Source organism: Paraburkholderia rhynchosiae, from assembly GCF_002879865.1.
In the GTDB taxonomy this organism is placed as follows: domain Bacteria; phylum Pseudomonadota; class Gammaproteobacteria; order Burkholderiales; family Burkholderiaceae; genus Paraburkholderia; species Paraburkholderia rhynchosiae.
The window spans coordinates 1-46,359 of the sequence record NZ_PNXY01000040.1 but is presented as its reverse complement, the minus strand read 5'-3'; the positions used below and the strand labels follow the sequence as shown (position 1 = coordinate 46,359).

The following is a 46,359-nucleotide window of genomic DNA, read 5'->3' as shown; positions in this document are numbered from 1 at the left end:
CGTAAAGCACGAGCGTGGGCACGGAAGGATCGAGAAGCGGCAAAGCCTGCTGCACCGCGTGGCCCGTGCCGAACTGCTGTTCCTGCACGGCAAACTGCACGTCGGGCGCGGCGACGGTCTCGCGTACCGCTTCTGCGCCATGACCGATCACCACGACGAGCCGCGTTGGCTTGAGCGTACGGGCAGTGTCGATGACATGAGCGAGGAGCGGCCGGCCGGCCAGGGGATGGAGCACCTTGGGAAGCGCGGAACGCATGCGCTTACCGGTGCCTGCCGCCAAAATCACGATGTTCATGGCGTCGGCAAATAGACTAGTTTGGAGCCGACGATTCTATCACGCACCTTGTTGCGAAAATGGCCACGAAAGCGGCCACATTGCATGCGGAAGTCAGCGCGGAAACGCCATTTTCGCCGGCGTTCCGATCACATCGCTCACATATCGTCGAACTGGACGATCGAGACAGGTCGCACTGCGCCGAGCGGCGCGCCCATATTGGCATCGGTCGAACACGGTTCTTCGTCGAATGCGATGTCGCCTTGCGGATCGGCCTCGCCGGTGGCGCGCAGACCCGCGAACGGGAACAGCTTGTGATCCATCAAGTGCGACGGCACGATGTTCGACAACGCGTTGAACATGTTCTCGATGCGGCCCGGAAAGCGCTTCTCCCAATCGCGGATCAGCGCCTTCATTTCCGCGCGTTTCAGATTGGGCTGGCTGCCGCACAGATTGCACGGAATGATCGGGAATTCACGCAACTCGGCGTACTTTTCCAGATCGGTTTCCTTCACGTAGGCGAGCGGACGGATCACGATGTTCTTGCCGTCGTCCGATTGCAGCTTGGGCGGCATGCCCTTCAGCTTGCCGCCGTAGAACATGTTCAGCAGCAGCGTTTGCAGAATGTCGTCGCGATGATGGCCGAGCGCGATCTTGGTCGCGCCGAGTTCGCCCGCGACGCGGTAGAGAATGCCGCGCCGCAGCCGCGAGCACAGCGAGCAGGTGGTTTTGCCCTCCGGCACCAGCCGCTTGACGATGCTGTACGTATCCTGGTTTTCGATGTGAAACGGAATGTCGAGTTGCTTCAGATACTCCGGCAGCACATGTTCGGGAAAGCCCGGCTGCTTCTGGTCGAGATTCACCGCGACGATCTCGAAGTTGATCGGCGCGCGCTCGCGCAGCCGCATCAGGATTTCAAGCATCGCGTAACTATCTTTGCCGCCCGACAGGCAGACCATCACCTTGTCGCCGTCCTCGATCATGTTGAAGTCGCCGATTGCCTCGCCGACCTGGCGCGCAAGCCGCTTGAACAACTTGTTGTTCTCGTACGCTTCCTTCTGTTCGCGGCGCGTAAGCGGCGACTTCGGACGGGCGGCGGGCGAGGCGTCGTGAGTGTCGTTCAGGATTTCAGGAGCGTCCATGGCTCAGTCCTCTTTGACGCGGAAAACTTCGACGCCCACCGCGTCGCAGTCGGGATAGACATCCGGCTTTTCAGTCGACACGCGCGCCGCCCGCACTTGCGGGTGTGCGAGCATGGTCTGCACCAGGTCGTCGCACAGCGTTTCCTGCAGGTGAATATGGCCTTGCTCGACGCGGCGTGAAATGGTCGAACGCATGAAGTCGTAGTCGACGACTTCGTCCAGCTTGTCCTGCACCGGCGTGGAAAGCGCGAGCGGCACGAACAGTTCGACGTTGATCACGACGCGCTGTTCGCCGCGCTTTTCGAAGTCGTGCACGCCGATGTTGATGTGCACTTCGTAATTGCGCAGAAAGAGCCGGCGGCAATCGGCGAGCCGGGGATGCGAAAGAGCGGCAAACATGTTCGTTCCAGTCGAAAAAAGGGTGCGGGGGCGCGCAAAGCGGCGCTTCAGGCGCCCGTCAAAAACCCGTCAAAAACATTACGTCGCGCGGCAGCGGCACAAGGTGCTGCCCGCCGTCGACCACCAGCGTCGTTCCGGTGACGCCGGTTGCATCCGCGAGATACAGCGCGGCGGCGACAATATCCTCCGGCCGCGACGCGCGACCCAAAGGCGTAGTGCGGTGAGCGGCTTCGAAACTCTCCGGCGTCTGATCGCCGGATTGCATCGTCAGCCCAGGCGCGAGCCCGACCACGCGCACTTTCGGCGCCAATGCCTGCGCGAGCGCGACCGTGGCTGTCTGCAACGCCGCCTTCGACAGCGTATACGACAGATAATCCGGATTCATGTTGTACAGCTTCTGATCCAGCACATTGATCACGACGCTGCGCTGTGTTTCGTCGGTCAGCGCGGCTTGCGGCGTCGCGTCGAACAACATACGGGCCAGCACGAGCGGCGCGCCGAGGTTCATCGCGGTGAGCTTCAGCAGCAGCTCGTAGCCGACGTTGCGCGCCGTGTCTTCCTCGAAGCGCGACGCGTTGTTGACGATGCACGCCGGCCGGCCCAACGCCGCGATGCAGGCGGGCAACAAGGCCGCGACTTGCGCCTCGTCGCCCAGTTCCGCGTGCAAAGCCACCGCCCGGCGGCCCATGCCGACGATTTCCGCGACGACTTCTTGCGCTTCCTCGCGTGACGCGCCGTAGTGAACGGCCACGTCCCAGCCCCGCGCGGCAAAGCCGAGCGCGAGCGAGCGTCCGATGCGGCGCGCGGCGCCGGTAATCAGCACGATACGCGGCGTTTCAGGCGCGCGGCCAGCAGCGGTGTCGAGAGAAGCGGTCATTTACAATGCGGGGATGAATCCGAAAGCTCACCAACCCGATAGTTTACCTGCTCCCGGCCCCAGCGCGCTCGCGCAGTCCGAAGCGCTGGTCGCGCTGATTCGCGCGGAGCTTAATACGGCCGGCGGCTGGTTGCCGTTCGACCGCTATATGGAGCGCGCGCTGTACGCGCCGGGACTCGGCTATTACAGCGGCGGCGCCCGTAAATTTGGCCTGCGTGGCGACGACGGCAGCGACTTCGTCACCGCACCTGAACTATCTCCGCTGTTCCCTGCGACGCTCGCGCGCCCAATCGCGGAAGCCTTGCAGGCAAGCGGCACACGCGACGTGATGGAGTTCGGCGCCGGCACCGGCAAACTCGCGGCTGGTTTGCTCAACGCACTCACGGCGCTCGGCGCCCAATTCGACAGCTACTCGATCGTCGATCTGTCGGGCGAATTGCGCGAGCGTCAGCGCGAAACCATCGAAGCGGCCGCGCCCACACTCGCCGGCAAAGTGCGCTGGCTCGACGCATTGCCCGAGCGCTTCGAGGGCGCGGTGATCGGCAACGAGGTATTGGACGCGATGCCCGTGCGACTCTTCGCTTCCGTCGACGGCGCCTGGCGCGAGCGCGGCGTCGTGTGGCGCGACGCGTGGTTCGCATTCGAGGACCGTCCGGTCTCAGCATCCGCCGATATCGCGCTGCTGTCGGAGATCGACATGGCAGGCAGCGGCGACTATCTGGCCGAAACGCACGACGCGGCGCGTGCCTTCACGCGGACCATCTGCACGATGCTGTCACGCGGCGCTGCGTTTTTTATCGACTACGGTTTTCCGCGTCACGAGTACTACCACGCGCAGCGCGCGCAAGGCACGTTGATGTGCCATTACCGGCATCGCGCGCATGGCGATCCGTTTGTCTATCCGGGCTTGCAGGACATTACCGCACACGTGGAATTCACCGGCATCGCCGAAGCTGGAGTCGAGACGGGCGCGGATCTGCTGGGCTTTACATCGCAAGCGCGTTTCTTGCTGAACGCAGGCATTACCGATGCGTTATCCGAAATCGATCCCGGCGACACCGCGCGCTTTTTGCCCGCGGCGAATGCGGTGCAGAAGTTGTTGTCGGAGGCCGAGATGGGCGAGCTGTTCAAGGTGATCGCATTTTCGCGCGGCCTGGAAGACACACTGCGGGCGTTTTCCAGCGGCGACCGGTCGCACACGCTGTAATGCCGGGATACTCGCGATGATCCGCTGGCTATTGACTACCTTCGTTGCATTGGCGGTGTTGTCGGCTTGCTGGCCGTGGCTTCGCAAGCTCGGCATTGGGCGGATGCCGGGCGACGTCACGTTGCGTCTGTTCGGGCGCGAATACCCGTTTCCATTTATGTCGACGCTGTTGCTGTCGATGCTGCTGTCGCTTATCGCCCGGCTTCTATAAAGCCCTTCGGCATCTGGACACGCGGAAGGCGGCGCTGCCAGAAACCTAACCGGCGCGAGCGCGCCTCACTCAGCCAAGCGCCGCTGCCACTGCCCGCACGCGTTCCTGATGCACAGCATCCTTGATGCCGGCCGGCGCATCGGCCAGTTGCTTCGCGACGGCGCCGGCATCCACGCCTCGCGCGGCGACGAGCGCGACTCTCAAGCGCTCGGCTTGCGGATATTCGCGCGCTTCAAAACCGAGCCGGCCGCGCGCATCCGCCTCGCAAGCCTGCAACGCCTCAGCGAAACGCGAAGGCTTGCGAATGGCGTCGCTGCGCTCCAGCAACCGCACGAGCGCAGCCGCGCCCATTTCCATCACGCGATGAATGTTGCCGTGCTCGCGCGCCACCAGCAACGCGAGGTCGCGGCATTCGTTCGGCACGCGCAACCGCTCGCACAACGGCTTGAGCAAATCCACGCTGCGGCCCTCGTGGCCGACATGCCGCGGCAAAATGTCTTCCGGTGTGGTCGCTTTGCCGAGGTCGTGCGTCAACGCGGCGAACCTGACCGGCAGCGCATAGCCCTGCTGCGCGGCATGGTCGAGCACCATCATCACGTGGACGCCCGTATCGACCTCGGGATGATAGTCGGCGCGCTGCGGCACGCCGAAGAGCGCGTCGATTTCCGGCAGAATCCGCGCTAACGCGCCGCATTCGCGCAGCACGTCGAACATGCGCGACGGCCTCTTCTCCATCAAGCCGCGCGACACTTCCTGCCACACGCGTTCGGCGACCAGCGCATCCACTTCGCCCTCGGCCACCATCTTGCGCATCAGTGCAAGTGTCTGCGGCGCGACGGTGAAATCCGCGAAGCGCGCGGCGAATCGCGCGATCCGCAAGATGCGCACGGGATCTTCGAGAAACGCGTCGCTGACATGGCGAAAGAGCTTTGCCTGCAAGTCGCGCTGTCCGTCGAATGGATCGATAACGGGCCCGGTCAGTTCGCCGTCCGGGCGCACCTCGCGCGCCATCGCGTTGATCGTCAGATCGCGGCGCGCGAGGTCTTCCTCCAGCGTCACCTCCGGCGCGTAGAAAAACTGGAAGCCGTGATAGCCGGCCGCCGTTTTTCGTTCGGTGCGCGCGAGTGCGTACTCCTCGTGCGTCTGCGGATGCAGGAACACGGGGAAGTCCTTGCCCACTGGACGATAGCCCTGCGCGACCATCTGCTCGGGCGTGGCGCCGACCACCACGTAATCACGGTCCTGCACCGGCACGCCCAGCAACTCGTCGCGAATCGCGCCGCCTACTGCATAGATGTTCATGGGCATTCGTCTAGATACGCAATAGCGTGCGTCTCGCTGAGCGCGGCGTCGATCCAGGCTTTCACGGCAGGCACGGCCTTGATCCGGCGAACATACGCCGACGACGCCTCTGAAAGCGCCGGCTGCCATGTATTGAAACGCATGGCCACCGGCGCATACATCGCGTCCGCAATGCTGAACTCGCCGAACAGAAAAGGACCGCCGTACGTGTCGAGACAGTTGCGCCAGATCGCCTCGATACGCGCGATGTCGGCGAGCACGCCGGACTTCCCGTTCTTGCCGGGGAACGACGCGCGAATGTTCATCCACATGTTCGAGCGCAATTCACCGAAGCCCGAATGCATCTCGGCGCTCACGCTGCGAGCATGAGCGCGCGCCGCCGCGTCGCGCGGCCATAACGCGTGCTGCGGAAAGCGCTCGACAAGCGTCTCGGCGATCGCGAGCGAATCCCAGATCGCGAGGCCCGTATCGTCGATCAGACATGGGATCTTGCCCGGGCCGTTCGGCGCGTGAGCGAGCACCGCGGCGTTGGTGCCCGGCTGGTTCAGATGGATCAGCACTTCGTCGAACGGAATGCCGAAATGCTTGAACAGCAGCCACGGACGCATCGACCAGGAAGAATAATTCTTGTCACCAATAAGCAGCTTCATGCCTGTCCGTATGGGAAAGAGAAGGGAAAAGTTCAGCGCCCCGCGCTCGCGCGGAACGCATCGAAACGCGAACGCGCCGACGCGCCGGTCAGATAGACAGGCGCGATCGTTTCGATGCTGGCCGGCTCGATGCCAAGCTCAGGCGCAAGCGGGCGGCTCAACACGTTATCGACTTTCATGGAATCGAGATTGTCGCGCGTGATGACGGGTTCGCCGGGCGCCATTTCGAAGGTCATTGCCTGCAAGCGCGCGAACGCTTCGGGCAGACGAATGATGCTCGCGTGCCGGCCGATCACATCGCCGCAATATTTGACGAGGTCTTCGAGCATGTAGATACTCGGTCCGCCCAGTTCATACGTTTGGCCGCTGGCCGCATCGAGATCGAGCACGTTGACGATGGCTTTCGCCACATCGCCGACATAGACCGGCTGGAATTTCGCATCCGGCATCGCAAGCGGAATGACCGGAAAGATGCGCTGTAAGAACGCGAACTTGTTGAGGAACTGGTCTTCCGGACCGAACACGACAGATGGCCGAAAAACCGTCCACGCGAGGTTGGCCGCATGCACGGCTTTCTCGCCGTCGCCCTTCGAGCGCGCGTACATGCTTGGGCCATTCGAGTCGGCGCCAAGCGCACTGAGATGAATTAGCCGATGCACGCCCTTGCCCTCGCAAGCTGCCGCGATTCGAGTCGGCAGTTCGACGTGTGCGCGTGCGAATTCCGGGCCGTACGGCGTGCGGCGTTTGCCGTGCAGCGTGCCGACGAGATTGATCACACAGTCCGTACCTTCGACAAAGCGCGCGAGCTGAACCGGATCGAACACGTCGGTCTCGATTACGTCGATAGGAAGCAGCGTGAGATGGCGCGCGTTGTAGCGGCGCCGCGTGGCGATGCGCACGTCTTTGCCCATTTCAACAAGGGCGTTGACGAGATGGCTGCCGATAAAACCGGAACCGCCGATGATCGCAATGGCTTTATGTCGCATTTTCGACTCCCTGGTGGAAGCCGCGGCAACGGCTGGCGTGGCGCGCCGCCGCCTCGAAACGAGGCGGCGGCGGCACGGCGCTTACGGTGCGATGTAACCCAGACGCGCCTTCAGCGATTGCGGACGGCCTTCGAACAATGCCGCGTAGTAGACCGTGTTGGACAACACATTCTTTACGTAGTCGCGCGTTTCCTGGAAGGGAATCGCCTCGGCGAAGATCGCGCCTTCAACCGGATGCTGCAACGACTGCCGCCAGTTGCGCGGACGGCCCGGCCCGGCGTTATAACCCGCGGTGGCCAGCACGGCGGACCCGTCGAACTGATTGTAGATCATCGACAAATAGTTCGTGCCGAGCAGGATGTTGGTGTTGATGTCGTTCATCTGCTCGCGCGAAATCGGGCCCAGGCCGATCTTTTTCGCGACCAGTTGCGCGGTGCCCGGCATCAGTTGCATCAAGCCGCTCGCGCCCACTTCCGAGCGTGCGTTCATGATGAAGCGCGATTCCTGGCGAATCAGGCCATAGGCCCATTCCACGTCGAGCCCGTTCGACTGCGAATCGCGCTCCACGATGTCACGGAACGGTGACAGATAACGCAGCGAGAAATCGTGTTCGGTTTTCGTGCGATCAGCCGTGTTGACGGTGCGGTCGTACAACTCGATACGGCGCGCGTATTCGGCGGCCGCGAGCAATTGCCGGTCGCTCATGTTGCGCAGCGGCCAGTTCCATTCCCGATTGCCTTCGAGCCGCAGATTCAGCGCATAGAAACGCTGCGCCAGATCGAAGCCCGGCGTATTGCCGGCCTGCTGAACTTCGGAGTCGGTCACTGCAGTTTTCGGCGGCACCACGATCTTCTGGCCGAGTTCTTCGGCGGCCAGTTGGCCGTAGAAGTTATAGCCCTGCGAGATCGACTCGAATTCCTGGTTGGCCGTGGTGATGTCGCCGGCCTGCTTGAGCGCGCGAGCATGCCAATACACCCACGACGGCTGACTGCGCAGCGCGGCCGGCATCTGTTCGACCGACCAGCGCACCATGGTCCAGTCGCCCGCCAGCAGCGCGGCGCGCGTGCGCCACTCATACGCGGGATTCGACAACGGCGCGTTCGCCGACAACCTGTACCAGTCGACCGCGCTCGGCATCTGCTTTGCGGCCGCCTGATACGCAATCGTGCCCCAGCCAATTGCCCGCTCCGGCGAATTCAGCGACGGCGCGACCGATGCAAACGTAGCCGCGGCCATGGCCGGATCGTTGCGGGCCATGCGCGTGATCGCGAGCAACGCGAGTTGATGCGACTGCGGGTCGGGACCGACACCGCGCGCGAGCAACAGCGGCGGCGTACTCGTGGCCTGACCGAACAGCACGGGATCGGGCGCCTGGTTGCCGAGCGCGTCGATCAGCTTGCTGCCGGTATTCGTGTAGTTCTGCTCGTACGCGAGACGGATCTGCTGCCAGACGTCGTCGGTGCTGAACTGTTTGTTGACGCCGAGCATGGTGATCAGATCGACGCAACCGTCGCCGTACCATTTCGGGTCGACCAGCAGCGCGCGCGCCGCGTCCACCACATTTTCGCCACGCGACGCACGCGATTCGAGCGCGTAGCACTTGACCTGCGTGTCGTCGTTCAGCACGAAGCGCGCATATTGCTGATCGAAGTTGCGCCAGTCATGACGCGTGCCGAGCACCGTGAGGTAGTCGTTGCGCATGCGGTCGGCAATGGCCTGGCCGTCGTACTTCTGCAGGAACGCGAGCACCGGCGCATCGGGCGCGTCGACCCGAGCATGGCCGCTCGAATCGAAGAGCTGCGGCTTGATCTGGAAATACTCCAGGTACGAAGGCGCCGGATAGCTTGTGATCATGCTCGCCAACTGCACAGCCCGCGCCGCGTCGTTATTGCGGGCGGCCTCGCGCAACTGGACGAAAATCTGATCGTCGTTCGTGAGCTGCGAAATGGGAAGGGGCTTGACGGCTGACGCGGTGCTGCACGCGACGAGTGCTGCTGCGGCAAGCGCCAGACCGGCCGCGCGATATACTCGGTAAAGACTTTTTGACATCGTTGTTTCTGGAGCGCGAATTGAACCCAAGCATAGCATGCAACCCTGTCGCGGAATCGAAAAAGGCGCTGCGTCGAATGCTATTGGAAGCAAGGCTGCAAGCGGCTTCCGAGCCAACGAACAATGCCGCGCTCGGCCGTCGCATTCTCGATGCGCTCAAGCATTTCGACGTGAACAGCGTGGGATTCTACTGGCCGCTCGCGGGCGAATTCGATGCACGCACCGCGATCTCAATCTGGCTCAGCGGCAGTCCGCAGCGCGAAGCAAGTTTGCCGATCATCAAGGAACGCGGGTTGCCGCTGGAGTTTCACGCATGGGCACCGGATACGCCGATGAGAATCGGCCATCACAAGATAGCGGAGCCCACAACCGGGCAAATGGTGATACCCGAGCTACTGCTCGTGCCGTGCGTCGGTTTCGATGCCGAGGCTTACCGGCTCGGTTACGGCGGCGGCTATTACGACCGCACACTCGCCGGCTGGCCTGGCGCGAAGAAGCCGATCACCGTCGGCGTCGCGTATGAAGCGTGCCGCACGCCGGCACTGGAGCGCGAAGTCCATGACATTCCGCTCGACATGATCGTCACCGAAACGGGTCTTTATCCGCGCGCCGCCGCGTAAGCCTGCTCAAAAACGCGCGGCAGATGAGCGCCGCGTGCACTGCCGACCGGCTCCGTTCAGCGTTTCACCTTTATAAAGACGCCGCCGCCCGCGCGGCGGTGTCGTACATCCCCGACGCATTGCGCATCAGTTGCGCCGCCTCGCCGATCTGCGCGTTGGTCAGGCCGCTTTCCTTCAGCGTCGATATGAGGCAGCTCTCACGCACCTCGCGATACTTCAGACACAGCGCGCGGCCTGCTTCGGTTGCCGAAAAAAACACTTCCTTGCCGGTCTTTTCGCTTTTTACATACCCTCTAGCTACGAGCTTCTTCAGCGCATAGGTCGCGACGTGCGTGTCCTCTATGTTGAGCACGAAGCAGATGTCGGCCAGCTTCTTGCGGCGTTCCCGATGACTCACGTGATGCAGCAGCGACACCTCGATAGCGGTCATGTCCTTTTCGCCAGCCGCAGACATGCAGCGCACCATCCATCGGTTGAATGCATTGCCGGCCATGATGAGCGCGTACTCGAGCTCGGACAGCTCCGCGCTCGTGTCGGACACGAGATGTTCCGAGGAGACGATCTTGGTGGGATGCCGCGACATGTGAATTTCTCAGGAAACAGAATGGGAAGTGTCGGGAGTGTACGACGAGCGGCTGAAATCGGGGGACCTGGCGAAAACTCTTATTGAGAAATTGTTGATATTTTATTGACAATGTATGCTCCAGACATCGCGCAACCACGTCGCCATGGTTTTCGGCAATGCGCAGTGCAGGATTTCTTCGACTTCTTCGGGTCTTCAAGCCATGAGCCAACCCCAAATTTTTCCGCTCGGCGACGCTGCGCTGGTTTGCGAGGCGTCCCCGCCCGCGACACTGGACTGCCAGCGCCGCGTCTGGGCGGCCGCCGAAGTCGCGCGCGACTGGCCTCATGTGCTGGAGGTCGTGCCGGGCATGAACAATCTGACGCTCGTGTTCGATCCGCTCGAAGCCGACCGCGACGCGCTGACGAGTCGCTTGCTGGAAGCCTGGGACGCGGTCAGCGAAGCGCCCGCGCTGGGCCGGCAAGTCGAAATCCCGGTCCAGTACGGCGGTGAGTTCGGCCCCGATCTTGCGGCCGTGGCGAACCACACCGGCTTGAGCGTGCGCGAGGTGGTCGAGCGTCATTCGAGCGGCGAGTATGTCGTGTTTTTTCTCGGCTTCCAGCCGGGTTTCGCCTATATGGGCGGCCTCGAAGCAGCGCTACATACGCCGCGCCGCGCGTCGCCGAGACTCGAAGTACCGGCCGGCTCCGTCGGCATCGGCGGCGAGCAGACGGGCATTTATCCGGCCACGTCGCCCGGCGGCTGGCAACTGATCGGCCGCACGGAACTGCCGCTTTTCGATCCGACGCGCCGCCCGCCCACCTTGTTGCAACCCGGCGACCGGGTGCGCTTCACCATCGCGGGGATACACGCATGATCGACGTGATTCGCGCAGGTCTTTTGACCACGATTCAGGACCTCGGCCGCCACGGTTACCGGCATCTCGGCGTCGCAATGGGCGGTGCGCTTGACCGCCTCTCGCTCGAAGTCGGCAACCGTCTGGTCGGCAACCGGCCCGACGCGGCCGGTCTGGAAGTCACTTTCGGCCCTACCGTGCTGCGCTTTTTGCGCGCGACGCGGGTGGCCATCACCGGGACGGAATTCGGCGCGACGCTCGACGGCAAGCCGGTCTATTCATGGTGGAGCTTGCCCGTGAAAGCCGGCCAGGAACTGGTGCTGAACGCGGCGAAGCGCGGCATGCGCGGCTATGTGTGCGTGGCAGGCGGCATCGACGTGTTGCCGATGCTGGGCTCGCGCAGCACCGATCTCGCCGGCCACTTCGGTGGCCTCGGCGGCCGGGCGCTGCGCGACGGCGATCGCCTGCCGGTCGGCGCGCCGCCGCAGCGCGGCCACGTCGGCTTTTCGCCCGACTCGCCCGAGTTCGGCGTGAAGGCGCCCGCCTGGTGCAAGTTCGTGCTCGTCGACGAGCCGGTGCGGCGCGGCCGTCATCCGTCGGGCGTGTCCTGGGCCGTGCCTATCCGCGTGCTGCGCGGCCCGGAATACGACAGCTTCACCGAGGAAGCGCACGAATCGTTCTGGTCCGACGAGTGGCTCGTCACACCGAACAGCAACCGTATGGGCTACCGGCTCGCGGGCAGCGAACTGAAGCGCAAACAGAAGGCCGATCTGCTGTCGCACGCGGTGCTGCCAGGCACGATTCAGGTGCCGCCGAATGGCCAGCCGATCGTGCTGATGAGCGACGCGCAAACCACCGGTGGCTATCCGAAGATCGGCGCGGTGATCCAAGCCGACTTATGGAAGCTCGCGCAAGTGCGCCTGAACGCGGCCGTCCGCTTTATCCCGACGACATCGTACGAGGCGCGCCAGGCCTTGCTGGAAGAGCGCACGTATTTGCGGCAGATCGATGCCGCCATCGCCATGCATCAGGAACGTTGCGCGCGGCAGCCGGCCATCGCGGCGCTGTGAGAATGACTGCCCCCAAATCTGGCGCGTCGCGCCAAGCTGCCGAGGGGGCAAGAACACTTGGGACGGCCCGGCGTCTTACGAAGAGTAGAGGAACACCATGGAAATCGATCTGAACGCCGATCTCGGCGAAGGCTGCGGCTCCGACGAGGCGCTGCTCGACCTCGTCAGTTCCGCGAATATCGCGTGCGGCTGGCATGCGGGCGGTGCCAAGGCAATGCGCGACTGCGTGCGTTGGGCGGTGCAGAAAGGCGTGTCGATCGGTGCGCATCCGAGCTTCAACGATCCTGAGAACTTCGGCCGCAAGGAAATGGACTTGCCGGCGAGCGAAATCTACGCGGGCGTGCTGTACCAGCTCGGCGCACTGTCGGCGATCGCGCAGGCCGAGGGCGGACGCATCGCGCATGTGAAACCGCACGGCGCGCTCTATAACCAGGCCGCGCGCGACGCGAAGATCGCCGACGCAATCGTCTCGGCCGTGCATGACTTCGACCCGTCGGTCGCCGTGTTCGCGCTGGCCAACAGCGGTCTCGTGACGGCCGCGCGCAACGCGGGGCTGACCGCCATCGAAGAAGTATTCGCCGATCGCGGCTATCGCGCCGACGGCTCGCTCGTGCCGCGCAAAGAACCCGGCGCGCTGCTCGACGACGAGGACGAAGTGCTGGAACGCACACTCGCGATGGTGCGCGAGCAGCGCGTGCGCGCCGTCGACGGTCAATGGGTCTTTCTGAACGCGCAGACCATTTGCCTGCACGGCGACGGTCCGCATGCGCTCGCGTTCGCGCGGCGCATCCGCAGCGCGCTCGAGCAAGCCGGCATCGAAGTTCACGCGGCCGGCGCCGCAAGCGTCTGAACCCGACGCGAATACTCCTCGTTACGCCCTAACGCCCCGCTCCACGCGGGGCGTTAGCCAGGTGAGGGGTGCATTGCGGTATCCGCAGCCCAATCGCAATAGTCACAGTAGTCGCGGTAGTCACAGCAGTAAATGCAGTTGCAGTTGCATGCGTAGCAACGTGGCCATCAAGAGCCGCGGAAACAAAACGGCGCGCGGATCGCCACGCGCCGGCCCATTGGCCGTCACAAGCGGCGACGTTGAAACCTGTTTGGAGATCCAGATGCAGACAACAGTCAGTCTATGGCCGCTGATCGGCGTGGCCGTCATCATCGTCGGCTTTTTATTGCGGTTCAATCCGATGCTGATCGTGGCAGTCGCCGCGATCATCACCGGGCTGGCCGCGCACTTCCCGCCCGAGAAAATCCTTGCCGAAATCGGCACCGGTTTCATCAAGACGCGCAACATCCCGCTGATCATTCTTCTACCGCTCGCGGTGATCGGCCTGCTCGAACGGCACGGCCTGCGTGAGCGCGCGCAGACGTGGATCGGCGGCATCAAGGCTGCCACGGCCGGGCGTCTCCTGATCGTTTATCTGCTCGTGCGCGAGCTGACTGCGGCCGTTGGCCTGACCGGACTCGGCGGACATCCGCAGATGGTGCGTCCGCTCATTGCGCCGATGGCCGAAGGCGCAACCGAAACGCGCTTCGGCAAGATCAGCGACGCGGTGCGCTTCAAGCTGCGCGCATTCTCGGCGGCGACCGACAACGTGGGTCTCTTCTTCGGCGAAGACATTTTCGTGGCGTTCGGCGCGATCGTGCTGATGACCACCTTCCTCAAGGAGGCGGGCATCGTCGTCGAACCGATTCACGTGGCGGTCTGGGGTATTCCGACCGCGATCTGCGCATTCCTCATTCACGGCTTCCGCCTGTACCTGCTCGACCGCAAGCTCGACCGCGAATTGCGCGGCAACACCACAGCGAGCAATGCCACCGCCGGCAACGCCGCCGTATCCCGGACGCAATCCGCCGCTGGAGACAAAGCATGACGCTCACGATTACCTATCTGTTCTGGCTGCTGGGTGTGGTGCTGCTGATCATCGGCGGCATGATCGTTACCGACAAGGAACACCCCCGCCGTTTGACGGCCGGCGGCTTCTGGATTCTCTACGCGCTGATCTTTCTGATCGGCGACAAGCTGCCGGCCGCCGTGGTCGGCGTCGCGGTGATCGTGATGGCGCTGATCGCCGGCTTCGGCGGCGTGACCGCGGGCAAGCCGAAAGTGCTGTCGCTCGAAGCACGCAAGGCGAGCGCCGCGCGCCTTCGCAACAAGCTGTTCGTGCCCGCGCTGACGATTCCGGTAGTCACCGTGATCGTCACGTTGTCGGCGAGCCACCTGGTATTCGGCGGACTGCCGCTGATCGAAAAGGCCAACGTCACGTTGATCGGCTTCGGCATCGGCTGCGTGATTGCGCTCGCGATTGCCTGCGTGTTGACGCGCGACACCGTCGGTCAGTCGATGAAGGAAGCGCGCCGTCTGGTCGACGCGCTCTCGTGGGCCGCTGTGCTGCCGCAAATGCTCGGCATGCTGGGCCTCGTGTTCTCCGATGCGGGCGTCGGTAAAGCCGTCGCTCACGTGACGACCGCCTACATCAGCCTCGACTACCGCTTTATCGCGGTGGCCGTGTACTGCATCGGCATGGCGCTGTTCACGATGGTGATGGGCAACGGCTTCGCTGCGTTCCCGGTCATGACGGGTGGCGTCGGCGTGCCGATCCTGGTCGGCGTGTTCCATGGCAATCCCGCCGTGATGGTGGCAATCGGCATGTTCTCGGGCTACTGCGGCACGCTGATGACGCCGATGGCCGCGAACTTCAACATGGTGCCGGCGGCGTTGCTGGAACTGCCGGATAAGAACGCCGTGATCAAGGTGCAGATACCGACCGCGCTGACCTTGCTGGTGGTGAACATCCTTCTGCTGAATTTCCTGATGTTTATGTAGGACGCTTCCCAGCAGAAGCGGCAGTTTCCGATGTGCCGTGCGACGTTTCCGCGGCACATCGGCGAAGCACCTCAAACATGAAAAGCCTGCAAGGGAAATAGGATGCGTCCGATCGTCGGTCAATGGGGCCGACCATAAGATGCTGGACAATCTCCCATCCACACGCGCCGGCGCGTGCAGCGCACGCCGCCGGAGTTCTTCCCGCAGGTCTCCATGGAACGTCAATCCCAGCGTCACGGCGAGCACACCGCGCCGCCGCCTTCCGCCAACGTCGCATCGCTGACCCAGGCCGCGCTCGACGCGCACCAGGCCGGCCGGCTCGACGCCGCTGAATCCATCTACCGCGAAGTCCTGGCGCTAGATCCGGCGAATTCGAAGGCGCTGCATTATTTCGGGGTACTGCACTATCAACGCGGGCAGCACGCTGCCGCAGCGGCACTGATGAGCCATGCGCTGAAACACGACCGTCACGACGCCGCCTGCTGGAGCAACCGTGGCCTAGCCGCCGCCGCGCTGGGCCAGCTTGACGAAGCGACCATCTGCTACGACCAGGCGCTGCAACTCCAGCCCGATTTCGCCGACGCGCGCAACAACTTCGGCGTCGCGCTGCAGGCGCAAGGCGCGTTGAATGAAGCAGTCGAACAGTATCGGCTGGCAATCACGTCGAACCCCGCGCTGATCGACGCTCACCTGAATCTTGGCACGGTGCTCGGCAAGCTCGGCCGTTTCGCGGAAGCGCTCGCCTGTTATCGCGACGCGCTGCGGCTCGATCCCAATTCGGCGGAGGCGCACTTCAACTCGGGCAATGCGCATAACGCGCAAGCCCAGCACGAGGCGGCTGTTGCCAGTTTCGAACACGCGCTCGCGCTGCGTCCCGATTACGCGGAAGCGCACATCAATCTGGGCAGCGCGATCGGCAAGCGCGGCGACTATGCGGGCGCCGAGTCGCATTACCGGCGCGCGGTTGCGCTGAATCCCAATCCGACGAACCTCGTGTGTCTGGGCGGTTCGCTCGGCGCGCAAGGGCGGCACGGCGAGGAGGAAACGTTCTACCGTCAGGCGTTAGCGCACGATCCCAGCTACGCCGACGCACATCAGAACCTTGCGTGGCTGTTGCTCAAGCGCGGCGATTACAAGCGCGGCTGGGCCGAGTTTGCGCTGCGCTGGCGCAAAAGCGATTACGACGCGCTAGCGGTTCCGGGCGTGGCCGAATGGCGTGGCTAGCCGCTCGACGGGCGTCGTTTGCTGCTGGTCGGCGAGCAAGGTTTCGGCGATCACTTCCAGTTTCTGCGCTATGCGCGCGTGTTGCAGGAACGCGGCGCGACAGTCGACGTGTGCGTGCGCGAACCGTTGTTGCCGTTGGTCGAACGTGTGCCCGGCATACATCGCGCATTCAGCGGCAAACCGGAAGGCGAATACGATTTCTGGGTGCCGATGATGAGCGTGCCGTCATGCGTCGGCACCGAGTTGTCCACCATTCCCGCTGATGTGCCGTACCTGTTCGCAAACGAGACGAAGGTCAAAGCCTGGCGCAAGAGGCTCAAGCCGACCGGCGACACGGGCCGCAAGGTCGGCCTCGTATGGGCGGGCAGTCCGACGTTCGGCAACGACCGTTACCGGTCTATGGCGCTATCCGACCTGCATGCGCTGGCAGGCGTCGCGAAAGTGAGCTGGTATGCGCTGCAGAGAGGCCCGGCGCATGCGCAACTGGCCGACGCGCCGCAAGCGTTCCGTGCGCACGATCTCAGCGACGAGCTGGATGACTTCGAGGACACCGCCGCGCTGGTCAGGAACCTCGATCTGGTGATCGCTGTGGATACCGGCGTCGCGCATCTGGCGGCCGCGCTCGGCAAGCCGGTGTGGCTCCTGCTGCCCGCCAATTCGGACTGGCGCTGGCTCGAAGCGCGCAGCGATTCCCCGTGGTATCCGGGGATGCGGTTGTTCCGACAGAAGGTGCTAGGGGAGTGGGCGGACGTGGTGGCGGAAGTCGTCAACGAGCTACAAGGCCGGTAGATAGGCTAACCCACTTACCTCACCTCATCCCGCCTCACCCCGCTTCGACCACAAACCCATGCTGCCGCAAAAGCTCGAGCACGCCCTTGCGGCCTCCCAGGTGCAAAGCGCCAATCGCCACGAATACTGGCTTGTTGGGCGCTGCGATCAGCAACATCCGCGAGACGAAGCGGCGATTGCGTTCGTAGACGATTCTGTTGTCGATCGAATTGGATACGCGCTTGTCGCGCGCCAGCTTTTCGGTTTTCGCGGCCTCCCACGCGGCGATCGCATTTGCATCGCCCACACGCCAGAGGCGGTGCAAAGTCCGCACGTCCTCGACGTTTTGCGCCGGCGTCTGCACCAGATCCTGCGCGAGCATCTCGCGTTGCTGCGCGAGCGAGAGCCCGGTGAATGCGCGCATCTGCTGCGGCAACGTTTCGAGACCGACGATCTTGCCGCGCGTGCGCAAATAAACGTTCTGCAACTGCGCTTCGGTGCCGTACTCGGTCTGCAAACCGGCACTCAGCGAATCGTAGGTTTCGACCAGCAGCGAGGCGAGCCACGGCCGCATCTTCTTGATCTCGTCCAGCGCCGCGGGATTGCCGCGCAAACGAAACGCGAGCTTGCGCCACAGCGGCTCGGGCAGCAAGCCAGGCAGACAGTCGCGGCGGCATACGCCGTACTTCGAGACGTCGTCTTGCGAGACCAATAGCTCGTCTGGCGAGAGTTCCAGCGCGAGTGTCGGCGATGCCGCCAATGCGCCCATGATCGGCGGACGAAACGGCTGCGCCGCCGGGTAATCGGCGGGATCGCCGACGTGCAGCGTGCCCAGCACGTAGATGGTAGTGGTGCCGCGCGTCGCGACATAGAACGGCATGCGCGCCGGTTGCAGGCGCACGGGGCCGCTTGCTGTCGTGCCCGGCGTGGCGGGCGGCGGATTGAAGCCCGGCAGCGCGGCGCGCGGCGGCGGCGTCGGCGGCGCATGGGGCACAGGCAAGGCGGGGCGTGCACCTTGCGCGGCTGCATTGGCGGATGTAACGGGCGCGGCGGGGGTGTTGGCCGCGGCGCCCGCGGCATACGCTACGCCGGCCAGCCCCGTGCCGAAATAACAAACACAGAAAACGCCGATGAGCGCGGCACCGTTCAGTGCACGCGCCCGCAAGCGTCGCGTGAAGGCAGCGCGGCGGCCGCCATCACGCGAGCGGCGCGCAAGACGACGCGCCGCCAGCGCATCAGGCATCCACGTCCCCCACCTCCTCGGCGCGGTGACATGACACCTGACGGCCATCCACTTCACGCAGCTTCGGCTCCTCGCTGCGGCAACGGTCGATCACATACGGGCAGCGCAGATGGAACGTGCAGCCCGACGGCGGATTCAGCGGCGACGGCATTTCACCTTGCAGCTTGATCTTGATGGTGCGGTCCGCCTCGAAGATGGACGGCGTGGCCGACATCAGCGCGCGCGTGTACGGATGCCGCGGCTTCGAGAAAATCCGCTGCTTGTCGCCGAGTTCCGCGATGCCGCCGAAGTACATCACCATTACATCGTCGGCGATATGTTCGACCACCGAGAGGTTGTGCGAGATGAACACGTAGCTGGTCTTGAACTGCTCCTGCAGATCCATGAACAGATTCAGGATCTGCGCCTGAATCGACACGTCGAGCGCGGACACGGGTTCATCTGCGACGACAATCTGCGGATCGAGAATCATCGCGCGCGCAATCGCCACGCGCTGACGCTGACCGCCCGAGAACATATGCGGATAGCGCTTCGCGTGTTCGGGGCGCAGGCCGACGGTGCGCATCATCTGCGCGATGCGTTCGGCGCGCTCCGTCGCACTCAGTTGCGAGTTGATGGCGAGCGGTTCGCCAAGCGTCTGCTCGACCGTCTTGCGCGGATTCAGCGACGCAAATGGGTTCTGAAACACCATCTGCACGCGCCGCCGCAGCGCCGCGATTTTCGCGTGATCGGCGCCGGCGACATCTTCACCATCGATCAGCAAACGGCCAGCGCTGGGCGCTTCGATCATGGTGAGCTGGCGCGCAAGCGTCGACTTGCCGCAGCCGGATTCGCCAACCACGGCGAGCGTCTTGCCGCGCTCGAGCGCGAACGACACGCCGTTGAGCGCCTTCACCGTGCCCGTCGCGAACATGCCGCGCTTGACCGTGTAGTAACGCGCGAGCTTGTCGGCAACCAGCACGTGATCGCCCGCATGGTCCGACTGGCGCCGCGTTTCGAGTACTGCGTTCATCGTGCGCCTCCATGGGTGTGAACATTCGCGTCGCCGGCGAGGTTCAGCGGTTTGATGCAGCGCACGCGTGCCGCCACGGCGTGACCCTGCATGGGTGCGAGCGCGGGACGCGCCTTGTTGCAGTCGTCGACCACGTACTTGCAGCGCGGCGCGAAGAGACATCCTTTCGGACGATCGTCGCGCCCCGGCACCATGCCTGGCAACGCAGCAAGCCGTACGGCGCCCACGTTGTGCTCGGGAATCGCGGCCAGCAACGCTTCCGTATACGGATGATGTGGCGCGGCGAAGATATCCGGCACCTTGTTGGTCTCGATCACTTCGCCAGCGTACATGACCGCGACGCGCTGCGCGACCTCGGACACCACCGCGAGATCGTGCGAGATCAGCACGAGCGCCATGCCGCGCTCTTTCTGCAAGCGCATCAGCAGTTCCATGATCTGCGCCTGGATCGTCACGTCGAGCGCGGTGGTCGGCTCGTCGGCGATCAGCAGCTTCGGGTTGCAGGCAATCGCCATGGCGATCATCACGCGCTGGTTCATGCCGCCCGACATCTGATGCGGAAATGCGCCGATGCGGTTCTTCGCGTCGGGAATGCCCACCTGATCGAGCAGTTCGAGCGCGCGTTTATCGAGCAATGCACCGCGCAGCCCTTCGTGCAGCTTCAGCACTTCCTTGATCTGATAGCCGACCGTGTAGCTCGGATTCAGACTCGTGAGCGCGTCCTGAAACACCATGGCGATGTCTTTGCCGATGATCCTGCGGCGCTCCTTCGCCGATGCCTTCAGCAGATCGCGGCCGTTGAACGTGATTTCGTCCGCGGTGACCTTGCCCGGCGCGTCGATGAGACCCATCAGCGCCATCATCGTCACGCTTTTGCCCGAGCCGGATTCGCCGACGACGCCGAGCACTTCGCCCGGCGCGACGTCGAGGTTGATCCGATCGACAGCGGGTAGTCCGTTGAAGTTCACCGCCAGATTGCGGATGGTCAGTAGATTGTCCATTTATGCCATCCGTTTCAGTTTGGGATCAAGTGCGTCGCGCAGCCCGTCACCGAGCAGGTTGATGGCAAGCACCGAGATCAGGATGGACAAACCGGGCATCGTGACGATCCACCATGCGCTGTCGATGTAATCGCGCGCCGAGGCCAGCATCGCGCCCCACTCCGCCGACGGCGGTTGCACGCCGAGGCCGAGGAAGCCGAGCGCGGCCGCATCGAGGATCGCCGACGAAAAGCCGAGTGTGGCCTGCACGATCAGCGGCGCGGTGCAGTTCGGCAGCACTTGCGAGAACATCAGGCGCAACGTGCCGGCGCCTGCGACTCGCGAAGCCGTCACATATTCCTTCTGCAACTCGCCTTGTGCCGACGCGCGCGTCAAACGCACATAACCCGGCAACGCGACGATGGCGATTGCCAGCATCGTATTGACGAGGCCCGGACCGATGATCGCGACCACCGCCACCGCGAGCAGCAGCGACGGCAGCGCGAGCAGCACGTCCATGATGCGCATGATCGGCGTGTCGGCCCACTTCTCGAAGAATGCCGCGATAAGGCCGAGCACGATGCCCGGAATCAGCGCGAGCACCACCGAGACGAAGCCGATCCAGAACGACAGCCGCGCGCCGTACATCAGGCGCGAGAGGATGTCGCGGCCCGCTTCGTCGGTGCCGAGAACGAAGCGCCAGTGGCCGCCTTCGAGCCACGCGGGCGGAATCTTCACGAAGTCGCGGTACTGTTCGATCGGGCTGTGTGGCGCGATGAGCGGCGCGAAAATCGCCACGACGATCAACAGCAGCACGATGATGCCGGCGCCGACCGCACCACGATTACGCGAGAAATTCGCCCAGAATTCACGGGCGGCGATAGCTCGGCCGCCAGGCGGCGTAACTGCTGTGGGGACTGTGTTTTGTATGTCTGCCATTTCCGAAATCACCTCGTATGGCGAATGCGCGGGTTGAGCACGCCGTACAACAGATCGACGACGAGGTTCACGAAAATCACCAGCGTGGCGATCATCAGGATACCGCCCTGCACGACCGGATAATCGCGTCGCCCAATCGCGTCGATCAGCCACTTGCCGATGCCCGGCCACGAAAAGAGCGTCTCCGTCAGCACCGCGCCCGCGAGCAGCGTGCCGACCTGCAACCCAATCACCGTCACGACCGGAATTAGCGCATTACGCAACGCATGCACGACGATCACACGCCCCGGCGACAAACCCTTCGCGCGTGCGGTGCGAATGTAGTCCTCACGCAGCACTTCGAGCATCGACGAACGCGTCATACGCGCGACAACCGCAAGCGGAATCGTGCCGAGCACGATCGCCGGCAGAATCAGATGGCTCAGTGCGGACTTGAACGCGCCTTCGTCGGTGGACATCATCGCGTCGACCAGCATGAAGCCGGTCACGTGCGGAATGTCGTATTCGACCGCGATGCGGCCCGACACCGGTGTCCAGCCCAGCTTGACCGAGAACACCATGATGAGGATCAAGCCCCACCAGAAGATCGGCATCGAATAGCCGGTCAGCGCCGTGCCCATCACACCGTGATCGACCGCCGTGCCGCGCCTGAGCGCCGCGAACACGCCCGCCGGCAAGCCGACGATCAGCGCGAACAGCATCGCGCAAATCGACAGTTCAATGGTGGCCGGGAAGCGGGCGAGAAATTCGCCCATGACGCTGGTGTTGGTGATGATGGAGGTGCCGAGGTCGCCGTGCAGCGCGCGGCCAATGTAGTGGACGTACTGCATCGGCAAAGGTTCGTCGAGTCCTAGCCGGTGCATAGCCGCGGCATGCATCGCCGGATCGACGCCGCGCTCGCCCATCATCACTTCGATGGGGTCGCCCGGTATCAGGTGAATCAGCGCGAACGCAAGGATCGTGATGCCGATGAATGTCGGTATCACCATGCCGATGCGGCGCAAAACAAAGCGGAACATGGTTCGTCCCTATGGTCTTGATGAAGAAAAAACGCAACCGGCGACGAGGGCTCGTGACCCCGGTCGCCGGACCATTTCGACCAGTTTTCTAACCGTGCGAAAAGCGTACTGCGTGAATTTTACGACGTGCCCGACACCTTACTTGACGCTGACGCCGTCGAAGCGAGCATAGCCGAGCGGCTCGATGCGCATGTCGACCACCTTCTTGCTGACAGGCTGGTAGACCGTGGAGTGAGCGATCGGCGAGAACGGCAATTGCTGCGCGAAGATCTGCTGCGCTTGCGTGTATGCCGTGGTGCGCGCACCCTGGTCGGACGTCGAGCGGCCCTTCTGGATCAGATCGTCGAACGGCTTGTAGCACCACTTCGAGAAGTTATTGCCGTTCACCGCCTCGCACCCGAGCAGCGTGCCGAGCCAGTTGTCAGGATCGCCATTGTCGCCGGTCCAGCCGATCAGCATCGTGTCGTCCTCACCCGCGTGGGCGCGCTTGATGTACTCACCCCACTCGTACGTGACGATCTTTGCTTTCACGCCGATCTTGGCCCAGTCGGCCTGGATCATTTCCGCCATCAGGCGCGCGTTCGGGTTGTATGCGCGTTGCACCGGCATTGCCCACAGTGTGATGTCGAAGCCGTTGGGATAACCGGCCTTGGCGAGCAGTGCCTTCGCTTTCTCGGTGCTGTAGGACGCGCTCTTCAGGTTCTTGTCGTAGGACCATTGGGTCGGCGGCATCGGATTCGTGGCGGCCTGGCCCGCGCCCTGATACACCGAGTCGATGATTGCCTTCTTGTTGATCGCCATGTCGAGCGCCTGACGCACTTCGACCTTGTCGACCGGCTTGTGCGTCACGTTGTACGCGAGGTAGCCGAGATTGAAGCCGGGCTGCGACGGCATTGCGATATTCGCTTCAGCCTTCAGCGGCGCGATGTCAGCCGGACGCGGATAGCTCATCACCTGGCACTCGTCGCGCTTGATCTTCTGCACGCGCACGCCGGCGTCAGGCGTAATCGAGAAGATCAGCTTGGAAATCTTGACCGCGTTCGGCTTCCAGTAATCCGGATTGCCGTCGAAACGGATGGTCGCGTCTTTCGTGTAGCTGCGGAAGATGAACGGACCCGTGCCAACCGGGAACTGGTTCATGTCGGCGGCCTTGCCGGCCTTCAGCAGCTGATCGCCATACTCGCCCGATAGAATCGACGCGTATTCCATTGCCAGGTTCTGGATGAACGGCGCGTTGACTTCCTTCAGCGTGAACTTGACCGTGTAGGGATCGACCTTTTCGACCTTGGTGATCAGCTTGTCGAGACCCATGTCGGTGAAGTAGGGAAACTGCACCGGGTAGGCCTTGTGGAACGGCTGGTTGGCGTCGAGCATGCGCTCGAACGTGAAGATGACGTCGTCCGCGTTGAATTCGCGCGTCGGCTTGAAGAACGAAGTGGTCTGGAACTTCACGCCATGACGCAGATGGAACGTGTACGTTTTGCCGTCCGCGGAAACGTCCCACTTCTCGGCGAGGCCCGGCTCGACCTTGGTGCCGCCACGCTCGAACTCGACGAGACGGTTATAGACGGTGAACGTATTGGCCGTGAAATCGGTGCCGGTGGTGTATTGCGCCGGATCGAAACCCGCGGGGCTGCCTTCTGAGCAGTAGACGAGTGTCTTGTTCGGAATCTCGGCGCGCGCGCTGTTCGCGCCCACCAGCGATGCCGCTGCAGCTGCGACGAGCGTCGTAATACGCGCGGCGCGCAACAGGTTGTTTTGCTTCATGTTTCCTCCAGGTTCGGGGCTGGCTGACGCCAGCGTAGCGCGATATTACTGAGCTTTCCCCAGTGTCACAAGCGGAGGAAAATTATCCGCCAGGGCCGCAGCAGCGCGCCTGGGCGTCCGGTTTGCAGATTCCGCCTTTCGATTCGATTCACGCAGTGGCTAAACCCGGCGCGCATGATTTGAATAGCTAGGTGCGATGGATTATTTATAGACCCTCTTTCGAAAGACTTTCAGAATAGACCTTGACCAGAAAAAACATGAAGACATCACCTCCGTTGGTCATGATTCACGGCTTGATGGGCTCACTTCACTTTTTCTCGCCCACAACGCATATCAGCGCCGCCACCGTTCATACGCCCGATCTCCCCGGCTACGGCAAGCAACCAGCGCATGCGCCGTTGACGCTCGAAGGGCAAGCGCAAGCGGTGCTGGACTATTTGCGCGGCCATATCGACGAACCATGCTGGCTGCTCGGCCATAGTGTGGGCGGTGCGGTCACGATGCTGGCCGCGGCGGCTGCGCCGGAGCGCGTGCGCGGCATTATCAGCGTGGAAGGCAACTTCACGCTGAACGACGCGTTCTGGTGCTCGAAGATTGCCGCTATGGACGAGCCGACATGGCATGCAGAACATCAGCGGATGCTCGACGATCCAGTGAGCTGGCTCCGTAACGGCGGCATCAATCCGAACCCGCAGCGAGTGGAATGGGCCCGCGCGATCCTGCGCAATCAGTCGGCGTCGACGCTTCAGTCGATGGCGCGCGCAGTGGTGCGCGAAACGGGCTCGCCCGAGTATCTGCACAAAGTGCGGGCGGTTGTCGAAAGCGGCGTGCCGCTTTGCCTGCTTGCCGGAGAGCGGTCGGCGTCAGGCTGGGACGTGCCGAATTGGGTGCGGCGCGCGGCGGCGACAGATGCGATTCAGCCGGCCGTCGGTCACATGATGATGCTGGAAGAGCCCGAGGCGTTTTGCCGGATCGTCGATTCCATGATCGTGGGCCGCTAGAGAAGAGATAACTTGCGAGGCCCGCCGCGCCCGCTTCGCGCGACGGCCTTGCAAGGACAAACTAACGCTGCAGCCCATAACAACAATGGAGATCAGCCGTTCAACCGCTCGCAAATCGCCTTGGTCGCCGCGGCGCCGTTGAGCGTATAGAAGTGCAAACCCGGCACGTTCGCGTCGATCAGACGCTTGCATAGGTCCGTCACCACGTCGAGCCCGAATGCGCGAATCGACTCGCGGTCGTCGCCGAAACTCTCTAGCCGGCGCGCGATCCAGCGCGGCACTTCCGCGCCGCACATCTCGGAGAAACGCATCAGTTGCGAGAAGTTCGTGATCGGCATGATGCCCGGCACGATCGGCACGTCGACGCCGAGCTTCCTCGCGTCGTCGACAAAACGGAAGTACGCGTCCGCGTTGAAGAAGTACTGCGTGATCGCGGAATTGGCACCGGCCTTCACCTTGCGGGCGAAGTTTTCAAGATCGTGACGCGGCGAGCGCGACTGCGGGTGATATTCCGGATAGCCGGCCACCTCGATCCAGAACCAGTCGCCGAACTCGGCGCGAATAAAACTCACCAATTCCGACGCATAGCGCAACTCGCCGACTTCGCCCATGCCCGACGGCAAGTCGCCGCGCAGCGCGACGATATGGCGAATGCCATGCGCGCGGTACTGATTGAGAATCGCGCGCAGGCTCTCTTTCGACGAGCCGATGCATGACAGGTGCGGCGCCGCTTCGAGCCCTTCCTTCGCCATATCGACGACGGTATCGAGCGTGCCCTGTTGCGTCGAGCCGCCCGCGCCAAACGTGACGGACACGAACTTGGGTTTGAGCAATGCGAGTTGCGCACGCGTTGCGCGCAGCTTGTCGACGCCTTCCTGCGTCTTCGGCGGGAAGAATTCGAATGAAAGTTCGATCGGGTTCATGATTCAGTATGTCAACCGAGACTGCGGTTGCCGAAAATAAGCGCGGACAGCAGCCATGAAACGATGCTGTACAGAATCGAGCCGAAGAACGCCGACCAGAAACCCGACACTTCGAAGCCCTTCAGCAGCGACGCGCAGAGCCAGAAGCACAGCGCATTGACCACCAGAATGAAGAGCCCGAGCGTGACAATCGTGACGGGCAGCGTCAACAGAATCAGCACCGGCCGAAGGACCGTGTTGATCAGTCCGAGCACCACCGCGACGATCAATGCGGTGCCGAAGCTGCGGATATGTATCGACGGAACGAGGTAGGTGATGATCAGGAGCGCGAGCGCATTGATCAGCCAGGTCAGCAGCACGGTCATGTAAAGCTCCTTGCAGGCAGGATGTCCGTTGAACGAAAGGAGGCAGGCATGGCGAGCAAAGCGGCGCCGATGCGCCGCCGTGTCGTCAAACCATTATGCGTTCAAGCCGCCCTTGCGCTTGCGCGCAAAGGGCGTACTCGAAGGCGCGTGCTTAGTAGCGGTAGTGGTTCGGCTTGAACGGACCGTTCTTGTCGACACCGATGTAGCCCGCTTGTGCGTCCGACAGCACGGTCAGGTTCGCACCGATGCGCGCCAGATGCAGACGCGCCACCTTCTCGTCCAGATGCTTCGGCAGCACGTACACGCGGTTCTCGTACTTCGCGCCTTGCGTGAACAGTTCGATCTGCGCGAGCGTCTGGTTCGTGAACGAGTTCGACATCACGAACGACGGGTGGCCGGTCGCGCAACCCAGGTTCACGAGGCGGCCTTCGGCCAGCAGGATCACACGCTTGCCGTCCGGGAAAATGATGTGGTCGACTTGCGGCTTGATGTTGTCCCACTGGTACTGACGCGTCGACGCGACGTCGATTTCCGAATCGAAGTGACCGATGTTGCACACAATCGCGTTGTGGCGCATCGCTTTCATGTGGTCGTGGCCGATCACGTGGTAGTTGCCGGTTGCCGTCACGAAGATGTCGGCCTTGTCGGCCGCATATTCCATCGTCACCACGCGGTAGCCTTCCATCGCTGCCTGCAGTGCGCAGATCGGATCGATTTCCGTGACCCACACGGTCGCGCCCAGACCGCGCAGCGATTGCGCGCAGCCCTTGCCCACGTCGCCGTAACCTGCAACCACCGCGATCTTGCCCGCGATCATCACGTCGGTCGCACGCTTGATGCCGTCGACGAGCGACTCACGGCAGCCATACAGATTGTCGAACTTCGACTTGGTGACCGAGTCGTTGACGTTGATCGCCGGGAACGGCAGGCGGCCTTCCTTTTCCATCTGATACAGACGGTGCACGCCGGTCGTGGTTTCTTCCGTCACGCCCTTGATGTGCGCGAGACGCGTGGAGTACCACGTCGGGTCCGCGTCGAGATGCGAAGCGATCGACTTGTACAGCGCGACTTCTTCCTCGTTGGTCGGCTTGGCGATCACCGAGCGGTCTTTCTCAGCCTTCGAGCCGAGGATCAGCAGCAACGTCGCGTCGCCGCCGTCGTCGAGGATCATGTTGGCGAACTCGCCGTTCGGCCATTCGAAAATGCGGTGCGAGAATTCCCAGTATTCGTCGAGCGATTCGCCCTTGAACGCGAACACTGGCGTGCCAGCCTTGGCGATGGCGGCGGCTGCGTGATCCTGCGTCGAGAAGATATTGCACGAGGCCCAGCGCACGTCCGCGCCGAGCGCGGTCAGCGTCTCGATCAGCACGCCGGTCTGGATCGTCATGTGCAGCGAACCTGCAATGCGCGCGCCCTTCAGCGGCTGCTGCGCCTTGTATTCGTCACGCGTTTGCATGAGACCGGGCATTTCCGTCTCTGCAATGGTAAGTTCCTTGCGGCCCCAGTCGGCAAGCGACATGTCGGCAACAATGTAATCTTGGGAAGCTTGGGAATCGATAACTGCGGCGTTCATCACGCCCTCCTTTCTAAGTAGTGACTAGAAATTTGACGTGAGCGCGGTTCGATGCGGTGGATGGGAAAGCGCTATGCGCATCCGAGCCCTCCGATTGAAGCCTCCGAGCCTGGCGGGCGGCCGGCGAATGCTGATTCGCGGTACCCGTCGCAACGCTCCTCGAAGACGAACGGCGATTGTAGCAAATCGAGATGGCTTCGGGGCGTGCGATCGGGTTTGCGGCAGCTTGTGCCGCGGTGCCGGGCGCGGCTTAGGGCGCGGCTTACGGCGCGGCGTCGACGGGAATATCGGCGCTACGCAGTTGCGCGATGCCCGCGCGCGCCGTGTCGAGGAACTGCCGGGAAAAGCGGAAGGCATCGGCGACATCGGCGGGATCCGGTGTCAGCCAGCCAAACGCAACGCGGAAATAGCGCTCGGCGTGAATACCCGCGTGGTAATGCATGCGAACACGCTTCGCATCCTCGAGCCGCGGATTGCCGAAAAGCTCGCGCAGTGCCCACGACAACGCGCCATCCTCGCCGCCGATACGCCGAAACGCTTCATCCATCGGAAAGCCGCCGAGTGCCGCATACACCGCACGCCGCACGACGAGACTGCTCGGCACCGTATTGCTGAGCGTCGCTGCGTGGTGCGCGAAGTCCGCGTGGCTTGTGATGTCGGCCGGGAAATCCACATAGTCGACGTCGAGCCGAACCGATACGTGCTTGGGGTTTTGCGCGAGGAACGCGCCTGCGGCGGTCAATGCGCCGGGCAGGTATTCATCGTCGGCGTCGAGAAACGCGAGCAGATCGTGCGACGCGTGCATCGCGCCCCAGTTGCGCGCCCGAGCCGCGCCGCCGTTATGGGGCATGCGCAGCAGAACGATGCGCGAATCGATGCGTGCATATTCGAGGGCAAGGTTCGCGGACGTATCGGTGGAAGCGTCGTTCACGACGATGATCTGCGCCGCCTCCGGCTGAAGCCGGCAGCTTTCGAGCGCACGAGCGAGCGTCATGGCGCCGTTGTAGCAGGGAATAACGATGGAAACGGAGGTCATGAGTGAAAGCGGCAGCGGCCGGCGCGAAAGATAACCGCCGATGGTAGCGTCACTGACGGAGCGCACATCTTGAAATAGTGACGCCTTGCTGAGGGTCTTAAAGCAGCTTGGCCGCGCTCGCCACCATAAATACCATGACTTACAATGCGCCGAATCATTCCAATATGGAATTCGGAGCCCGGATCGTGGAACTGCGTGCGCTGCGCTATTTCGTCGAAGTCGTTCGTCAGCAGAGCTTCACCGTCGCCGCGGAGCGGATGTTCGTCACCCAACCCACCATCAGCAAGATGGTGAAGTCGCTCGAAGACGAAATCGGTTCGCCACTGCTGCTGCGCGACGGCCGGCAGATGGTGCTCACCGACGCCGGCCGCATCGTCTACCAGCGCGGCCAGGAAGTCCTTGCCGCGCACGCGCAGTTGCAGGCGGAACTCAACGACCTCGGCACGCTCGGGCGCGGTGAACTCACGATCGGCATTCCGCCGATGGGCGGCTCGCTCTTCACGCCCGCCATCGCCACGTTTCGTCAACGCTATCCGAAAATCGAGCTGAAACTGTTCGAGCAAGGCTCGCGCGCCATCGAAGCGGCGCTGATCAACGGTGAACTCGAGTTGGGCGGCGTACTGCAGCCGGTCGACCCCGAAAATATCGACGTGCTGCCGATCACGCGCCAGTTGCTGTGGCTCGTCGCGCGCACCGGCTCCCGCTGGGACGACTTGCGTGAAGTGCCGCTCGCGCAACTCGCGGACGAACCGTTCGTGTTCTACGGCGAAAGCCTGGCGCTCAACGATGTCGTGCTGAACGCGTGCCGCGCCGCCGGTTTCGCGCCAACCATCGTCGGACGCAGCGGGCATTGGGACTTCATGGCGGCGCTGGTGCTCGCCGGCGTCGGTATTGCGCTATTGCCGGCGCCCTATTGCCGGCGGCTCGATGCGGCGCAATTCACCTGCCGTCCGGTTGCCGAGCCGGAAATTCCATGGGAAATGGCGATGGGCTGGCGCCGCGACGGTTATTTGTCGCACGCGGCGCGCGCCTGGCTGGAGGTAGCGCGCGAGACGCTGCCCGGCCAGTCCGGCGACGCTCTCATGCTCGGCCTGACGGGCATCGCCGCGCCGATTCAGGCCCTGAACCCGAACTTAAAATGACAACATGCCGCCGGACGCAAACCGGGCGGCATGTCTATTCACGATTCACGCGCTAGCAACGCCGGCATTACTGCTGCGTGACGAACTCGATGCGTCGGTTGGCGAAGCGTCCGCTGGCGGTGTCGTCACTCGCAACCGGATGCGTCTGACCGTAGCCTTGAGCACTCAGCGAGTCGGCGGGCCAGCAGGCGGTCGTTTAGATTTGGGGGCAATAAGCGGCATCTGATGGCTCAGCAGCGCGGGCAATTGACCGACGCTGCTCTGGCTTCTGAGGAGACGTTGTTTGAGCACGCCCGGCGTTTGCCGTGCGATTTGGCCGTGCGTTTGCCGTGTGCCTTACTGCCGCTCACACGGCATTGCCCGCCGGCGCCGCGGTTGCCACGGCGCCCAGCAACTCCATCGCTTCCGGCTGGCGACGGCTCGCCGCGATCAATCCGGCCGCGCGCTCGCCGATCATCACCGTGGGCGAGTTCGTATTGCCGCCGATCAGCGTCGGCATCACCGATGCATCGACGATTCGCAGTCCCGTGACACCTCGCACGCGCAATTGCGGATCGACGACCGAACGCGCGTCGCCGCCCATCCGGCAGGTCGCCACCGGGTGATAGATCGTGTCGGCGTGCTCGGCGATGGTCCGGCGCAACTCCGCGTCGGTCTGTCCAGGCCGCGTATACAGCTCGCGGCCGCCCTGCAGCGCGAGCGACGGCGCGTCGAGAATACGCCGCGCCATCTGCACGCCTTCGACCAGCAGATCGAGATCGCGCGAATCGCTGAGAAAACGCGGATCGATCACGGGCGCGATGCGCGCGTCGGCACTTGCGAGCGTCACGGTGCCTCGGCTGAATGGCCGCAACACGCACACATGCAGCGAATAGCCGTGACCCCAGCGCATGCGACGGTTGTGATCGTCGACGAGAGCCGCGCAGAAATGCAGTTGCAAATCCGGCCGCTCAAGCGTCGGCTTGCTCTTCAGAAAGCCGCCCGCCTCCGCGACGTTGCTCGACAGCATGCCGCGTCCGTGGCGCATGAACGTGATGAACTGCGGCACCATTCGCGCGATGCCGCGAACCGAGAAACCGGTCGGCTCGATCGAGGACACGCGCTTGTTGATCGTGAAATCGACGTGGTCGATCAGGTTCTGCCCGACCTCGGGCGCATCGTGCAATACCTCGATGCCGTGCGCTTGCAGATGCGCGGCCGGCCCGATGCCGGAGCACATCAATAGTTGCGGCGAATTGAATGCGCCCGCCGCCAGCACGATTTCCACGCGCGCCTTGAGCGTCTCGCGGTGGCCGCCGCGCACAATCTCGACGCCGCTCGCGCGCTTGCCTTCGAATATGACCCGCAGCACCGTCGCATCCGCGATGGTGTGCAGATTGGCGCGCTGACGATCGTAGATATAGGCACGCGCGACGCTGCAACGTCGGCCATCGCGCTGTGTGACCTGGTAGAAGCCGACGCCTTCCTGATCGGCGCCGTTGAAATCATGGTTCGGCTTGTAGCCGGCTTCCATCGCCGCCTGCACAAAACGCTTGGAAAACGGATTCCGATAGCGCAAATCCGACACCGCGAGCGGACCGCTGTCGCCGTGCCACGCGTCGGCGCCGCGCTCGTTGCGCTCGGCGCGGCGGAAGTACGGCAGCACGTCATTCCACGACCAGCCGTCGCAGCCCAGTTGCGCCCATTCGTCGTAATCGAGTGGATGGCCGCGCGTGTAGATCATCGCGTTGATGGCGCTCGATCCGCCGAAGCCGCGCCCTCGCGGCTGATAGCCTTGTCGGCCGGCGAGGCCCGCTTGCGGCGTCGTCAGATAGCCGTAATTCGTTTCTAGTTTGTTCGGCACGACCGCCGCCACACCGACCGGCAGATTGACGAGCAGATTGCGGTTCGTGTGCGGCCCCGCTTCGATCAGCGCGATCGTCGCGTCGGGACAGTCGTCCGCGAGACGGCTCGCGAGCGCGCAGCCGCCCGAGCCCGCACCTACGATGATGTAGTCGTATTCCATCGCTCCTCCTGATGGGCTCGCGTTGCTCGCGCACCCTGTCTCGTGCACACTTGTCTACGTGTGTTTGATCGGCATTGTAGGGAGCGTTCGGAGGCCGCGGCGGCTTCGCGTGAGAGCGATTACTCTAAACACGAGCGCCCCGGTGACCCTATGATGAAAGACGTGCACACGCCCGCCAGACGGCCATGCGCGTCATTCAAACAGCGCCCGCGCGTGTCACGCTTTCAACGCGTGGCAAGGCATGCAGCGGTCAAACAGCGTACGCCGATTAGCACCACCAAGCCGGCCACCGAAACGGCGATGAACGGGCCACAGACCGCGCACGAAAGCGCGTCGGCGAACCGCTGCGAATGCGCGGCGAACGGAGACAGCAGATGCAACGCCATAGCTTCGGCCTGACCCACGAGGTCACCAATCAGGTGCCGCCGCTCGCGGACTACAACCTTTTTTCCAGCGACGCCGCGTTGTCCGCCGCGCTCGAACGCGACGGCGCCGCGTGGCATCGCGACGCGCTGCTGCGGCACGGCGCGGCGCTCACCACGCCGGACACGCTAGCGCTCGCCGAACTCGCCAACCGGCACACGCCGGAGCTGTTCACGCACAGCCCACGCGGCGAGCGTATCGACGCGCTCGAGTTTCATCCCGCGTGGCATGAGTTGTTGTCGCTGCTGCGTCGCGAGGGACTGCACGCGCTGCCGTTTTCCGATCCGCAGCCCGGCGCGATGGCCGCACGCTGCGCCGGTTATTTCCTGCATGCGCAGATCGAATCCGGCTCGTTGTGCCCATTGACCATGACCTTCGCGAGCATTCCGGTGTTGCAGCGCGAGCCTCAATTGTTCGACACGCTGCGCGACAAGCTCTATGCCCGCGAGCACGATCCCCGCGATGTGCCGCTCGCGCAAAAAGCCTCAGCGATGATCGGCATGGGCATGACTGAAAAGCAGGGCGGGTCGGACGTGCGCAGCAACCAGACCCAGGCGCATGCGATCGCCGCGGGCGGCCGCGGCGGTGCCTACGAACTGATCGGGCACAAATGGTTTTTCTCGGCGCCGCAATGCGACGCCCATCTCGTACTCGCACGCACACACGATCACGTCGGCCTTTCGTGCTTCTTCGTACCGCGCTTCACGCCGGACGGCAGCAAGAACGCGGTGCAAATCCAGCGTCTGAAAGACAAGCTCGGCAACCGCTCGAACGCAAGCAGCGAAGTCGAATTTCTCGACGCGTTCGGCATCATGATCGGCGACGAAGGGCGCGGCGTGCCGACCATCATCGAAATGGCGAACTACACGCGGCTCGATTGCGTGATCGGCAGCGCGGCGCTGATGCGCGCGGCCCTCGTGCAGGCCATCCATCATGCGCGCCACCGCAGCGCGTTCGGCCGGCAACTCGCCGATCAACCGTTGATGCGCAACGTGCTCGCCGACCTCGCGCTGGAGTCCGAAGCGGCCACGGTGCTGTTCATGCGGCTCGCGCACGCGTTCGAGCAATCCGCCGATGCGGAGTCGGCCGCTCCCGCCGAGCGCGCGTGGCGGCGCATCGTCACGCCGGCGGCAAAATACTGGGTCTGCAAGCGCACGCTCGAGTTCACCGGCGAAGCGATGGAAGTCTGGGGCGGCAACGGTTACGTCGAAAGCGGTCCGATGGCGCGCTTCTATCGCGAAGCGCCGGTCAACTCGATCTGGGAAGGCTCGGGCAACGTCATGTGCCTCGACGTGCTGCGCGCGATGGAGCGCGAACCCGAAGCGGCGCAGGCGCTCTTCGCCGAATGGCAAGCGGATGCCGCCGCGCATCCCGCGTTGAAGGCTGCGCTCGGCAAGCTCGCCACGGCGCTCAATGGGCCGGCCGAACATCGCGAAGGCTCGGCGCGGCGCATCGCGCAGCAAGTCGTGTTGATCGCGCAGGCCGTGCTGCTCGTCAAGCATGCGCCCGCGACTGTCGCCGACGCGTTCATCGCCACGCGTCTTGCCGACGGCTGCGGCGAAAGCGGCCGCGTGTACGGCACGCTGCCCGCGGCGTTCGATCACGCGGCGATCATCGAACGGGCATTTCCTGGCTGAACTCAGACGCATCCAGCGGCAACCAACCCGACAAGCACAACACGCAGCAACCACAGTAACGACAGCAACGACATCAACAAGAGGCGGCCCGACCGCGCATCTTTCATCAGGGAATACAGAACAATGAAGAACGATTTGCCCGATGCCGCCGCGCTAAAGACGCTGCTTCGCGATCAACGTCACGCGTATTTGCGCGCGCCGTATCCGTCATGGGAAACGCGCGCGGCGCATCTGAAAGCGCTGCGCAAAGTGCTGCTCGATAATCGCGACGCATTCGCCGATGCAATCAGCGCCGACTTCGGCAATCGCGCGAAGCAGGAAGTGCTGCTCGCGGAATTCCTGCTGGTGAAGGAAGAAATCGACGCGGCGCTGCGGCACGGCAAACGGTGGATGAGACTGCAGCGCCGCAGCACCAACAAATGGCTGTTGCCGGCTCGCGCGAAGGTGGTGCCGCAGCCGCTCGGCGTGGTCGGCATCATCGTGCCGTGGAATTATCCGGTGCTGCTCGCCGCCGGGCCGCTCATCAGCGCGTTGACCGCTGGCAATCGCGCGATCGTCAAGATGTCCGAACTGACGCCGCGCACGTCGGCGTTGTTCGAGCAGTTGATCGGCCAGACTTTTGCACGCGATCACGTCGCGGTCGTGAACGGCGGCGCCGCGCTCGCCGCCGCGTTCAGCGCGCTGCCTTTCGACCATCTTCTATTTACCGGTTCGACGAAGATCGGCCATGAAGTGATGCGCGCCGCCGCCGACAATCTGACGCCGGTCACGCTCGAACTCGGCGGCAAGTCGCCAGCGATCATCGGCGCGCATGCGCGTTTCGACAATGCCGTGGATAACCTCGTCGCCGGCAAGACGCTCAACGCGGGGCAGACCTGCGTCGCGCCGGACTATGTGCTGGTGCCGCGCGGCAAGGAGCAGGCGTTCATCGAACGGGCGCGCGTGCGGATGGCGAAAATGTATCCGGGCTGCGCGCACAATCCGGACTACACGTCGATCATTTCGCCGCACCACTTCGCGCGGCTGGAGCGTCTCGCCGACGAAGCGCAGGCCACCGGCGCGCAACTGCATCCGCTGACTGACAGCGCGCCCGATGCGGCGAGCCGCCGCTATCCGCTCGTCGCCGTGACGAACGCGCCGGACGATTGCGAGCTGATGCAGGAGGAAATCTTTGGACCGCTGCTCCCCATCGTCCCGTACGACACGCTCGACGACGCCATCGCGTGGATCAACGCCCGGCCGCGCCCGCTCGCGCTGTATCTGTATGCGGACGACGCGGCCACCATCGAACGCGTCACGCACGAAACCGTCGCCGGCGGCATGGCGATCAACGAAACGCTGATGCATCTGGCGTGCGAAAGTCTGCCGTTCGGCGGCGTTGGCGCAAGCGGAATGGGCGCGTACCACGGCTATGAAGGCTTCGTCACGTTCTCGAAGATGAAGCCGGTCTTGACGCAGGCGCGTCTGAACGCGCGCGGATGGATTTCGCCGCCGTACGGCAAGCGCGTGAATGTGCTACTGAAGTTGATGATGCGGTTTTGAGGGGGTTATCCACCAAGGCGCAAATGCCGCTGCCTGAACCGCTGACCACCGCTGACCATTCGGCTAACGCCCTTACCGCGCAGCAGCCCCGCCACCCACATCCACCGCGACGACGTCGGTGACATCCTGCGCGCCGCCGCGGACACTGCCCGGCGCATCTTGCGCCGGCTCATTCTCCGCACCGCTTTCCAGGCGATGCAGCCACGCCAGCAATTCCGCCACCGCCTGATAAAGCTGCGGCGGAATGCGCGCATCGAGGTCCACCTGCATCAGCAGGGAGACCATTTCGGGCGCTTCGTGCACATAGAGGCCGGCTTCCCTGGCTCGCTGCACGATCATCTCGGCGAGCATCCCGTAGCCCTTCGCGATCACGCGCGGTGCGGCCTCGCCGCCTTGGGCGTCGTAGACTAGCGCAGCCGCGCTGCGGCGATGTTTGCGGCTCATCACATGTCCCAGTCGAAGTCGTCGAGCGGCGCTGTGGCGGGGCTGGCCGCGCGCGACGTGCGGCGGCCGTTCGCCGCTGCGGTGCTTGCTGTGGCCGCGAAGGCAGCCGACGCAGCCGAAGCGCTGACACCCGCCGAACTCCCCGCCGAAGCCGAGCGCGCATACGCCGAAGCCGCTGCCTGAGCAGCAGCCGCAGCGCCTGCCCCCGCCGCGCCGGTGGCGGGCGTGCCGCCGCCAATCTCGCGAATCGTCAAACCGTTCAACTGGATGCCCGCCGCTGCGAGCCGCTGACGGAAACTCTCGCCTTGCATCGCGAGGCGCGCCGCCCCGCCGGGACTCGCCTGAACGCGCGCGACGAGCCGCATGCCGGTCAGCGTCAATTCGGCGTCGACGGTGCCGAGCGTCGGCAGCGACAACGTGAGGCGCGTGCGCCACGGCTGATCGTCCTCACTGGCCGTGCCGCCGCCGCTGCGATCCCACTCGTCACCGTCCTGCTCGACGGTCCAGTCGAGCTTCGCGCCGGGCCACGCTTCGCCGGTCCAGCGGAACTGCCCGGTCGCAAGCAGATCGAGCTGCTGACGCACCAGCGGCACGGTCGCGGGATGAACCGCGGCCGCTATCGGCGCGTTCTGCGACGAGGTGCCGTCAGCCGTTGGCGCCGCCGCGTTATGCATGCCCGCATGGGTGGACTGCCCGTTCAGGTCCGACAGGGAACTGGCCAGCACCTCACCGGCGACGAAGCGCGCCGCGTGCGCCGTATCGATCGACGGCATCGCGCGGCCGGCGGGATTGGCAGCGTTAGGGTCATTCGATTCCGCGGCGCCCTGCGAACCATTCGCGGCGGCGCTCATGCCCGGCCTTCCGGCAGTCTGCGTAGACGGCGCTTCGCCCGCATCGCTCGCCCAATTCAGCGGCAATTGCGCGGCGGCCACGAGCTTGTTTTGCGCCTCGCTGGCCAGCGTCTCGGGCGAGCGCTGGCCGCTCAGCCATTGCGCGAGATGCGCTTCGTAGAAGAGACCGCTGTCGCCGACCGTCTGCGCAAGCGCGGCCGCAAGCGCCGCGACCGGCACCTGGGCCGCCGCGACATTGGCGGTGGCGGCCGAGGCGGCGGTACTGGAAGCGGCGTTCGAAGCAGTATTGGGCGAGGCGGGCGCGTCGAACAGCGGTAAGGCGCCGAGTTCGACATCGAGTGCGGGAGCGGCGGGCCAGATCGGTGTCTGGCCGACCACAGCGGGAGTCGCCTCGCCGCCCGAACGCACGATCGCGTTGAGGGTCAGCGCGACGGCGGACAGCGCGGTCTGCGCGGAAGGCTGCGGCGCCGGCGTGACGACGGGAGCGACCGTGGCCGGTGCCGTCTCGACGTCCGCCGCGCCCGTCTGCGCGGTGGCCGCTCTGCCAGGCGCGATGTTGAGCAGGCTGTCGACGCGGGTCGCGAGCAGCGATGCGAGGGCCGTGTCGATTCCGTTCATGCCGATTCCTTGGTCACATTGGCGGCAACGCGCTCAATTCATACAGTCAGACGCCTCGCGGCCAAACTCAGCGCGCCCCGTACAGCTCTTTCAGCACCCGGGACGGCCGTCCACCGAACAGCGCCGACAGCTTGGCCAGGCTCGGATTCGCCAGATCGCGGATCGCGGCGTCGTCCGAGAGGATTTGCCGGATCAGCGCGTACTTGCGCAGGCGCTCCGTCTCGTCGAGCTTGACGCCGGTTTCGGCGTCTTTCAACGCGTCCACGAGCTGCCGGTACTCTTCCTGCAAGTGGACGAGATCGTTCCACAGGGCGCGTCGGGCAGCCATCAGCATGCGGCAGGACAACGCTGCGATAGCCTCGTAGCGGGCGAAATATTCTGCGTTCGATGTCATCTCATGCTTTCCGCGGCCGGCTGGGCAGCCATCCGCGCGATCTCCGGGGCAATCCCGATCCAGGCCTCTTCGAGCGTTGCCAGCAGGCCGTCGACCTCGACCAGCATCGCCTCGCTCTCTTTTATGTTGGCTTCCAGCAGCCGGCGCGACATATAGCCATATAGCGCGTTCAACCGCTGCGCAATCTCGCCGCCCACCTCAAGGTTGAGCGACTGTTGCAGCCCGCTTTCGACGATCTGAATCGCCTTGCCGATCGCCTCTCCACGAGCCGGCACATTGCCCTGCTGCACATGCATGCGCGCTTGCGCGATCGCCTGCCGGGCCCCCTGATACAACATCACGATCAGACGATGCGGACTCGCGCCCATCACCCCCGTCTCGACGCCCACGCGTGCGTACGCATTGGCTCCAGAGTGTCCTGGGGAAAACATCGGCGCTCCTCCTCATTACAACTGCGGTTGGTCGTGGCAGCCCACCGGGGAGGTTGCCGCACCCCGATTCATGCCTGTACCTGGTTATCGGATAGGCAGCGAAAAAGCTTTAGGCCAGTGTAAGGAGGATTAAGGGGCCAGGTTACGCGGCCCGTCGGGGCCACGTGGCGTGCTGGCAGTCGAGCGCGGCCAGGCGGGCGGAACGTCCTTGCCGCCGAGGCCGCGGCCTCGTTCAGACCTGCATCTGCATGATGTCGTTGTAGGCGGACACCAGCTTGTTGCGCACCTGCAGGCCGAACTGGAAGCCGACGTTGGCCTTCTGCATGTCGACCATCACGTCGTTCAGCGACACGTTCGACGCACCCAGTTCGAACGCGTGCGATTCGCCGATCGCCTTCGTCTGATCGCCGCTGATCTTGTCCAACGAAGCCTTCAATGCCGACGCAAAACCACCGGACGTAGCTGCGCCGGACTCACCTGCAGCCGTTGCGCCGGCCGCCGCGGTGGTGCCGCCGGCCGCCTGCGCCGCCATCGACTGCAACTGTTGCAGCGCTGACGAGAGCGCGTTCACGGGCAAAGTCATTGTTCTCTCCAGTAATGACGAGCGGCACGTCCAAACCGTACCGATCTGGACGAAAGCATAGCAGCGGGCCTAGCGGGAAAGCCCCGAAACTAGGGGGGAAACCCGGCTCTATTCAAGCAATCGGGCAGGACCGCCGTGCGGATAATTTCAGTCGTGAAAGTCTCTGTCCATACTCCCCCCGGCCCTCGGTGCGGTTGAGCGGCAGAACGCAAAAGGCATCCCGGAGAAACCCGACGCATGGATTCGTCAGCCAACTCTTTGATCAACCCCGACGCCCGCATGGGCCTCGCCGGCGCGCAGCCCGGCGCGGCCTCGGCGGGCGCCGGCCAGCCCGGCGGGAACGCGGACCTGGGAGGGCTCGGTGGCGGCCTCGGCGGCAATTTCGGTCAGCGCCTGTCGGGTCTCACGCAAATGCGCGGCAACCCGCGCGCGCCCCTGATCTTCGCCGTGGCGTTGCTGGTTGCCATCGTCGCGGGGCTGTTCCTGTGGTCGCGCGCGCCGGACTATAAGGTGCTCTACAGCAACCTGTCCGACCGGGACGGGGGCGCCATCATCACCGCGCTGCAGCAGGCCAACATTCCCTACAAGTTCTCCGACGCCGGCGGCGCGATCCTCGTGCCGGCCGAACAGGTGCATGAGATGCGGCTGCGCCTTGCGTCGCAGGGCCTGCCGAAGAGCGGCTCGGTCGGTTTCGAACTGATGGACAACCAGAAATTCGGCATCAGCCAGTTCGCCGAGCAGATCAACTATCAGCGCGCGCTGGAAGGCGAACTGGAACGCACGATCGAGTCCGTTTCGTCGGTGAAGTCGGCACGCGTGCATCTGGCGATTCCGAAGCCGTCCGTGTTCGTGCGCGACAAGGAAGCGCCGTCGGCTTCGGTGCTGGTCAATCTTTATCCGGGCCGCGCGCTCGACGAAGGCCAGGTGCTGGCGATCACGCACATGGTGTCGTCGGCGGTGCCAGAGATGCCGGTCAAGGGCGTGACGATTCTCGACCAGGACGGCAACCTGTTGACGCAGCCGTCAACCGGCGGCGGGCTCGACGCGTCGCAACTGAAGTACCGTCAGCAGATTGAGCGCAGCACACAACAGCGCATCGACGCGATCCTCGCGCCGCTGTTCGGCGCCGGCAACGCGCATTCGCAGGTGAGCGCCGACATCGACTTCTCGCGCAGCGAACAGACTTCGGAAAACTACGGCCCGAACGGCAACCCGCAACAGGCGGCGATCCGCAGCCAGCAATCGAGCACCGCGACCGAAATGTCGCAAGGCGGCGCCTCGGGCGTGCCGGGCGCGCTGTCGAACCAGCCGCCGCAGCCAGCCTCTGCGCCGATCAATGCGCCGAACTCCGCGAGCGGGGGTGTCACGACGACGCCGGTCAGCGACCGCAAGGATATGACCACCAACTACGAACTCGACAAGACCGTGCGTCACCTCGAGAAGCCGATGGGCGGCATCAAGCGTCTGTCGGTGGCAGTGGTGGTCAACTATCTGCGCGTGGTCGACGGCAAGGGACACGCCACCATGCAGCCGGTTACCGCGGACAAGCTCGCGCAGGTCAACCAGCTCGTGAAGGACGCGATGGGCTTCGACTCGGCGCGCGGCGACTCGGTCAACGTGGTCAACAGCCCGTTCACCACCGAACTCGATCCGAGCGCGGATCTGCCGTGGTGGCGCACGCCGGACATGCTGGCGCTCTACAAGCAGATCGCGACTTATCTCGGCATCGGCGCAGTGGCGCTGTTCCTCTACTTCGTGATGGTGAAGCCGGCGCTGCGCCGCGCCTTCCCGCCGCCGGAGCCGGCCCTCGCCGCGGCGCTGCCGTCGCCGGACGAGCCGATCCTGCTGGACGGCATCCCCGCCGCCGAGCGCGCCAACGGGCTCGTCGAAATGGACACCGGCGACAGCGAACTGCTGGCGCTGGAAAACGCGAAACACAAATATGAGCGGAACCTGGAGTTCGCGCGCAACATCGCGCGCCAGGATCCCAAGATCGTTGCAACCGTCGTGAAAAATTGGGTGACCGATGAGCGCTGAAGGCGTAATGAAGAGCGCGCTTCTGCTGATGTCGATCGGCGAGGAAGAGGCCGCGCAGGTGTTCAAGTTCCTCGGACCGCGCGAAGTCCAGAAGATCGGCGTCGCGATGGCCGCGATGAAGGCCGTGACCCGCGAGGAGATCGACGTCGTGCTGCACGAGTTCGTGCGCGAGGCGGAAAAGCACACCGGCATGTCGCTGGATTCGAACGAGTACATCCGTTCCGTGCTGACCAAGGCACTCGGCGACGACAAGGCCGGCGCGATCATCGACCGGATTCTGCAAGGCAGCGATACCAGCGGTATCGAGGGCCTCAAGTGGATGGATTCGCCCGCTGTCGCGGAACTGATCAAGAACGAGCACCCGCAGATCATCGCGACGATTCTCGTTCACCTGGACCGCGATCAGGCGTCGGAGATCGTCGCGTGCTTCACCGACCGCCTGCGTAACGACGTGCTGCTGCGAATCGCGACACTCGACGGCATCCAGCCGGCCGCCCTGCGCGAACTCGACGACGTGCTGACCGGCCTGCTATCGGGTAGCGACAATCTGAAGCGCAGCCCGATGGGCGGTATTCGCACGGCGGCGGAAATTCTCAACTTCATGTCGAGCAACCACGAGGAAGGCGTCATCGAGAACGTCCGCCAGTACGACGCGGAGCTCGCGCAGAAGATCGTCGATCAGATGTTCGTGTTCGAGAACCTGCTCGAACTGGAAGACCGCGCGATCCAGTTGCTGCTAAAGGAAGTCGAATCCGAGGCGCTGATCATCTCGCTGAAGGGCGCGGCGCCCGCGCTGCGTCAGAAGTTCCTGTCGAACATGTCGCAGCGTGCCGCCGAACTGCTCGCCGAAGACCTCGACGCGCGCGGCCCGGTCCGCGTCTCCGAAGTAGAAACGCAACAGCGCCGCATCCTGCAGATCGTGCGCAACCTGGCGGAAAGCGGTCAGATCGTGATTGGCGGCAAGGCGGAAGATGCATATGTCTAATCGCAACTCCACGGCAAAGGCAAGCCTCTCGGCCTACCAGCGCTGGGAGATGGCCTCGTTCGATCCGGTGCCGCCGGCGCCGCCCGGCTCCGAGATCGACGAAGGGGCACTGGAAGCCGAACTCGAGCACCTGCGCGAAGCGGCGCATGCGCAGGGTATCGCCTCGGGCCACGTGGCCGGTCAGGCGCTCGGCTATCAGGCAGGTTACGACCAGGGCCACGCGCAAGGCTTTGAGCAAGGCAAGAGCGAAGCGCGCGAGGAAGCGGCGAGACTTGCCGCGCTCGCCGAAACCTTCAAGGCTGCGCTCGACGGCGCGCAAGGCGCCATTTCGGAGACGCTCGTCGCGCTCGCGCTCGACATCGCGCAACAGGTGGTGCGCCAGCACGTGCAGCACGATCCGACCGCGCTGATCGCCGCCGCACGCGAGGTCCTCGCCGCCGAACCGGCGTTGATCGGCGCGCCTGCGCTGATCGTGAGCCCTGCCGATCTGCCGGTGGTGGAAGCGTATCTGATGGAAGAACTGCAAACGCGCGGCTGGACCGTGCGCACCGATCCGGCGGTGGAGCGCGGCGGCTGCCGCGCGCAAGCCGGCAGCGGCGAGGTCGACGCCGGCATCGAGACACGCTGGGAACGCGTCGCCGCCGCACTCGGCAAAGTGAGTACATGGTGAAGCCGACGCTCGAGGAAATCCGCGCAAGCGATCTGACGCCGCTCGAGCGCGAACTGGCGTTGGCGTCGTTCGGCGCCGAGGCGCTTGCGGACGCGACGGTCGCGGACGCAGTTGTAGCTGGCGCCACGGCAGCTGACGCGGGTCATGGTCATCCGGTGACGGGCGCGGCTGCGAGCCGCGAGTCGGCTGCGGCTTCGAACATTGGCTCCTCGGGCGTTGGTACAGCTGCCGGTTCGCGCGGCGCCGGCAAGGCCGCAAGCGCCGCGGCTCCGACTGCTTACGATCCTGCGCTCGACAGCAATCCGCACATGCAAGCCTGGCGCGGCCGGCTCGACGCACTGCGCGCGCGCAACGCGATCGCGAAGCCGATGCGCGCGTGCGGACGTCTGACGCGCGCCGCCGGTCTGGTGCTCGAAGCCGTCGGACTGCGCCTTTCCGTGGGCGCCGAAGTGATGATCGAACTGCCGCCGGGCAGCTCCCTGCCGATGGCCGAAGCGGAAGTTGTCGGCTTCTCCGGCGACAAGCTGTTTCTGATGCCGACCACCGAGGTGATCGGTCTTTTGCCCGGCGCGCGCGTCTATCCGCTGGAGAGCGCGCCGATCGCCGATCCGATGGCGGGCGCAAAGCGTCTGCCGGTCGGCTGGGAACTGCTCGGCCGCGTGCTCGATGCGTCCGGCCGTCCGCTCGACGGGCTCGGCCCGCTCGGCACGCATGCCGATGCGCCGCTGTCCGCGCCGGTCATCAATCCGCTGAACCGCGAGCCGATTCACCAGGTGCTCGACGTCGGCGTGCGCGCGATCAACGCGCTGCTCACCGTGGGACGCGGCCAGCGCATGGGCCTCTTCGCCGGTTCCGGTGTCGGCAAATCGGTGCTGCTCGGCACGATGGCGCGCTATACCAGCGCCGAAGTGATCGTGATCGGACTGATCGGCGAACGTGGCCGCGAAGTGAAGGAGTTCATCGAACAGATTCTCGGCGAGGAAGGTCTCGCGCGCTCCGTGGTGATCGCCGCGCCGGCCGACGTCTCGCCGCTTTTGCGGATGCAGGCCGCCTCGTATTCGACGTCGCTCGCCGAATATTTCCGCGATCAGGGCAAGCACGTGCTGCTGCTGATGGATTCGCTGACCCGTTACGCGATGGCACAGCGTGAGATCGCGCTGGCCGTCGGCGAGCCGCCCGCCACCAAGGGCTATCCGCCTTCGGTGTTCGCGAAGCTGCCGGCGCTCGTCGAGCGTACCGGCAATGGCCCGGCGGGTGGCGGCTCGATCACCGCGTTTTATACGGTGCTGACCGAAGGCGACGACCAGCAGGACCCGATTGCGGACTCCGCGCGCGCGATTCTCGACGGCCATATCGTGCTGTCGCGCTCGCTTGCGGAAGCCGGTCACTATCCGGCAATCGACATCGAAGCGTCGATTAGCCGGGCAATGACCGCGCTGATCGACGATAACCATCTGGACAAAACGCGTATGTTCAAGCAGATGCTGTCGCGCTATCAGCGCAACCGCGATCTGATCAACGTCGGTGCTTATTCGAGCGGGCGCGACGCGCTGCTCGACCGCGCGATCGCTCTGTATCCGCGGATGGAGGCCTTCCTGCAGCAAGGCTTCCGTGAGTGCGCAAACTTTGAACCGAGTATCGAGATGCTGAACGTGCTGTTTGCCCAAGGAGCCTGACGATGGCGAAACACTTTCCGGTCAAGACGTTGATTGGACTCGCGCAGGACGATGTCGACGCCGCCGCGCAACGTCTTGGCCGCGCGCAGCGGGAGCGCAACGAAGTGCAGGCACAGCTCGAATCCCTGGTGCAATACCGCGACGAATACCACGCGCGCTTCACGGCGACCGCGCAGGCAGGCATGCCCGCCGGCAACATGCGCAATTTCCAGGCGTTTATCGACACGCTCGACGCCGCGATCGAACAACAGCGCAATCTGCTCATGACGGCCAATGCGCGTGTCGAGGCGGCGAAGCCCGACTGGCAGCGTCAGAAGCAGAAGCTCGGCTCGTATGAGGTGCTGCAGGCGCGCGGCGAAGCGGCCGAAGCGAAAACCGCGGCGCGGCGCGACCAGCGCGACGCGGATGAACACGCCGCCCGAATTCTGAGGATGCGCGCGGAAGGCGCCTGACGCCCGCGCCGCATTGATTGACTGAACACCGTACTTTTGACGGATTGACGGGACACTTATGTCGTTTCTCTCACAGATCGGCTCACTGCTCGGCTCGGCCGGCAGCACATCCACCAACAGTGCCAGCAGCGCGGCATTAGCCGCCGCCGCGAACGCGAAGCCGTTTTCGAAGACTTTGCAGCAGAGCATCGATCTGCAAAACAGTGCGGCTGCAAGTGCGGCTGCAAGTGCGGCTGCAAGTGCGGCTGCAAGTGCGGCGGCAAGCGCGGTCGCAAGAGCTGGTGCGAGTGCGCCCGCTAGCGTGAGCCAGCCGGCCGCCGCACCGACGCCCGCGGATGCGTCGCAGGCGTCGTCATCGAGCGTGCACGATGCGCCGCCCGCGGACGATTCGGCCACGAAGAGCGCCAGCGACGCGAGCAGCGCCAGCGACAGCGACGACAACACCGCGACGAACGAGGCGTCGTCCGCAGCACCGGCGGACAAGTCGCAGCAGGCATCCACCGACAAGAGCGCGCCCACGCCGCCGAAATCCGGCAACACCGCGAGCCCGAGCGACGCCAACACCGCGGCGGCAGCCGCAGCTGCTCAGGCGCAAGCTCAAGCTCAAGCTCAGGCTCAGGCTCAGTCTGACGCGGACACGGCGGTCGATCCGGCGAGCGCGAGCCTCGCGGCGTCGACCGCCGCAGACCCAACATCGACCGGCACGACCGGCGACACCACCACTGTCGGCACGCCGGGCAGAAAGGCGCCAACCGATCCGAAGTCGCTGCAGGATGCATTGCAGGCGGCGCTGGCAGCACTCGCGAACGGCCAGGCGGTGGTTCCGTCACAGGCATTGGCAAGCGGCGCAGCAGCGAACGCCGCGGCGGCAGCGAACGGTCTGGCGAGCGCGAATGCATCGCTGAACGACACGGACAGCAAGACGCTCGAGGCCGGTCTGTCCGGTGGCGGCAAAGGATCGGCAGCGGCGCGCGGCGCGTTGACTACGACGACGACGGCGACTGCAACGACGGTGGCCGATCCGACGGCGGGGGCTTCGGCGGCTGCGGCGGGCGCGTTGACATCGGCGGGTGCGCTGGGCGCGCAGGCGGACGATCTGGCGTCGTTCAAGAATGCAGCCGACGCGGCGACCGCGGCGCTGGCCGCGACCCAGGCGGCGGCGAGCGCCGCAAGCACGACGGCGGCGGCCCAAACGACGGGCAATGCGAGCGCGGCGGCGGCGGCGAACGCATTGGGGCCGCAGGTCGGCACGACTGACTGGGAAGAGGCGCTGAGCCAGAAGGTGGTGTTTTTGTCGAATGCGCATTCGCAGAGCGCCGAGCTGACGTTGAACCCGAAGGATCTGGGGCCGCTACAGGTCGTGCTGCAGGTTGCCGACAATCATGCGCATGCGTTGTTTGTTTCGCAGCACCAGCAGGTTCGGGAAGCCGTCGAGGCGGCCTTGCCGAAATTGCGCGAGGCGATGGAAGCGAACGGGATTGGGCTCGGCAGCGCGAGCGTGAGCGACGGGTTTGGGCGCCAGGGCGGGCAGCAGCAGAATGCCGATTCGGGGCGGTCGGGGGGCCGCTCCGCGGCGGGTAGTGG

General features: G+C 64.3%; 43 protein-coding genes, 1 pseudogene and 1 riboswitch. Of the genes and pseudogenes, 19 read left to right on the top strand and 25 right to left on the bottom strand.

Annotation, left to right across the window (positions count from 1 at the left end; all coding sequences use genetic code 11):
- From C0Z16_RS32545 to C0Z16_RS32530, 4 genes are all read right to left on the bottom strand, one after another.
- The coding region (locus C0Z16_RS32545) for an NTP transferase domain-containing protein (RefSeq protein WP_158244558.1) at nt 1-295 on the bottom strand (295 nt) is incomplete at its 3' end.
- Between the two features lie 137 nt (nt 296-432).
- Nucleotides 433-1,416, bottom strand: a complete 984-nt coding sequence (gene ttcA, locus C0Z16_RS32540; protein ID WP_102636128.1) for a tRNA 2-thiocytidine(32) synthetase TtcA — start codon at nt 1,414-1,416, stop codon at nt 433-435.
- Nucleotides 1,417-1,419: 3 nt separating this feature from the next.
- Nucleotides 1,420-1,815 carry a dihydroneopterin aldolase gene (locus C0Z16_RS32535; RefSeq protein WP_102636127.1) on the bottom strand — a complete coding sequence of 132 codons (396 nt, stop codon included), beginning with the start codon at nt 1,813-1,815 and terminating at the stop codon, nt 1,420-1,422.
- Nucleotides 1,816-1,873: 58 nt separating this feature from the next.
- Nucleotides 1,874-2,692 (bottom strand): SDR family oxidoreductase, encoded by an 819-nt coding sequence (locus tag C0Z16_RS32530; RefSeq protein ID WP_102636126.1) that lies wholly within the window; start codon nt 2,690-2,692, stop codon nt 1,874-1,876.
- 13 nt (nt 2,693-2,705) lie between these two features.
- On the opposite strand from C0Z16_RS32530, the gene C0Z16_RS32525 reads away from it, so the two are divergent.
- Together C0Z16_RS32525 and C0Z16_RS32520 are read left to right on the top strand one after the other, a co-directional pair.
- A complete protein-coding gene (locus C0Z16_RS32525; RefSeq protein ID WP_102636125.1) occupies nt 2,706-3,899 on the top strand; it encodes a class I SAM-dependent methyltransferase in 1,194 nt (397 codons plus the stop codon).
- Nucleotides 3,900-3,915: 16 nt separating this feature from the next.
- The gene (locus C0Z16_RS32520; RefSeq protein WP_102636124.1) at nt 3,916-4,110 is read left to right on the top strand and encodes a DUF2905 domain-containing protein; all 195 of its coding nucleotides are present in this window, start codon (nt 3,916-3,918) and stop codon (nt 4,108-4,110) included.
- A gap of 69 nt (nt 4,111-4,179) precedes the next feature.
- Here C0Z16_RS32520 and C0Z16_RS32515 read toward each other — a convergent pair whose 3' ends face one another.
- The 4 genes from C0Z16_RS32515 to C0Z16_RS32500 all read right to left on the bottom strand — a co-directional run bounded on the left by C0Z16_RS32515 (nt 4,180) and on the right by C0Z16_RS32500 (nt 9,097).
- On the bottom strand, nt 4,180-5,412 hold the full coding sequence (locus tag C0Z16_RS32515; RefSeq protein ID WP_102636123.1) for a multifunctional CCA addition/repair protein: 1,233 nt from the start codon (nt 5,410-5,412) through the stop codon (nt 4,180-4,182).
- On the bottom strand, nt 5,409-6,062 hold the full coding sequence (locus C0Z16_RS32510) for a glutathione S-transferase family protein (RefSeq protein ID WP_102636122.1): 654 nt from the start codon (nt 6,060-6,062) through the stop codon (nt 5,409-5,411). Before C0Z16_RS32510 ends, C0Z16_RS32515 begins: the two co-directional genes overlap by 4 nt.
- Nucleotides 6,063-6,094: 32 nt before the next feature.
- A complete protein-coding gene (locus tag C0Z16_RS32505) occupies nt 6,095-7,048 on the bottom strand; it encodes a complex I NDUFA9 subunit family protein (RefSeq protein ID WP_102636121.1) in 954 nt (317 codons plus the stop codon).
- 81 nt (nt 7,049-7,129) lie between these two features.
- Nucleotides 7,130-9,097, bottom strand: a complete 1,968-nt coding sequence (locus C0Z16_RS32500) for a lytic transglycosylase domain-containing protein (RefSeq protein ID WP_102636120.1) — start codon at nt 9,095-9,097, stop codon at nt 7,130-7,132.
- Between the two features lie 77 nt (nt 9,098-9,174).
- On the opposite strand from C0Z16_RS32500, the gene C0Z16_RS32495 reads away from it, so the two are divergent.
- Nucleotides 9,175-9,717 carry a 5-formyltetrahydrofolate cyclo-ligase gene (locus C0Z16_RS32495; protein WP_244201437.1) on the top strand — a complete coding sequence of 181 codons (543 nt, stop codon included), beginning with the start codon at nt 9,175-9,177 and terminating at the stop codon, nt 9,715-9,717.
- Between the two features lie 70 nt (nt 9,718-9,787).
- On the opposite strand, the gene C0Z16_RS32490 is transcribed toward C0Z16_RS32495, so the two are convergent.
- A complete protein-coding gene (locus C0Z16_RS32490; RefSeq protein WP_102636119.1) occupies nt 9,788-10,300 on the bottom strand; it encodes a winged helix DNA-binding protein in 513 nt (170 codons plus the stop codon).
- A 202-nt stretch (nt 10,301-10,502) separates the two neighbouring features.
- Here C0Z16_RS32490 and pxpB point away from each other — a divergent pair, with 202 nt between their 5' ends.
- The 6 genes and pseudogenes from pxpB (at nt 10,503) to C0Z16_RS32460 (ending at nt 17,048) form a co-directional block, all read left to right on the top strand.
- Entirely contained in the window at nt 10,503-11,156 is a 654-nt protein-coding gene (gene pxpB / locus C0Z16_RS32485) for a 5-oxoprolinase subunit PxpB (protein ID WP_102636132.1), read from the top strand.
- Nucleotides 11,153-12,205 (top strand): 5-oxoprolinase subunit C family protein, encoded by a 1,053-nt coding sequence (locus tag C0Z16_RS32480; protein ID WP_102636118.1) that lies wholly within the window; start codon nt 11,153-11,155, stop codon nt 12,203-12,205. The genes pxpB and C0Z16_RS32480 overlap by 4 nt, the downstream gene beginning before the upstream one ends.
- 97 nt (nt 12,206-12,302) lie before the next feature.
- Nucleotides 12,303-13,055 carry a 5-oxoprolinase subunit PxpA gene (pxpA, locus tag C0Z16_RS32475; protein WP_102636117.1) on the top strand — a complete coding sequence of 251 codons (753 nt, stop codon included), beginning with the start codon at nt 12,303-12,305 and terminating at the stop codon, nt 13,053-13,055.
- A 262-nt stretch (nt 13,056-13,317) separates the two neighbouring features.
- Entirely contained in the window at nt 13,318-14,082 is a 765-nt protein-coding gene (locus tag C0Z16_RS32470; RefSeq protein WP_102636131.1) for a DUF969 domain-containing protein, read from the top strand.
- Complete coding sequence (locus C0Z16_RS32465) at nt 14,079-15,035, top strand: DUF979 domain-containing protein (protein ID WP_102636116.1); 957 nt, start codon at nt 14,079-14,081, stop codon at nt 15,033-15,035. Before C0Z16_RS32470 ends, C0Z16_RS32465 begins: the two co-directional genes overlap by 4 nt.
- 213 nt (nt 15,036-15,248) lie before the next feature.
- Nucleotides 15,249-17,048, top strand: a pseudogene (locus C0Z16_RS32460) (tetratricopeptide repeat protein).
- Nucleotides 17,049-17,082: 34 nt separating this feature from the next.
- On the opposite strand, the gene C0Z16_RS32455 reads toward C0Z16_RS32460, so the two are convergent.
- The 6 genes from C0Z16_RS32455 to C0Z16_RS32430 form a co-directional block, all read right to left on the bottom strand.
- The gene (locus C0Z16_RS32455; protein ID WP_102636115.1) at nt 17,083-18,270 is read right to left on the bottom strand and encodes a TraB/GumN family protein; all 1,188 of its coding nucleotides are present in this window, start codon (nt 18,268-18,270) and stop codon (nt 17,083-17,085) included.
- On the bottom strand, nt 18,263-19,282 hold the full coding sequence (locus tag C0Z16_RS32450) for a peptide ABC transporter ATP-binding protein (protein WP_102636114.1): 1,020 nt from the start codon (nt 19,280-19,282) through the stop codon (nt 18,263-18,265). Before C0Z16_RS32450 ends, C0Z16_RS32455 begins: the two co-directional genes overlap by 8 nt.
- Complete coding sequence (locus C0Z16_RS32445; RefSeq protein WP_102636113.1) at nt 19,279-20,283, bottom strand: ABC transporter ATP-binding protein; 1,005 nt, start codon at nt 20,281-20,283, stop codon at nt 19,279-19,281. The genes C0Z16_RS32450 and C0Z16_RS32445 overlap by 4 nt, the downstream gene beginning before the upstream one ends.
- Nucleotides 20,284-21,201 (bottom strand): ABC transporter permease subunit, encoded by a 918-nt coding sequence (locus tag C0Z16_RS32440; RefSeq protein ID WP_102636112.1) that lies wholly within the window; start codon nt 21,199-21,201, stop codon nt 20,284-20,286. It abuts the gene before it with no gap.
- Between the two features lie 8 nt (nt 21,202-21,209).
- Complete coding sequence (locus tag C0Z16_RS32435; protein ID WP_102636111.1) at nt 21,210-22,220, bottom strand: ABC transporter permease subunit; 1,011 nt, start codon at nt 22,218-22,220, stop codon at nt 21,210-21,212.
- Between the two features lie 138 nt (nt 22,221-22,358).
- Nucleotides 22,359-23,987 carry an ABC transporter substrate-binding protein gene (locus C0Z16_RS32430; RefSeq protein WP_102636110.1) on the bottom strand — a complete coding sequence of 543 codons (1,629 nt, stop codon included), beginning with the start codon at nt 23,985-23,987 and terminating at the stop codon, nt 22,359-22,361.
- Nucleotides 23,988-24,244: 257 nt separating this feature from the next.
- Between C0Z16_RS32430 and C0Z16_RS32425 the strand changes: the two genes are divergently transcribed.
- Entirely contained in the window at nt 24,245-24,988 is a 744-nt protein-coding gene (locus C0Z16_RS32425; protein ID WP_102636109.1) for an alpha/beta fold hydrolase, read from the top strand.
- A gap of 92 nt (nt 24,989-25,080) precedes the next feature.
- Here C0Z16_RS32425 and metF read toward each other — a convergent pair whose 3' ends face one another.
- From metF to C0Z16_RS32405, 4 genes are all read right to left on the bottom strand, one after another.
- Entirely contained in the window at nt 25,081-25,911 is an 831-nt protein-coding gene (metF, locus tag C0Z16_RS32420) for a methylenetetrahydrofolate reductase [NAD(P)H] (RefSeq protein ID WP_102636108.1), read from the bottom strand.
- Nucleotides 25,912-25,922: 11 nt separating this feature from the next.
- Complete coding sequence (locus C0Z16_RS32415; RefSeq protein WP_006052549.1) at nt 25,923-26,276, bottom strand: phage holin family protein; 354 nt, start codon at nt 26,274-26,276, stop codon at nt 25,923-25,925.
- A gap of 151 nt (nt 26,277-26,427) precedes the next feature.
- Nucleotides 26,428-27,849 carry an adenosylhomocysteinase gene (gene ahcY, locus C0Z16_RS32410; RefSeq protein WP_102636107.1) on the bottom strand — a complete coding sequence of 474 codons (1,422 nt, stop codon included), beginning with the start codon at nt 27,847-27,849 and terminating at the stop codon, nt 26,428-26,430.
- A 32-nt stretch (nt 27,850-27,881) separates the two neighbouring features.
- Nucleotides 27,882-28,016, bottom strand: a riboswitch (S-adenosyl-L-homocysteine riboswitch).
- Between the two features lie 95 nt (nt 28,017-28,111).
- On the bottom strand, nt 28,112-28,885 hold the full coding sequence (locus C0Z16_RS32405; protein WP_102636130.1) for a glycosyltransferase family 2 protein: 774 nt from the start codon (nt 28,883-28,885) through the stop codon (nt 28,112-28,114).
- A gap of 185 nt (nt 28,886-29,070) precedes the next feature.
- Between C0Z16_RS32405 and C0Z16_RS32400 the strand changes: the two genes are divergently transcribed.
- On the top strand, nt 29,071-30,027 hold the full coding sequence (locus C0Z16_RS32400; protein ID WP_102636129.1) for a LysR family transcriptional regulator: 957 nt from the start codon (nt 29,071-29,073) through the stop codon (nt 30,025-30,027).
- Nucleotides 30,028-30,373: 346 nt separating this feature from the next.
- Here C0Z16_RS32400 and C0Z16_RS32395 read toward each other — a convergent pair whose 3' ends face one another.
- Entirely contained in the window at nt 30,374-32,032 is a 1,659-nt protein-coding gene (locus C0Z16_RS32395; protein WP_102636106.1) for a GMC family oxidoreductase, read from the bottom strand.
- A gap of 374 nt (nt 32,033-32,406) precedes the next feature.
- On the opposite strand from C0Z16_RS32395, the gene C0Z16_RS32390 reads away from it, so the two are divergent.
- Nucleotides 32,407-34,092: an isovaleryl-CoA dehydrogenase gene (locus C0Z16_RS32390; RefSeq protein WP_102636105.1), complete on the top strand. Its 1,686-nt coding sequence runs from the start codon at nt 32,407-32,409 to the stop codon at nt 34,090-34,092.
- Between the two features lie 123 nt (nt 34,093-34,215).
- Nucleotides 34,216-35,634: a coniferyl aldehyde dehydrogenase gene (locus C0Z16_RS32385; RefSeq protein WP_102636104.1), complete on the top strand. Its 1,419-nt coding sequence runs from the start codon at nt 34,216-34,218 to the stop codon at nt 35,632-35,634.
- Nucleotides 35,635-35,706: 72 nt separating this feature from the next.
- On the opposite strand, the gene C0Z16_RS32380 is transcribed toward C0Z16_RS32385, so the two are convergent.
- The 5 genes from C0Z16_RS32380 to fliE form a co-directional block, all read right to left on the bottom strand.
- A complete protein-coding gene (locus C0Z16_RS32380; protein ID WP_102636103.1) occupies nt 35,707-36,078 on the bottom strand; it encodes an EscU/YscU/HrcU family type III secretion system export apparatus switch protein in 372 nt (123 codons plus the stop codon).
- Nucleotides 36,078-37,547, bottom strand: a complete 1,470-nt coding sequence (gene fliK / locus C0Z16_RS32375; protein ID WP_102636102.1) for a flagellar hook-length control protein FliK — start codon at nt 37,545-37,547, stop codon at nt 36,078-36,080. The genes C0Z16_RS32380 and fliK overlap by 1 nt, the downstream gene beginning before the upstream one ends.
- Before the next feature lie 67 nt (nt 37,548-37,614).
- Nucleotides 37,615-37,941 carry a flagellar protein FliT gene (locus C0Z16_RS32370; RefSeq protein WP_102636101.1) on the bottom strand — a complete coding sequence of 109 codons (327 nt, stop codon included), beginning with the start codon at nt 37,939-37,941 and terminating at the stop codon, nt 37,615-37,617.
- Nucleotides 37,938-38,372 carry a flagellar export chaperone FliS gene (gene fliS / locus C0Z16_RS32365; RefSeq protein WP_102636100.1) on the bottom strand — a complete coding sequence of 145 codons (435 nt, stop codon included), beginning with the start codon at nt 38,370-38,372 and terminating at the stop codon, nt 37,938-37,940. The genes C0Z16_RS32370 and fliS overlap by 4 nt, the downstream gene beginning before the upstream one ends.
- 232 nt (nt 38,373-38,604) lie before the next feature.
- The gene (gene fliE, locus C0Z16_RS32360) at nt 38,605-38,955 is read right to left on the bottom strand and encodes a flagellar hook-basal body complex protein FliE (protein ID WP_102636099.1); all 351 of its coding nucleotides are present in this window, start codon (nt 38,953-38,955) and stop codon (nt 38,605-38,607) included.
- A 237-nt stretch (nt 38,956-39,192) separates the two neighbouring features.
- On the opposite strand from fliE, the gene fliF reads away from it, so the two are divergent.
- The 6 genes from fliF to C0Z16_RS32330 form a co-directional block, all read left to right on the top strand.
- Nucleotides 39,193-40,992 carry a flagellar basal-body MS-ring/collar protein FliF gene (gene fliF, locus C0Z16_RS32355; RefSeq protein WP_102636098.1) on the top strand — a complete coding sequence of 600 codons (1,800 nt, stop codon included), beginning with the start codon at nt 39,193-39,195 and terminating at the stop codon, nt 40,990-40,992.
- Entirely contained in the window at nt 40,982-41,977 is a 996-nt protein-coding gene (gene fliG, locus C0Z16_RS32350; RefSeq protein ID WP_102636097.1) for a flagellar motor switch protein FliG, read from the top strand. Before fliF ends, fliG begins: the two co-directional genes overlap by 11 nt.
- Entirely contained in the window at nt 41,964-42,647 is a 684-nt protein-coding gene (fliH, locus tag C0Z16_RS32345; protein ID WP_175130757.1) for a flagellar assembly protein FliH, read from the top strand. The genes fliG and fliH overlap by 14 nt, the downstream gene beginning before the upstream one ends.
- Entirely contained in the window at nt 42,641-44,323 is a 1,683-nt protein-coding gene (gene fliI, locus C0Z16_RS32340; RefSeq protein ID WP_102636095.1) for a flagellar protein export ATPase FliI, read from the top strand. The genes fliH and fliI overlap by 7 nt, the downstream gene beginning before the upstream one ends.
- Nucleotides 44,324-44,325: 2 nt before the next feature.
- Complete coding sequence (fliJ, locus tag C0Z16_RS32335; protein WP_102636094.1) at nt 44,326-44,775, top strand: flagellar export protein FliJ; 450 nt, start codon at nt 44,326-44,328, stop codon at nt 44,773-44,775.
- A 58-nt stretch (nt 44,776-44,833) separates the two neighbouring features.
- The coding region (locus C0Z16_RS32330; RefSeq protein ID WP_102636093.1) for a flagellar hook-length control protein FliK at nt 44,834-46,359 on the top strand (1,526 nt) is incomplete at its 3' end.

Coding starts and splice junctions, on each gene's coding strand:
- ttcA (WP_102636128.1), bottom strand. CDS start 1,416: ATGGACGCTCCTGAAATCCTGAACGACACTCACGACGCCTCGCCCGCC.
- C0Z16_RS32535 (WP_102636127.1), bottom strand. CDS start 1,815: ATGTTTGCCGCTCTTTCGCATCCCCGGCTCGCCGATTGCCGCCGGCTC.
- C0Z16_RS32530 (WP_102636126.1), bottom strand. CDS start 2,692: ATGACCGCTTCTCTCGACACCGCTGCTGGCCGCGCGCCTGAAACGCCG.
- C0Z16_RS32525 (WP_102636125.1), top strand. CDS start 2,706: ATGAATCCGAAAGCTCACCAACCCGATAGTTTACCTGCTCCCGGCCCC.
- C0Z16_RS32520 (WP_102636124.1), top strand. CDS start 3,916: ATGATCCGCTGGCTATTGACTACCTTCGTTGCATTGGCGGTGTTGTCG.
- C0Z16_RS32515 (WP_102636123.1), bottom strand. CDS start 5,412: ATGAACATCTATGCAGTAGGCGGCGCGATTCGCGACGAGTTGCTGGGC.
- C0Z16_RS32510 (WP_102636122.1), bottom strand. CDS start 6,062: ATGAAGCTGCTTATTGGTGACAAGAATTATTCTTCCTGGTCGATGCGT.
- C0Z16_RS32505 (WP_102636121.1), bottom strand. CDS start 7,048: ATGCGACATAAAGCCATTGCGATCATCGGCGGTTCCGGTTTTATCGGC.
- C0Z16_RS32500 (WP_102636120.1), bottom strand. CDS start 9,097: ATGTCAAAAAGTCTTTACCGAGTATATCGCGCGGCCGGTCTGGCGCTT.
- C0Z16_RS32495 (WP_244201437.1), top strand. CDS start 9,175: ATGCTATTGGAAGCAAGGCTGCAAGCGGCTTCCGAGCCAACGAACAAT.
- C0Z16_RS32490 (WP_102636119.1), bottom strand. CDS start 10,300: ATGTCGCGGCATCCCACCAAGATCGTCTCCTCGGAACATCTCGTGTCC.
- pxpB (WP_102636132.1), top strand. CDS start 10,503: ATGAGCCAACCCCAAATTTTTCCGCTCGGCGACGCTGCGCTGGTTTGC.
- C0Z16_RS32480 (WP_102636118.1), top strand. CDS start 11,153: ATGATCGACGTGATTCGCGCAGGTCTTTTGACCACGATTCAGGACCTC.
- pxpA (WP_102636117.1), top strand. CDS start 12,303: ATGGAAATCGATCTGAACGCCGATCTCGGCGAAGGCTGCGGCTCCGAC.
- C0Z16_RS32470 (WP_102636131.1), top strand. CDS start 13,318: ATGCAGACAACAGTCAGTCTATGGCCGCTGATCGGCGTGGCCGTCATC.
- C0Z16_RS32465 (WP_102636116.1), top strand. CDS start 14,079: ATGACGCTCACGATTACCTATCTGTTCTGGCTGCTGGGTGTGGTGCTG.
- C0Z16_RS32455 (WP_102636115.1), bottom strand. CDS start 18,270: ATGCCTGATGCGCTGGCGGCGCGTCGTCTTGCGCGCCGCTCGCGTGAT.
- C0Z16_RS32450 (WP_102636114.1), bottom strand. CDS start 19,282: ATGAACGCAGTACTCGAAACGCGGCGCCAGTCGGACCATGCGGGCGAT.
- C0Z16_RS32445 (WP_102636113.1), bottom strand. CDS start 20,283: ATGGACAATCTACTGACCATCCGCAATCTGGCGGTGAACTTCAACGGA.
- C0Z16_RS32440 (WP_102636112.1), bottom strand. CDS start 21,201: ATGGCAGACATACAAAACACAGTCCCCACAGCAGTTACGCCGCCTGGC.
- C0Z16_RS32435 (WP_102636111.1), bottom strand. CDS start 22,220: ATGTTCCGCTTTGTTTTGCGCCGCATCGGCATGGTGATACCGACATTC.
- C0Z16_RS32430 (WP_102636110.1), bottom strand. CDS start 23,987: ATGAAGCAAAACAACCTGTTGCGCGCCGCGCGTATTACGACGCTCGTC.
- C0Z16_RS32425 (WP_102636109.1), top strand. CDS start 24,245: ATGAAGACATCACCTCCGTTGGTCATGATTCACGGCTTGATGGGCTCA.
- metF (WP_102636108.1), bottom strand. CDS start 25,911: ATGAACCCGATCGAACTTTCATTCGAATTCTTCCCGCCGAAGACGCAG.
- C0Z16_RS32415 (WP_006052549.1), bottom strand. CDS start 26,276: ATGACCGTGCTGCTGACCTGGCTGATCAATGCGCTCGCGCTCCTGATC.
- ahcY (WP_102636107.1), bottom strand. CDS start 27,849: ATGAACGCCGCAGTTATCGATTCCCAAGCTTCCCAAGATTACATTGTT.
- C0Z16_RS32405 (WP_102636130.1), bottom strand. CDS start 28,885: ATGACCTCCGTTTCCATCGTTATTCCCTGCTACAACGGCGCCATGACG.
- C0Z16_RS32395 (WP_102636106.1), bottom strand. CDS start 32,032: ATGGAATACGACTACATCATCGTAGGTGCGGGCTCGGGCGGCTGCGCG.
- C0Z16_RS32390 (WP_102636105.1), top strand. CDS start 32,407: ATGCAACGCCATAGCTTCGGCCTGACCCACGAGGTCACCAATCAGGTG.
- C0Z16_RS32385 (WP_102636104.1), top strand. CDS start 34,216: ATGAAGAACGATTTGCCCGATGCCGCCGCGCTAAAGACGCTGCTTCGC.
- C0Z16_RS32380 (WP_102636103.1), bottom strand. CDS start 36,078: ATGAGCCGCAAACATCGCCGCAGCGCGGCTGCGCTAGTCTACGACGCC.
- fliK (WP_102636102.1), bottom strand. CDS start 37,547: ATGAACGGAATCGACACGGCCCTCGCATCGCTGCTCGCGACCCGCGTC.
- C0Z16_RS32370 (WP_102636101.1), bottom strand. CDS start 37,941: ATGACATCGAACGCAGAATATTTCGCCCGCTACGAGGCTATCGCAGCG.
- fliS (WP_102636100.1), bottom strand. CDS start 38,372: ATGTTTTCCCCAGGACACTCTGGAGCCAATGCGTACGCACGCGTGGGC.
- fliE (WP_102636099.1), bottom strand. CDS start 38,955: ATGACTTTGCCCGTGAACGCGCTCTCGTCAGCGCTGCAACAGTTGCAG.
- fliF (WP_102636098.1), top strand. CDS start 39,193: ATGGATTCGTCAGCCAACTCTTTGATCAACCCCGACGCCCGCATGGGC.
- fliG (WP_102636097.1), top strand. CDS start 40,982: ATGAGCGCTGAAGGCGTAATGAAGAGCGCGCTTCTGCTGATGTCGATC.
- fliH (WP_175130757.1), top strand. CDS start 41,964: ATGCATATGTCTAATCGCAACTCCACGGCAAAGGCAAGCCTCTCGGCC.
- fliI (WP_102636095.1), top strand. CDS start 42,641: ATGGTGAAGCCGACGCTCGAGGAAATCCGCGCAAGCGATCTGACGCCG.
- fliJ (WP_102636094.1), top strand. CDS start 44,326: ATGGCGAAACACTTTCCGGTCAAGACGTTGATTGGACTCGCGCAGGAC.